At 70.3% G+C, this 43,898-nt stretch carries 34 protein-coding genes and 10 pseudogenes; 19 read left to right on the forward strand and 25 right to left on the reverse strand.

All coding sequences use genetic code 11. The annotated features are described in order from the left end of the window. Positions 1-185: 185 nt before the first annotated feature. A complete protein-coding gene (locus tag IE106_RS31050) occupies positions 186-548 on the reverse strand; it encodes a LysR substrate-binding domain-containing protein (protein WP_373296003.1) in 363 nt (120 codons plus the stop codon). 68 nt (positions 549-616) lie between these two features. On the opposite strand from IE106_RS31050, the gene IE106_RS29195 reads away from it, so the two are divergent. Together IE106_RS29195 and IE106_RS29200 are read left to right on the forward strand one after the other, a co-directional pair. Continuing rightward, positions 617-1,030 (forward strand): helix-turn-helix domain-containing protein, encoded by a 414-nt coding sequence (locus IE106_RS29195; RefSeq protein ID WP_189538256.1) that lies wholly within the window; start codon positions 617-619, stop codon positions 1,028-1,030. A 389-nt stretch (positions 1,031-1,419) separates the two neighbouring features. Further along, a pseudogene (locus tag IE106_RS29200) lies at positions 1,420-1,854 on the forward strand (transposase family protein); the annotation flags it as partial. Between the two features lie 324 nt (positions 1,855-2,178). On the opposite strand, the gene IE106_RS29205 reads toward IE106_RS29200, so the two are convergent. The 3 genes and pseudogenes from IE106_RS29205 to IE106_RS29215 all read right to left on the reverse strand — a co-directional run bounded on the left by IE106_RS29205 (position 2,179) and on the right by IE106_RS29215 (position 8,015). Then, on the reverse strand, positions 2,179-3,705 hold the full coding sequence (locus IE106_RS29205; protein ID WP_189538281.1) for a S8 family peptidase: 1,527 nt from the start codon (positions 3,703-3,705) through the stop codon (positions 2,179-2,181). Between the two features lie 671 nt (positions 3,706-4,376). Further along, positions 4,377-5,117, reverse strand: a pseudogene (locus IE106_RS29210) (transposase family protein). A 123-nt stretch (positions 5,118-5,240) separates the two neighbouring features. Next, positions 5,241-8,015 (reverse strand): helix-turn-helix transcriptional regulator, encoded by a 2,775-nt coding sequence (locus IE106_RS29215; RefSeq protein ID WP_189538257.1) that lies wholly within the window; start codon positions 8,013-8,015, stop codon positions 5,241-5,243. Positions 8,016-8,399: 384 nt separating this feature from the next. On the opposite strand from IE106_RS29215, the gene IE106_RS31055 reads away from it, so the two are divergent. After that, on the forward strand, positions 8,400-8,831 hold the full coding sequence (locus tag IE106_RS31055; RefSeq protein ID WP_373296004.1) for a hypothetical protein: 432 nt from the start codon (positions 8,400-8,402) through the stop codon (positions 8,829-8,831). 26 nt (positions 8,832-8,857) lie between these two features. On the opposite strand, the pseudogene IE106_RS31060 reads toward IE106_RS31055, so the two are convergent. Beyond that, positions 8,858-9,399: pseudogene (locus IE106_RS31060) on the reverse strand (IS701 family transposase); the annotation flags it as partial. A gap of 285 nt (positions 9,400-9,684) precedes the next feature. Beyond that, a complete protein-coding gene (locus tag IE106_RS30885) occupies positions 9,685-10,677 on the reverse strand; it encodes a DUF3027 domain-containing protein (RefSeq protein WP_308427911.1) in 993 nt (330 codons plus the stop codon). On the opposite strand from IE106_RS30885, the pseudogene IE106_RS29230 reads away from it, so the two are divergent. Continuing rightward, positions 10,603-11,143 (forward strand): annotated as a pseudogene (locus tag IE106_RS29230) (transposase); the annotation flags it as partial. The gene IE106_RS30885 and the pseudogene IE106_RS29230 overlap by 75 nt on opposite strands. A gap of 108 nt (positions 11,144-11,251) precedes the next feature. Beyond that, a complete protein-coding gene (locus IE106_RS29235; RefSeq protein ID WP_189538258.1) occupies positions 11,252-11,551 on the forward strand; it encodes a hypothetical protein in 300 nt (99 codons plus the stop codon). A 127-nt stretch (positions 11,552-11,678) separates the two neighbouring features. Here the strand turns inward: IE106_RS29235 and IE106_RS29240 are convergent. Next, positions 11,679-12,445: pseudogene (locus IE106_RS29240) on the reverse strand (transposase family protein). A gap of 211 nt (positions 12,446-12,656) precedes the next feature. Between IE106_RS29240 and IE106_RS31065 the strand changes: the two are divergent. Then, a pseudogene (locus IE106_RS31065) lies at positions 12,657-12,878 on the forward strand (hypothetical protein); the annotation flags it as partial. Positions 12,879-12,898: 20 nt separating this feature from the next. Then, a pseudogene (locus IE106_RS31070) lies at positions 12,899-13,348 on the forward strand (maleylpyruvate isomerase family mycothiol-dependent enzyme); the annotation flags it as partial. Between the two features lie 306 nt (positions 13,349-13,654). Here the strand turns inward: IE106_RS31070 and IE106_RS30570 are convergent. Next, entirely contained in the window at positions 13,655-14,239 is a 585-nt protein-coding gene (locus tag IE106_RS30570; RefSeq protein WP_229840899.1) for a hypothetical protein, read from the reverse strand. 292 nt (positions 14,240-14,531) lie between these two features. Here IE106_RS30570 and IE106_RS29250 point away from each other — a divergent pair, with 292 nt between their 5' ends. After that, the gene (locus IE106_RS29250; protein WP_189538260.1) at positions 14,532-18,302 is read left to right on the forward strand and encodes an nSTAND1 domain-containing NTPase; all 3,771 of its coding nucleotides are present in this window, start codon (positions 14,532-14,534) and stop codon (positions 18,300-18,302) included. A 1,360-nt stretch (positions 18,303-19,662) separates the two neighbouring features. Continuing rightward, on the forward strand, positions 19,663-20,163 hold the full coding sequence (locus IE106_RS29260) for a hypothetical protein (protein ID WP_189538261.1): 501 nt from the start codon (positions 19,663-19,665) through the stop codon (positions 20,161-20,163). A 482-nt stretch (positions 20,164-20,645) separates the two neighbouring features. Here the strand turns inward: IE106_RS29260 and IE106_RS29265 are convergent, their stop codons facing one another. Further along, a complete protein-coding gene (locus IE106_RS29265; protein WP_308427912.1) occupies positions 20,646-24,587 on the reverse strand; it encodes an nSTAND1 domain-containing NTPase in 3,942 nt (1,313 codons plus the stop codon). 287 nt (positions 24,588-24,874) lie between these two features. Between IE106_RS29265 and IE106_RS29270 the strand changes: the two genes are divergently transcribed. Beyond that, on the forward strand, positions 24,875-25,465 hold the full coding sequence (locus IE106_RS29270) for an RICIN domain-containing protein (protein WP_189538263.1): 591 nt from the start codon (positions 24,875-24,877) through the stop codon (positions 25,463-25,465). A gap of 10 nt (positions 25,466-25,475) precedes the next feature. On the opposite strand, the gene IE106_RS30575 is transcribed toward IE106_RS29270, so the two are convergent. After that, on the reverse strand, positions 25,476-25,649 hold the full coding sequence (locus IE106_RS30575; protein ID WP_229840902.1) for a hypothetical protein: 174 nt from the start codon (positions 25,647-25,649) through the stop codon (positions 25,476-25,478). Between the two features lie 3 nt (positions 25,650-25,652). Next, a complete protein-coding gene (locus tag IE106_RS30580; protein WP_229840905.1) occupies positions 25,653-25,877 on the reverse strand; it encodes a hypothetical protein in 225 nt (74 codons plus the stop codon). 92 nt (positions 25,878-25,969) lie between these two features. Between IE106_RS30580 and IE106_RS30890 the strand changes: the two are divergent. Further along, positions 25,970-26,365 (forward strand): annotated as a pseudogene (locus IE106_RS30890) (IS630 family transposase); the annotation flags it as partial. Positions 26,366-26,387: 22 nt separating this feature from the next. Here the strand turns inward: IE106_RS30890 and IE106_RS29280 are convergent. The 3 genes from IE106_RS29280 to IE106_RS29290 all read right to left on the reverse strand — a co-directional run bounded on the left by IE106_RS29280 (position 26,388) and on the right by IE106_RS29290 (position 27,762). Continuing rightward, the gene (locus tag IE106_RS29280) at positions 26,388-26,771 is read right to left on the reverse strand and encodes a hypothetical protein (protein ID WP_229840908.1); all 384 of its coding nucleotides are present in this window, start codon (positions 26,769-26,771) and stop codon (positions 26,388-26,390) included. Between the two features lie 85 nt (positions 26,772-26,856). Then, a complete protein-coding gene (locus IE106_RS29285; RefSeq protein WP_189538264.1) occupies positions 26,857-27,249 on the reverse strand; it encodes a hypothetical protein in 393 nt (130 codons plus the stop codon). Between the two features lie 150 nt (positions 27,250-27,399). After that, positions 27,400-27,762, reverse strand: a complete 363-nt coding sequence (locus IE106_RS29290; protein ID WP_308427913.1) for a transposase — start codon at positions 27,760-27,762, stop codon at positions 27,400-27,402. A 75-nt stretch (positions 27,763-27,837) separates the two neighbouring features. Here IE106_RS29290 and IE106_RS29295 point away from each other — a divergent pair, with 75 nt between their 5' ends. The 5 genes from IE106_RS29295 to IE106_RS30585 all read left to right on the forward strand — a co-directional run bounded on the left by IE106_RS29295 (position 27,838) and on the right by IE106_RS30585 (position 30,973). Next, entirely contained in the window at positions 27,838-28,674 is an 837-nt protein-coding gene (locus IE106_RS29295; RefSeq protein ID WP_189538266.1) for a PilN family protein, read from the forward strand. A gap of 53 nt (positions 28,675-28,727) precedes the next feature. Continuing rightward, a complete protein-coding gene (locus IE106_RS29300; RefSeq protein ID WP_189538267.1) occupies positions 28,728-29,228 on the forward strand; it encodes an IS630 family transposase in 501 nt (166 codons plus the stop codon). After that, on the forward strand, positions 29,225-29,800 hold the full coding sequence (locus IE106_RS29305; protein ID WP_189538268.1) for a transposase: 576 nt from the start codon (positions 29,225-29,227) through the stop codon (positions 29,798-29,800). Before IE106_RS29300 ends, IE106_RS29305 begins: the two co-directional genes overlap by 4 nt. A 71-nt stretch (positions 29,801-29,871) precedes the next feature. Then, positions 29,872-30,387, forward strand: coding sequence for a winged helix-turn-helix domain-containing protein (locus tag IE106_RS29310; RefSeq protein ID WP_189538269.1), 516 nt, complete (start codon positions 29,872-29,874; stop codon positions 30,385-30,387). Positions 30,388-30,775: 388 nt separating this feature from the next. Next, positions 30,776-30,973, forward strand: coding sequence for a transposase (locus IE106_RS30585; RefSeq protein ID WP_229840909.1), 198 nt, complete (start codon positions 30,776-30,778; stop codon positions 30,971-30,973). Between the two features lie 28 nt (positions 30,974-31,001). Here IE106_RS30585 and IE106_RS29320 read toward each other — a convergent pair whose 3' ends face one another. The 9 genes and pseudogenes from IE106_RS29320 to IE106_RS29360 form a co-directional block, all read right to left on the reverse strand. Next, a complete protein-coding gene (locus IE106_RS29320) occupies positions 31,002-31,271 on the reverse strand; it encodes a hypothetical protein (RefSeq protein WP_189538270.1) in 270 nt (89 codons plus the stop codon). 332 nt (positions 31,272-31,603) lie between these two features. Then, a pseudogene (locus IE106_RS29325) lies at positions 31,604-32,822 on the reverse strand (IS701 family transposase). A 71-nt stretch (positions 32,823-32,893) separates the two neighbouring features. Beyond that, a pseudogene (locus IE106_RS29330) lies at positions 32,894-33,229 on the reverse strand (transposase); the annotation flags it as partial. Positions 33,230-33,273: 44 nt separating this feature from the next. Continuing rightward, positions 33,274-34,302 (reverse strand): NAD(P)/FAD-dependent oxidoreductase, encoded by a 1,029-nt coding sequence (locus tag IE106_RS29335; RefSeq protein ID WP_189538271.1) that lies wholly within the window; start codon positions 34,300-34,302, stop codon positions 33,274-33,276. A 9-nt stretch (positions 34,303-34,311) separates the two neighbouring features. Then, positions 34,312-34,830 carry an isoprenylcysteine carboxyl methyltransferase family protein gene (locus IE106_RS29340; RefSeq protein ID WP_189538272.1) on the reverse strand — a complete coding sequence of 173 codons (519 nt, stop codon included), beginning with the start codon at positions 34,828-34,830 and terminating at the stop codon, positions 34,312-34,314. Beyond that, on the reverse strand, positions 34,827-35,915 hold the full coding sequence (locus tag IE106_RS29345) for a type III polyketide synthase (RefSeq protein ID WP_189538273.1): 1,089 nt from the start codon (positions 35,913-35,915) through the stop codon (positions 34,827-34,829). Before IE106_RS29345 ends, IE106_RS29340 begins: the two co-directional genes overlap by 4 nt. Continuing rightward, positions 35,912-37,093 (reverse strand): NAD(P)/FAD-dependent oxidoreductase, encoded by a 1,182-nt coding sequence (locus IE106_RS29350; protein ID WP_189538274.1) that lies wholly within the window; start codon positions 37,091-37,093, stop codon positions 35,912-35,914. Before IE106_RS29350 ends, IE106_RS29345 begins: the two co-directional genes overlap by 4 nt. Continuing rightward, on the reverse strand, positions 37,093-37,929 hold the full coding sequence (locus IE106_RS29355; protein ID WP_229840910.1) for a UbiA family prenyltransferase: 837 nt from the start codon (positions 37,927-37,929) through the stop codon (positions 37,093-37,095). The genes IE106_RS29350 and IE106_RS29355 overlap by 1 nt, the downstream gene beginning before the upstream one ends. Next, a complete protein-coding gene (locus IE106_RS29360; protein WP_189538275.1) occupies positions 37,926-38,990 on the reverse strand; it encodes an NAD-dependent epimerase/dehydratase family protein in 1,065 nt (354 codons plus the stop codon). The genes IE106_RS29355 and IE106_RS29360 overlap by 4 nt, the downstream gene beginning before the upstream one ends. Positions 38,991-39,486: 496 nt before the next feature. Between IE106_RS29360 and uppS the strand changes: the two genes are divergently transcribed. The 3 genes from uppS (at position 39,487) to IE106_RS31095 (ending at position 42,023) form a co-directional block, all read left to right on the forward strand. Beyond that, the gene (gene uppS, locus IE106_RS29365) at positions 39,487-40,197 is read left to right on the forward strand and encodes a polyprenyl diphosphate synthase (RefSeq protein WP_268255346.1); all 711 of its coding nucleotides are present in this window, start codon (positions 39,487-39,489) and stop codon (positions 40,195-40,197) included. Continuing rightward, positions 40,194-41,660 (forward strand): oxygenase MpaB family protein, encoded by a 1,467-nt coding sequence (locus tag IE106_RS29370; RefSeq protein WP_189538277.1) that lies wholly within the window; start codon positions 40,194-40,196, stop codon positions 41,658-41,660. The genes uppS and IE106_RS29370 overlap by 4 nt, the downstream gene beginning before the upstream one ends. Before the next feature lie 231 nt (positions 41,661-41,891). Continuing rightward, complete coding sequence (locus IE106_RS31095; protein ID WP_444545535.1) at positions 41,892-42,023, forward strand: zinc finger domain-containing protein; 132 nt, start codon at positions 41,892-41,894, stop codon at positions 42,021-42,023. A gap of 68 nt (positions 42,024-42,091) precedes the next feature. Here the strand turns inward: IE106_RS31095 and IE106_RS29375 are convergent, their stop codons facing one another. Further along, the gene (locus tag IE106_RS29375) at positions 42,092-43,072 is read right to left on the reverse strand and encodes a hypothetical protein (RefSeq protein ID WP_189538278.1); all 981 of its coding nucleotides are present in this window, start codon (positions 43,070-43,072) and stop codon (positions 42,092-42,094) included. Positions 43,073-43,208: 136 nt separating this feature from the next. After that, the gene (locus tag IE106_RS29380; RefSeq protein ID WP_189538279.1) at positions 43,209-43,487 is read right to left on the reverse strand and encodes a hypothetical protein; all 279 of its coding nucleotides are present in this window, start codon (positions 43,485-43,487) and stop codon (positions 43,209-43,211) included. Between the last annotated feature and the right edge of the window lie 411 nt (positions 43,488-43,898).

The raw sequence follows: 43,898 nt of genomic DNA on the forward strand, positions 1-43,898 counted from the left end.
CCGTGAAGTACAAGGAGACCGCACGCGGCGGGCTGGCGGTCAACATCATCGAGTGCTGAGCATCACCGATTTCGCGGCTGCTCTGTGTCACTGCACGAGGCCGGCACCGTCGCGGACACCGCGCTCGCTGGCGCCGTGGTCATCGGGACGGTTGCCAGGGACGCGATGGGGCGGGCGTCCTGGTCCTATTCGCCCGCTGTTCTCGGTCCTGCTTTCAGGCTGGCGGGGGGTACGTGGTGTGCTCCTGCCGCGCTGCTGTACGGAGTGCCGCGATGGCGGCCGCGGTCGTCGGGTTGGCCGTTTCGGTGTGACGGGTCGCGGTGAACAGGAGGCGCTGGATCCGGGTGGTCCTTGATGGGGGCCGCGCTGATTCCTGGTGTGGCTGGATCGATGGCCGTCTGGGGGACGAGCGCGGTGGCGAAGCCGGACCGGGCGAGGGCGAGCTGGACGGTGATGTCGGCGGTGATGTAGCGCGTTGTGGGGGTAAAGCCGGCCTGTTGGCAGGCGTGCAGAATGACCTGTTCGCAATCGGAGGTCGGCGGTGGCACGGCGATGTGGTGCGTGGCCAGTTCGCGCAGGTCGAAGGGACGCTTGTCGGATCCGTTGCGACGCCGATGTGGAGCGCTTCAACCTCCTGGCACAGCAGTTGATCGACACCGTCGACGCCGTCTTGCTGCCCCTGTTCGCCGGCTGGCGCGCGCAGCCCGTGCCCGTCGACGACCCGGTCGGTGCGGCGACGCAACGCGTCCACGTCCTGCGGGAACACCGCGGTGCCTGTCATCTCGCGGCGGTACGCCTGTCCGGGCTGAGCGCCCGGGAGGCGATGGTCGTGCATCTCGGCGTCGAGCAGGCGGCCCACTACGGCTGGCGCGAGCCGGGTCCCGCCGCCACGGCCCTGATCCCCCGATGGCAGCGCGCCGAGCGGCTCACCAACGAGCTGCAGGCGCCGCTCTACGTTGCGCTGAGCGCCCGGCAGCGTGCCGAGTTCGCCCAGCTGGTCGACGTGTTGACCAGTGCCCGGCACTCGTGACCGTACGTCGCAGACACCAACAGGCGTTCGATACGAAAGGACGGCTGATCGTGGCCATGCTTATGGCTCATGAGGGTCGTTCGCCCTCCGTGCACCCCACGGCCTATGTTGCTCCGAGCGCCGCGCTGTGCGGGGACGTGCGCGTGGGGGCCGGGTGCCGGGTGCTGTTCGGCGCGGTGCTTACCGTCGAAGGCGGGCCGGTGGAGCTGGGCGAAGGCTGCATCGTCATGGAGAACGCGCTCCTGCGCGGCACTCGGCGAGACCCGCTGGTCCTGGGGTGGCAGGTCCTGGTGGGTCCCACCTCCTACCTGACCGGCTGCCGGATCGAGGATGAGGTCTTCTTGGCCACCGAGAGCCGTATCTTCAACGGGGCGTGGCTCGGGACCCGCATCGACCGGATCGCTGCCGACACCCCGTACTGCTCCGGAAAACACAAACGTCATGGCGTGAGCGTCCAAGTCCTCATCGCCCTTGTCGGTGGTCAGCTGCTGTGGGCCTCGTCCGCGCCGTCCGGCTCCACTCACGACCTGATCACCTCCCGCACCCATGGCATCGTCGAAGCGCTCGCCAAGGCTGACCTCAGGTGCTGGGCCGACGCGGCGTATCAAGGCGCCGGCGGCTCCACCCCGGTCCCCTTCCGCGGCCGCCGCCTCGAGCCGTGGCAGCGGCGGCACAACAGCACGCACGCCAAGACCCGCTGCCTCGGCAAACAGACCATGGTCACCCTGAAGGGCCGGCGTCTCCTGCGGAAGCTGCGCTGCAGCACCAACCGCATCACAACGATCGTCCGAGCTTTCCTCGTCCTTCATCACGCTGGCGCGTGATGAAGGACGAGGCTCAAGAACACAAGCGGCCAAATATGCAACCGGGATTCATCTGCGGCAACGATCAATGACGGCTCGCTCTTCTCACTGCGGCATCATGACCTTGCCCAGGTCCTGTCGGCAGCGCTGAAGCACTGAGCGGACTGTCGTCTGGCGGCGTCGCCCAGTTCTAGCGCCGCTACGAACGCACGGTGCCCTCATCACATGGTTGGGTTGGTGACTTGAGGTCGAAGACCGGCTGTACGGGGACATGTGTGAGCCGTGGCGAGTGTTCTCGCCACGGCTCGTGACCCGTTCAGCAGTGGTTGTCGCAGGGCGAAGCGGTCAGAACTGGAGCGACCAGGCGTTGATGTAGCCGGTGTCGTTGGTCCAGTTGTCGGTGACGCGCAGCTTCCAGGTGCCGTTGGCCACCTCGCCGGAGGCGTTGACGGTGTAGGTGGCCTGGACGTGGTCGGCGCTGTCGTTGGTGTTGTAGTCCTTCAGCAGGTATGCGGAGCCGTCGGGGGCGACCAGTTCGACCTTCAGGTCGCCGCGGAAGGTGTGGCGGATGTCGACCGTGACGGACAGGCCGGAGGGGGCGTTGCCGCTGACGCCGGTCACCGCGATCGGGGAGGTGACGGTGGCGTTGTCCGAGACGGTGTAGTCGTTGGTGTTCTCGAAGCGCGGTCCCGCGGGAGGCGGGGTGGTGGTGTCGCCGCCGATGTACAGGAGCTTGTTGGGTGATCCCTGCGTGTCGCCGATGACGTTGGAGGTGGCGTTGTTGACGATGGCTGTCTGGACCTGGGCCGGGGTGGCGGTGGGGTTGGCGGACAGGTAAAGGGCGGCCGCGCCGGCGACGTGGGGGGCGGCCATGGAGGTGCCGCTCATGGTGGTGGTGGCGTTGTCGCTGCCGGGGGCGGCGGAGAGGATGTCGGTGCCGGGGGCGAACAGGTCGGTGCAGGTGCCGTAGTTGGAGTCGGAACGCCGCTGGTCGCTCTTGGTGGCGTTGTTCACCACGATGGCTTCCTTGATGTTGCCCGGCGAGTTCCGGCATGCGTCGCTGTTTTTGTTGCCGGAGGAGACGACCCAGGTGACGCCCTTGGCGATGGAGTTCTTGACGGCCTGGTCCTGAGCGGTGTTGATGCTGCCGGTGGGGCTGTTGATGCTCATGTTGACCACGGCTCGCCGGTTGGGGTCGTTGGCGGCCTGCTCGGTGATCCAGTTGGCTGCGCTGATGATGTCGGAGTCGGCGGCCCGGTCGTCGCAGTTCAGGACTCGTACCGAGACGATCTTGGCCTTCTTGGCGACGCCGTAGTCCTTGCCCGCCACCGTGCCGGCCACGTGGGTGCCGTGGCTCATGCAGGTCTGACTGTAGGAGTCGGAGGCGAAATTGGCGCCGATCGAGGCGCGGCCTTCGAACTGCGCGTGCCCGATGCGGATGCCGGTGTCCACGATGTACGTGGTGACGTTGGAGGCCGTGTTGGGGTAGGTGTAGCTCCGGTCGAGGGTGTTGCTGCGCTGGTCGACGCGGTCGAGGCCCCAGGGCGGGTCGGTCTGGGTGCCGGAGCTGTGGGAGATGCCGTCCTGCTGGACGTAGGCGACACGGGGGTCGGCGGCCGTCTGGTGGGCGTCCTCGGCGCTCATCGCCGCCGCGTAGCCCTTCAGCACGGTCCCGTAGGTGAAGCGCACCTGACCGCCGTGCTTGCTGGTCAGCTCCTTGGAGTGCTCGTTGACGGCGGTCTTCGTCAGTCCGGTGTCCTTGAGGACCACGATGTAGCGGTCCGGTACAGGCTCGGCGGCGGCGATGACACGGCCGGCGGAGGGGGCGGGCTCGGGCGACGTGGCGGCAAGGGCGCTGGGGGTGGCCAGCATCGCGCCGACAGCGGTCGCCGCGACACCGGCGGCTATGTGCAGCAGCTTTTTACGCACGGAGGCTCCATGTGAGGGGGGACGGGCTTCTCCCGGATGGGGATGGCGAGCGTTTTACGTCAAGGCGTCTCACGCTTGGCCGGAACATTAAGCGCGCTGCAGTGCCCGTTCCATAAGGGAGCCTGTTTTACCTATACGCAGAACAATTCCGATGCCTGCGGAAGGAGTGACGCTGATCCTGCTGTGGCCGGGCACAAAGGTTCACCGGGAGATGGGGAAGGTACTGGGCTTCCGCCGTCTGGTCGGGGCCGGGAGGTGTCGGGCAGGACAGACCGATGGCGAAGACGGCTGGAAGGCGGGCTGCCTGCGGCGCCCTGCCATGCGGCTAGTGACGCAAGTAGGTATGCGGCAGGCATCGAGCTGTAAAGCCGTTCGCACCCTGTTCATCCGGGCAGAACGCCGCGGCCCGGGTACCGCCGTCTCGCGGCTTTGTCATACGGGCCGGCACCCGGCCATACCCTTATGGCTCCCTCAGGACCGGAACCTGCGGTCTTTCGATCACTTGGGCATGAGCTACACGCGAACAAAGGGTGCAAAATCGGGCGATATTTATCAGAATGCCCGGTTTTGCTTCTCGGTGTGCTTGCGGACTTCTGCACCGTACTGAGCCGTTTTCATCCTGCATAGCTGCAGGTCAGGGGTGTGTGAACGGCTTGGACAATGATGCCGGTGCGGCGGGTGCAGCACCTGGCCCGGTGAAGGATCCGCGAGGGCTTCAGCTGCGCGAAGGCTCGTTCGCCGGGAGCTCTCAGCCGTGCATGGTCGCGGTTGAACTGCTGGTAATCCTCGGGCTGTTCGCGGTGGTTCTTGTAGGGGTTGCGGACGGTGATGCCGGCGCCCTGGTAGGCACGGTCCACGAGAACGAGGATCTCTCTGATGAGACAGGCTTGGAGGATGCCGTAGGCCCGGGACACGGCCAGATTGTGGGTGCGGCCCAATGTTGCGCGGGAGAACCACGGCGGTGTGCCGTCAGGTGGACGGTGACTTGCACATTCATGCCGTGCTTGTGGCGCTTCATCGAGCAGTACAGCGGCGATCTGGTCGATGGGGATCAGGATGCCGTCAACTTTACCCAGGCCGGTCAGGGCGGCGTCGACGTAGCGCCAGACCGTCGAGGCCGAGACGCTGAAGCCGGCTGCCAAGCTGGGCAGCGTCTCGCTCTTGCGCAACTGCACCAGCACGAGCAGGACCTGCCGGAAGCAGCTCGGCTTCCGCCACCGCGAGCGACATTCACGCCCTCGTGCGTAGATGGGCCAGGAAACATGCTCGACCAGCTCATGCGCGACCTCGACGATGGCATGATACGGGACCAAGCGAGGCTCCTCGGACGATGCGTGGTGCGCAGAGAACACCACCGCAACGACCAAGAGCCTCGTTTCGTCGCGCCCCCTGCTGACCTGCCGTTTCACTCCACAGAGACAGGATGAAAACGGCTCACGATCGATCTGCAGGATGGGCGCAGCGCCTTGCAGGGCTTGTCACGGCCGGAGGCGCTGGAGGTCTTTCCGGGAGAGTGCGCCGATCTTGCGTATGGCACGAGCGATGTGCTGCTCCACTGTCCGGGGGGAGATATGGAGAGTTGAGGCGATCTCTCGATTTGTCAGTCCATTTGCCGCAAGCTGGCTCACCTCCATCTCTCTGGAGGTGAGCCGCTCGGTCTGCGAGGCCCGACCTGGGGGCCGCCCTCTTTTCGCCGGCTGCCAGGTGCGCAGCAGAGCCCGGGCGCGAGCGGCATCCCATGTCGCGCCCAGTTCTGCGAACTGCTCGGTGCAGGTTTCCAGCTCGCTGATTGCACGGGCTGCAGCAGCCTGGTCCGCTTCGACACCCGTGGTCTTCCTTCCGGAGGCTGCAGTCATGCCGGTTGGTCCCCTGGACGTTGTGGGTACGCTTGGCCCGTGCGCTTCGAGCGTGCAGCGTGCCGCGCTTTCCACGAGCAGGGCCTGGACGTAGGGCCGAGGCAGCGTGCCGTAGGCAATTGAGGCTTCCCGATAGAGCTTTGCCGCCTGGATCAGCTCGTCGCCTTGTTGCTTCTTGCCCTGCGCTTTCACTTCGGTCAGTACGGCCTCGCTCCAGATGAGTGCGGCTTTTGCGGCGGGGGCATCCTGTTCTGAGATGCCAAGGGCGAAGTCGCGGATCATGGCCTGAGCGGTGTCCGTGTCGCCTGTACGTGCGGTCGCTTCCACGGCCCAGGGAGCGAGTTCAGCTACCCATGCCCATACTCCCTTGACCGTTGCGTTGGCCCATGCCCTGCGGGCCTGTTCCGCGGCGGTGGGAAGGTCCTGGCGTGCCAGGGCAAGACGGATCAGGGCGCCGGAGACTGTCGCGGCCAGCGGGGTGGGCATGTTCTGCCAGGGGATTTCACTGCTCTCGGACAACCAGGACAGTGTGGCTCCCCAGTCCCCTTGAGTGAAGGAGATAAGGCTTCGTACTACGCGGGCGTCGAAGGCGATGACGGGCATGTCGGCGGTCGCGGTGATGAACTTTTCACATTGGTCGGCCAGGCCGGCCCACTGCCCGGTCCACCACTTCAGCAGCAGTTGTGTCCCCAGTGCGGTGTGCTCGGTGTAGGGCGCGCCGCTTTGCGCGGACAACTTGAGGCCCTGGTCCAGGAAGTCTTCTGCCCGTTCGTAGGAACCCAGCCAGGCAGCGGCGTCTGCTGCATTGCACAGACCGCGTGCAACATGCCGCACGCACGCGGGATCAGTACTGTCGGTGAGCAGTGCGTCCAGCAACTTCCACGCGTGGTGATCGCCGCAGCTTATGGTGAACCAGACATGGTTTGCCAGGACTGCGGCATGGAGGGTTTGATCCCCACTGGCGTTCGCGACTGACAGGGCTTTCTGCAGCCACTGCCGGTGAACCTCGAGCGAGGGGCCCGGCCAGTACGGCATGGCTAGTGCCGCCATCGCTCGTCCCGCAAGATCGGGCCGGACTCCGTCGAGTTCGGCCGCAGCAACTTCGAGTTCATGCCATCCGCTAGCGAACCTGCCCAGTTGGTTGCACAGCATCAGCCCCAGATCGAGACGCAGCTCGCCGCGCAGGGCCACGGGCAGGGTCGTATCCCGCACGATCTGTGCCAGAACCGCGACGGTCTGGTCCGAACGCAGTCCGGTCACAGCGCTGCGTGCCAGTAGCGGTGCCAACCGGGCACGAGCTCGTGGTGGGACCAGAGGTGAGGCCAGGGTCTGCTCCAGCAGAACGATCGCCTGCTGATGGCGGCCTGCTTCCACTGCCGCACGGGCCGCCTTCTCCACGGACCGCAGCCAGCCACGGCCTCCGCCGGCCGCTTTACGGTGAGCCGCTACAGCAGCCCACGAAGGAGGCTGCCTGCGAGTCAGGACCTCCGCGGCTCGTTCGTGCAGAGTTCGCCGGACCGGCCCCGGAATGCAGGTACGAACAGCCAGCGCGGCGAGAGGGACGGAGAACCCGTACCGGTCCGCGTCCAGCTCCACCAGCACTCCGGTTGCCAAGGCTGCAAGCAAGGCGTCATGGCCCTGCGTCGCCTCAAGGCCTGCGGCGGTGACCAGTTCGTTCTGGCTGGCAGGCTCATCGAGGACTGCGGCCGCCCACGCGACCGGCTGATGGGCGAGAGGCATGGCAGCCACCCGGCCCAGGACCAGTTCAGTAAGCCGGACCGGCACTCCCACCGCGTCGACATCCTCGGCCGTGTAGGCAGGCTCACCTTGCCGCTTCATCGCCGACAGCAGATCGACAACCACTTGGGGAACTCCGCCAGACCGCTCGTGAAGTCTGCCCACCGCATCTGCTGCGCAGCGGCCTTCCAGCGTCTTTGCCGCGACCCTGCGGATGCGTTCCTCACCCCAGACCTGCAGGCGATGCCTCAGCACGGTCAGGCCGGGCGGGTACATCACCGCCGGTGCGCCCAGAGGCAGAGCCGGAAAGGCAAGTTCCTCCGGTCGGTAGGTCACCACAGCCGCCAGACCAGGCCACGGTCTTTCCAGTACGCGGCGCAGGCGTTGCCGCTCTTCCTCGGTAGCCCGATGCGCATCGTCGACCAGGAGCAGCAGAGGCCCCTCCTGTGATTGCTCCTGCGGCTGTGTTTCCGCTGTTCCGCACAGCCACCACAGCACACGATTGGCCGCTGCGGCTTCACACGAAGCGTTCAGCTTTTTCAGCAGATGGCTCTTCCCGGTGCCGGCGACACCTTCCACCAGGACAAGCACCGATTCGGCCACACCGGGGACGAGCGCGTGCGTCACGGTGCGGCCGATGAAATCGTGTGTCGTCATCATGCAGTCGTCCTTGCCTTCTGCTTCTGCACGCCAGTCACATCAAGACCACCAGGTAAGCGAAACCGCTCGTCGCCATGCACGCACCGCCTGAACGCCTTGTGGAAGGGGGTCTCAGCAACGGCCACAGCTTAGTACTCCAGCAGCGTTTCGCGTCCTGAGCTGCGCTTTCGATAGTGGCAGTGGCGGGCGACGGCCTGGCGTTGTCTTCGCCAGGCCGACCATTTCAGTGTGTGGGTGACGGGGTCGCGGCCGGCTCGCGGGGGGGCAGAGCGTCCAGGAGCCGCCTGATCCCTGCCGCGGTGAGCGGGACGAGGGCCGATCCGTTTCCGCAGCCCCCTTTGCGGTGTCGCTCTGGGCTTGGGCGGCGAGTGCGGCCAGGACCGCGTGGGCGAGCATGGCCAGAGTGATGTGCCGGTACCAGCCGGTGTAGCGGCGGACCTCGTACTCGTCCAGGCCGCATTCGTTCTTCGCGGCCTGGAAGCACTCCTCGATCGCCCAGCGGGAGCCGGCGATGCGGGCCAGTTCGGCGATCTTGATGCCGACTGGGGCGTAGGTCAGATAGGAGGCGAGTCCGCCGGGATCGGACAGGCTGCGGCGAGCCATCACCCAGCGGTGATGGGTGGGCGGATCGAGGTCGAAGATGAGGTGGGCGGGCAGCTTGGCCGCTGCCCGGTCGTAGATCCGCGAGCCCTTGGCCCCGTCACCGCAGGACAGCCACTGCCAGGCATCACCGGGTGCCTCGTCGATGAGCTGGTCGACGCGCCAGATGCCGGCCAGGGACTTGATCTGCTGGGTCTGGGCACCGCCACCACATAGCCGATGTCTAGCTGTTCGAGCAGGCGGCGGAAGTGCCAGTCCTGCCCGTAGGCCTCGTCCGCGGTGACCCACTTGGCGGGCAGGCCAGTGGCCAGGCAGCGGCGGGCGATGTTCCGGGCCAGCTCTCCCTTGGTCGCGAAGTCGCGTTCATCGGGGATCTTCGCCGCCCGGCAGCGGTCACGATCGGGGTCCAGGCTTTGAGCAGGTAGAGCTCCCGGTCGACCAGGGCCCGGCCCGAGCCGGCGGCGTAGGCGGCGAACACGCCGATCTGGCAGTTGTCGATCTTTCCCGAGGTGCCGGTGTACTGCCGGCCGACCCCGGCCGAGGTGGTGCCCTTCTTGACGAACCCGGTGTCGTCGATGATCAGCACACCACCGGGCCCGAGGCGTTCGGCCACGTAAGCGCGGACATCGTCCCGCACGGCGTCCGCGTCCCAGCGGTTGCTGTTCAACAGCCGCTGGAAGCCGTCCGGAGTGCGGTGACCTGCCCATTCCGCGAGCTGCCAACCGTTCTTCCGTGCCGCTTGGCCCAGCAGACCGCGCACGTAGTCCCGCACCGCATCCGCCACCGCAGATCCGCCCGAGCGAACCGGCCCGCCACCCGAGCGAACACCGACTCCAACTCTGCTTCCCAACCAGCGACTTCAGTCATCCCCTCCATGCCAGGGCAACGACAACCGGCAGCTCAGGACACGAAGCGCTGCTGGAGTACTGACTCGCTGCGCCTGTCTGCGGTCGCCTGTACGCCCCCGCTGTGTCCCCCGGCCGGTGCCCTGTGGCGGTGAACCGCGCGAAGTCCGGGATCCAGGTTGCGAGGGATCTTGCGCGGTCCGGTGGAAGCTTGCGAAGGAGGTTCAGCCGAAGGAGCCGTCAGCCCGAGTGGTGAAGTGCTCGCAACCATCGTGCTCGAATCGCACCCGCCCGTCGAAACCCGAGCCGGCCTGAGTGCAAGCTCCCCAGTCCCGCCCCAGCTTCCCGCTCAACGCCACCCAGAACTCACAGCCGCCGCACTGTGCGTCATACCACGCATCCCGATAGCCGGGCGTTGCGGTAGACCGGTTAACCAGCCGCAGCCAGCGCTCGTGAACCAGATCGTTGTGGCCGGAGTCATTGCCGGTCCACGGCCCTCGGGACATGCCGCTCCCCCATCCTCCCGTCGGATTCGCAAGGACAATCTGCGCGGAGTCCACCTCCGGATGCCAATGAATTCCTGCGAATCCATGGTCACCGCCGCAGGCTGTCGCACCCTCCAACCAGACAGGACAGCCGGTGGCCTGGGCGCCCCCGGTCCGTGGCCGCGAAAACGCGGCGCACCTCTGGCACTCTGTTCGCCTACGGTTTCGTCCGTGACGAATCTTGAGCAGCAGCCCGGCCCCGACACCGAGGACCAAGAGCACGACGGCGACGTCCTCGCGTGCGCGAGAGGGTTTTCGTGAGCGAGCGGTTGAAGACGACGTGCGCCTGGTGCGGTGAGCGGATCGTGTATGCGGATGCCGGTCGGCCGCCGGAGGACTGCCGTGACTCGCACCGCAAGCGGGCCTCGGAGGTACGCACGGCACAGCGGCGCGCGGCCCGGCCGGTCGACCAGGGCGGGCAGACGGCCGAGCCCGTGCGCGCAGTCGTCGAGCGGACCGAGACGGTGACGCGCACGACGGTGCGCCGCGGCCCGGCGAAGCCGCGGCTGCCGGAGGACATCTACGAGTGGCAGCACGCCCTCGTGCAGTTGCAGAACGCGGTGCGGGACCCGGCGACATCGCCGCCAAGGCCGTCGAGAGGCCGCACAGTCCCAGTTCACTTCCCTGCCGGGCGAGAAGCGGGCCGCAAAGTTGGTCTGCGACCTCGTCCATCAGCTGCTGTTCCTGGATGAACGGATCAGGAACAACGATCGGGAAATCCGCGAGACCTTCCGCACCGACGAACGCGCCGAAACCATCGAATCACTGCCCGGCATGGGCCCGATCCTGGGCGCTGAGTTCGTCGCCATCGTCGGCGCCTGACCAGCTACAAGGACGCAGGCCGACTCGCTTCCCACGCTGGCCTGGCCCCGGTTTCCAAAGACTCCTGCCGCCACACCGGTAACTACCACCGACCCAAGCGCTAACACCGGCGCCTACAGCACGTTCTCTAACTGTCCGCACAGTCCGCGATAATGAGCCCCAGCCCCTCCAGGGACTACTACCTCAAGAAGCGAGCCGAGGGTCTGCTCCACACCCAAGCCCTGCTTGCACTCGCGCGCAGAAGGGTCGACGTGCTCTGGCGATGCTGCGTGACAAGCGGTTGTTCACCCCTGTTGTACCAGCCATGTCGACGTAGCTTCGCGCCTCGTTTCAGGGCTGCGGAGGGCATGGTGCTGTTCGCCTGTAACACTGTTCCCGTAAGCACCGTGCGGGCGGTGCCAAGGGGGAAGGAACTGATCCCAGGATGTCCCGATGGATCGTGCTGGCCGTCCCTGTTGACGGCGTTGCCGAGGCGAGTCGTGACGCGCGCACGGTCGTGGAATTGGAGGGCAGTCCGGAAGAGGCAACGGCGGCCCTCATACAAACGGTGAACACCTATGAGCACAGCATCCGGAAGGTACGCCGCCGAGGAATCTTCAAGTGCTCCGACCGGTCGTACTTCCTTCGCCTCCGAGGGCGCATAGCAACGTACGGCTTCCTTATCCAGCTTGCTGAACTGGTGCACGACTCCGACGCATCAACTGTGCCCCAACCCTTCACCTGATGCCAGGAATGAGCACCTTCACGCAGCAGTCAATCCGACAGAAAAGGGCACAACGGTCACCCTGAGGTTTACTTTGAGCTCGCCCACCTTGCCAACGACGGCTTGACACACTGAGCCTTTTTCATCCTCACCCTGAGCGGGTCAGAAGCAGGGTGAGGACGGCCTGTGGACGAGGCTGGTGATCCGGGTGGTCGAGCACCGCAGTTTGCGAAGGAGTTGCCAGGACTCGAGGGTGGCGACAGCCTGCTCGACGAGGGCTCGGATCTTCGCGTGGGACCGGTTGACCGCCTGCCGGCCTGCGGAGAGGGTCTCCCATCGTCCCCGGCACGGGATGCGGACGGTGCTGCCGGCGCCTCGGTACCCCTTGTCGGCCCAGCACGGGATGCCGGCCTCGGCCAGGGCGTCGACGATGCCGTGTTCGCGGGCCGCGCGGACGGCGTGGACGGCGCCGGGCAGGGCCGGTGAGGCCCACAGCAGCCGGCCGAAGGGGTCGGCGATGACCTGCACGTTCATGCCGTGCCTCTTGTGCTTGCCGGAGTAGAACGGCCGGTCCGCGGCGATGCGGTCGATGGGCAGGAGGGTGCCGTCCAGGATCAGGTACGCCTTCGCCGACGCGGTCCGCACCGCGTCGGTCAGGCCGGGGGCGAGAGCGGCCAGGAGCTCGACTGCTTCGGTGACGTAGCGGTAGGCCGTCGTGGTGCCGATGCCGAATCCGGCAGCGAGCTGGGCATAGGTGTGGCCCATCCGCAGATGGGCGAGGGTGAGCAAGGCCTGGCGGCCGGCGGTCAGGCGCCGCCACCGGGAGCCGGTCGTGCGGCGGTGGCGCCGCAGCTGCTGCGTGAGGAAGCGGAGGGCGGAGCTGGACACGTCGACGCCCGATGGGTAGACAAGCACGTGAAGCCTCTGGTGGAGACGGTTCTCTTGGTCGAAAACCCATCTACCAGGGGCTTCGCCACGTTGTCAGCCCAACTGCCCGACTTCACGGGCAGATTGGAAAAGGCTCAGTCACCGGACTCCATGCCGGACAGCCTCTCGGGTGGTGGAGGGGCTCGGGGGGCTCCGACGGCCGAGGTCGGGTCATCGCCCCGAACATCCGTCGGATACCGTGATACGGAGACCAACTTCCACAATCGACCGATTCGGGGGAGGAGGCGGAAGTGCGCGATCCGGAGGCCCTGACGCGGATGGCGGAGGCGACGAACCGCTTCGCCGCCACGGTCCGGTCGCCGACCGGCCGGAGACGCGGCAGCCGTCGCTGGTCCCGCCGTGGACGCGCGGGCATGTCGTCACCCATGTCGCCCGCGCCACCGACAGCCTGTGCCGCCTGCTCCGCTCGGTCCGTACGGGGTGGAGACGCCGCAGTACGCGAGCGCGGAGGTGCGGGCGGCGGAGATCGAGGCAGGCGCGGACCGCCCGGTGGAGGAGCTGGTGGCGGACGTCCTCGACACGGCGGCCCGCTTCGACCGCGAGATACGGGCCCTGCCGCCAACGGCCTGGCAGGCGGAGGTCCGTATGCGCACGGGCGAACTGCGCACCCCGGCCGACCTGATCCTCATCCGCATCCGGGAACTGGAGGTCCACCACGCGGACTTGGCAGCCGGCTACACCTTCGAGGACATCCCGCCGGACACGGTGCGCCGGATCATCGACGACATCGTGGCCGCCCTGCGTCGCCGAACCGACGTACCACCCATGACCATCAAGGCCACGGACACGGACCTCACCCACACCCTGACCCCGGACGCGGGTCCCACGGTCAGCGGCCCCCAAGCCGCCCTGCCGGCCTGGCTGACAGGCCGCGCCAAGGACGCCCCCTCCAGGCCGCCCCCGGTGACCTCCCTCCACCTCCCTCCTGGATCTGACCCCCGCGCGCCCACCGGCCCCGGCCGCGTCCGGACCGGCGACGAACAGGAACCCCGCGGACTGCGCCCGGACCCTCCTCACGCCCTCGGCGCGGACGCCCGGCCGGGCGCACCGCACACGGGAAGTGCCTTCCGCCTGGGACGGACACACCGTTCGGTACGTGTCAGCGTCCCCGCGCGGAAGGCACTCCCGCGTGCCGGCCCGGTACGTGGATTCGACCTCAGCCGGGAAGCGGCCGGGTCAGCAGGGCTTCACGTACCCGACCCCGCGCCACTGGCCGTGCGTGGTGCCCCAGGGGGCCGGCTTCGTGGAGCCCAGCCACTTCTTCGTGGGGCTGTACCAGTCGCCCACGCGGCCGCGCTTCTGGTTGTTGTACCAGGAGCCTCCGCTCTTCCAGCTGCTCGGCTTCTTGTGGAAGACGCACGAGAACCACTCACGCTCCGCGCCGGTGTATCCCCTTCCCGAGTAGCCGCACAGGGCCTTGTAGGTGCAGGTGTGGGCCTTGGCCGCCTTCTTGCCGCTCTTGTCCAGCTCGCGTGCGTACTTCTCACCCGGCAGAGGCAGCAGCAGCCGGCCGTCCGCGTACCGGATCTCGTTGGCGGCGGTCTGCTTGCCGCCGTCCTGGGCCAGGGCCGCGTCGACCGCCTTCTGCAGCGCCGTCGCCTCCGCCGCCGTCAGACCCGCCGCCACCGCCTGGGCCCGGAAGGCGGACCGGCCCGAGTCGACGGACGCGGTGCCGTCCGCGAAGGCCGCGGGAGTGGCGAGGGCAGCAGTGACCAGGAAAGCGGAACCGATGGCCACCGACAGACGGTTTCCTCGTTTCATGACGCAAAGTCCCTTCACATCGTGGATCGATCGAGCAGGCACCCGCGGTGCTCCCCGGAGGAGGTCACGGACACGTCCGACGCGTCACGCCGGTGCCTGCGGGGCGGCCGCTGTGGTCGTCCCAGTTCGAGTCCACCGGGTCCCTGGTTGTTGCACAGCCCTCTCCGAGACATGAAACAAAGCAGGTCAGCTGATGGGGTTGGCGAAATGACCGCTGTCCCGGCGCCATGGGGGCGTGCTGGAATGAGACGCCGCCGCCGGTGACGCGGGCGGCACGGGGGAAGGAAGCGACATGGGGCGTCCGGAGACGGACCTCGATCCGGCACAAGGGCCGGTTCCGCGATTTGCGTACGAGTTGCGCCGGCTGCGGCAGGAGGCGGGCGGAATCCCCTATCGGGAGATGGCCCGGCAGGTGGAGGTCTCGGTCTCCACCCTCTCGAGAGCGGCCAAAGGGGAGCAGCTGCCCTCCCTTTCGGTGACGCTTGCCTATGTGGCGGCTTGCAAGGGCGACACCGCCGAGTGGGAGAAGCGGTGGAAAGCCGTGGCCGCGGAGGTGGCCGCCGCTCCGCGCGCCGCCGACGGCGAGGAGCCGCCCTACCGCGGGATGACCCGCTTCGAACCCGGCGACAGCGAACTGTTCTTCGGGCGCGAGCAGGTGGTGGACGACGTGCTCGAACGCCTTCGCGCGCGCCGTTGCGCGGCCGTGCTCGGGCCGTCCGGCAGCGGCAAGTCGTCCCTGCTGCGAGCCGGTGTCGTCCCCCGTCTGCGCCGCCCGGAGCCGCCGGAACCGGGCCCGGCCGCCCTGCGCATCCTGACTCCGGGGCAGCACCCGGCGCGTACGCACATCGGCAAGCTGGAGCCCGCCGGACCGGGGCCGACCTACGTGCTGGTGGACCAGTTCGAGGAGCTGTTCACCCTCTGCGCCGACCCGGCGGAACGGGAGCGGTTCATCCGCCGGCTGCTGGCCGCCCGGCACCCCGACAGCAGGCTGCGTGTGGTGCTGGGCATACGCGCCGACTTCTACGGCCACTGCCTGCGCTACCCACACCTGGTGGACCTTCTGAAGGACGCGGCCGTGCCGGTGGGGGCGATGGGCCCGGCGGAGCTGAGGCAGGCGATCGTCAAGCCCGCCGCCACCCGGAACGTGATCGTGGAACGCGCCCTCACCACACGCCTCGTCGAGGAGATCGCCGACGAGCCGGGCGGTCTGCCGCTGCTCTCCCACGCCCTGCTGGAGACCTGGCACCGCCGCTCGGGAAGAACGATGACGCTGCGGGCCTACGAAGCCGCAGGCGGTGTGCGCGGCGCCATCGCCCAGACCGCGGAAGACGTCTACGGATGTCTCTCCCCCGAGCGCGCCGAGCTGGCGCGGCTGATCCTGCTGCGCCTGGTCACCCCCGGCGAGGGCGCCCAGGACACCCGCCGGCCGGTGAACCGCGCGGAGCTGGACTTCGCCCCCGAGGAGGAGGTCGGCGCCGTACTGGACCGTCTGATCGACGCCCGGCTGCTGACCGTGGACGACGGCACGGTCGACCTCGCCCATGAGGCTCTCATCACCGCCTGGCCCAGACTGCGCGGATGGGTCGACGAGGGCCGCGACCGCCTGCGTGCCCATCGGCGCCTCACCGAGGCGGCCAGGGCCTGGGACGACCTCGACCGCGATCCCGGCGCCCTGTACCGGGGCACCCGCCTGGAGACCGTCGAAGAACTTTTCGGCACCGCGACGCACGGCGCCGCCCTCACCTCGCTGGAGCGCTCGTTCCTGGACGCCGCCCGCAGTGCCCGCACACGCGACCGCCGCCGTCGCCGCGGCATCGCCACCGCCCTGGCCGCCCTGATGGCACTCGTCTTGGTCGCGGGCGTCGTCGCCTGGCAGGAGGGCCGTACCAGTGATCGGAGAAAGGTGGAGGCTGAGGCACGTCGGATCGCGGCCGTCGCGGACAGCATGCGGTTCTCGGATCCGGTGAGGGCCATACGGCTGAGCGTGGCGGCCTTCAGGCTCGCTGACACGGCGGAGACGCGATCGGCGCTGCTCAGTGCGGCGATGCAGAGGGAACTGGACGTTTTCACCGTGCCCGACCCCGAGGAAGGGCAGGCCGTCCACCACTTGACGGCGGACGGCCGGACCCTGACGACCGTCACGCCTCGGCGCGTCGTGACCTGGGACGTGCGCACCCATCGCCGGACACACACCTACCCGGGAATCGGCCGGCCTCGTGAGGACGACGACATCGAGAGCTCGACCCGCGTGAGCCCGGACGGCCGGATCATCGCGTTGCTGGGAGAGGACCGCGTACGGCTGTGGGACGTACGGTCCGGGCGGGTGACACAAGAGGTCAGAAGCCCAGGGATGCCCCTGGAAGCCGTCTTCGGCCCGGACGGCCGCACTCTCGTCGTCCTGGGCGACGACATCGAGGTGTGGGACCTGCCGCGGAGCAGGCAGATCCTGCGGGTTCCGTTGTCACAGGAGGACAACATCCAGGACATGACCGTCAGTGCGGACGGCCGGTTGCTGGCCGTCTGCGGCGACCGGGAGCCCCTGCGGATCTGGGACCTCACCGAACGGCGCAGGGTCCGCCTGCCCCGGGCGGCGGAGGTGGCATCGTCCTCCTGCCGGCGGCACACCTTCGCCCTGCACCCTGCGGGTGACCTGCTGGCCCTGGCGACCGCCACCGGGATCCGCACGTGGGAACTCGCCTCCGGCCAAGAGCTGCTCGGACTGGACGTCGAATCGGTGGAGGCTCTGCGATTCAGCGCCGACGGCAGGTTCATCGCCGTCGTGACCGGCGTCGACGAAATCCAGCTGTGGCGTACACCGGCGCGTCAGGAAAGCCTTCTCACACAGGACCCGGTTTTCCGCCACCCCTTGCTGAGCGAGTCGGCGTACGCCCTGCGAGTGGACGTCGCGCAGGGCGTCATCCGGTACGCATCCCGAAACGGTACGACTGTACGGTCGCTGCACCTGGGGCAGACGGTGACAGACCGGTGGCGGGCCGACCCTGCCAGTGCAGGGAAGTGGAGCGAAGACGGAAGAACGCTGGCCGTCCTGCATGTCAAAGGAGGACAGCGGAAGCTCGAATTGCTGAACGGGCGCACCGGACGTCTCATCTCCGCACTACCTGGTGCCGTGTGCCCGTCGGCATATCTGGGGCTGTGCACCGAGGTGATGTCGTTCAGCGCCGACGGCAGGTACTTCGCCTACGGTCCGGCTCGGAGCGCCTACTCCCCGGAGGCCCCGCCCCATCAACAGATCACCGTCTGGGACGTGGTCAACCGCCGTCGACACGCAAGCCTCGTTCTTCCCCAGGTGAAGGAGGACGGCTCGCAGCCTGGCATCTCCCGTATCGCCCTGAGCGCCGACGGCCGGAGGATGGTTGTGGCCCGTACTCTGCCGGACTCGCTCGAACTGTGGGACGTACGACAGGCGAGGCTTCTGCGGACGGTGCCGAGGTTCGCGGGTCCGCTGGACGCGGGCCCGCTGGACGGTGCGGAACTGGCTTTCCGCTCCGACGGCGGCAAAGTGGTGTCCACCGGCAACGGTGTTGCCGACCTGCGTTCCGGGCGGGCCAGCCGACTCCCGCTAGGCGATGAGCAGACAACAACGGTGGCCTTCAGCAGGGACGGCAGGTACCTGGCCGTGGGCGACCTACAAGGCAGGGTGACGATCTGGGACGGAGACCTCCGCCGGCGCCTCGGAGTCCTGGCAGGCGCCAACACCGGAGGGCGGCACGGCTACGGAGCGTCCGTGACCGCGCTGGCCTTCTCACCTGACAGCGGTCTCCTGGCCGTCGGAGGTAACTACGGCGCCCTTCAGATATGGGACACCGCGTCGAACCAGGCCGTCGGCTCAGCCCTCCCCACCCCCGGCGACCATGTCCTCTCGCTGGCCTTCGGCACGAGCGGCAAGACCCTTCACGCCGCCGGCACCCACGTCCTCCTGCAAAAGTACGACCTCAACCAGGCCCACCTTCTGAAGCAGGCGTGCGCGCGCGCCAGGGGCGGTCTCTCCCCGACGGACTGGAGGACAGACCTTCCCGGTGTGCCCTACCGCAAGACATGCTGAACGACGCATCCGCACAGACATGCACATGGCGACGCCGGGGCCAAGGGCCGGACGGCTCGCGCAGGGGCGCCGGGCACTCCACAAGCTGGTCTTCGAACGGGCTCTGGTACACAGGGTCTGACCAGGTTCGGGACATATCGCGATGGCACACTGCCCGACCATCGCCGACCGGGTGGACGGCCAAGGGGAGCGTGGCAGACGGCGGCTGGATGGCAGCGGGCGGGCTACCGGGTCGGCCCGTCCGTCCGAGACGGGACAGGTCGGTCCGGGCAAAGCGGTGTCTTGGATAGCCGGGTTCGGTGGCCCTCAGGACCGGCCAACCCGGGCCGAAGGCCGTCCGAACGGAATGATCACGGCTGATACCACCGCACCACCGCGCCGCGCGTACCGGTTGCTGTCCGCCTACAAGGACTTCCGTGCGCTCCTCTTCTCCGACAGCAACCTGTCGGAGAAGAGGAGGTGGCAGGGTGCTGTCGAAGACCTTCGCAGAAGGGCGCCGGCCCCGGGACGGTGACCCGCCGGAGCGACTGACCGAGTCCCCTTCCGGCTGTTCTGGCGCTGCCGTCCTCGGCCTGTCGACGATCAATTTTTTCCCCAGGTTGGGCGGTTTGAGCATCATGTAATTCCCCATTCCGAATTCTCTCAATTGGCCATGGGTAGCGCGGAGGTCGGGATCGAGGGACCTGGTCGTCGTGGAGCTGCTCAAGTTCCTCGTCTCGTGGTTCGGGTGGCCGATGGACAGCCCGGATGGCGAGGAGAACGTTCGTCGTGGCCGACATCACCGAGATCTACGTCCACTGGTACGCGGGCCGCTCGAAGAGAGAGCTGGCCGCGTCGCTGGGGGGCCGCAAGACGGTCAGGAAGTACCTGGCCCCGGCGGAGGCGGCCGGGATCAGCCCGGGCGGTCAACCTCAAGACCGGTGTCGACAAGCCCGACCTCTACGACCCGAAGATCACCAAGGCGTACGCCGAACCGGCCACTCGTTACGGCGCGTTGGTCGATCCGGCCCGGGCAGCGAAGCCGAAGGACAAGCCGCGGGTCGAGCGGCCGATGCCCTAGGCCTGCCGGGGCTTTGCCCCTTCTGGTGCCCGGCGCCTGCTCGCCGTCCGCAACCACCCTGCTCCCCGTGTCCGAGCCTGCGCGGACACGGGGGGATCACCTCGGTCTGTGTGTCGACCCCGGTGGCGGGGTACATCGCCGCCGAATGCATGCACGGGTCGACCCGACCGGAAAATCGGGCAGCAGGAACCTCTGCGAAACCTCACCCCTCCGCGCCACAGCCCCTACCCTGGTGACCGATCGCCGGAAATGCGGTGGACGAGGAGGGGCGAACCGCGTATGCCCAATCGCGTATGGCCAGTGCGACCGAACGAATCCAAGTTTAATTACTACAACGGGATTTTCGGGTTCGACCTCAGAGGATGCACGAGAACCGACGACAGCGAGCGGTTCTTCGCCACCCGGTGGTTCATCTTCAACCTACTGCCACTGATACCGCTGCAGAGGTACTACTTATCCGAAACGCGCGTCTCCAGTCAGCAATACACAGGGCAGATCGAACACGTCTTCGCGAACTCCGTGTACAAGGTGCACGGACGGTCGCGTCTGCACGTCGGTGAGATCGTCCGGACGTACGCATACGCCTGGCTGGTTGCCCCCGCACTGGTGATCGTACCGGTTGTCCACCTGATGGAAACCACTGACCGAGCGGATGACAGCACCGATATCTGGCTCATCATCGGTGCGTTGTTGTGGCCTTTCATCGGAATTTTCCTGGTGGTCCTGCTGCCCGAGGTCTTCCGCAAGTTCCAGCGGTCCCCGCGTCCCGTTTCATGGCGTGCGGAACCCCCTGATCACTGATCTTTTCATTAGTTGGGTGGGATTGGTGGGTGGATGGTGAGTCCCGTGTGGGTGAGGAAGGATCAGGGCAGTTGCGGCTTGTCGTTGATCCGGCGGATGCCCTGTTCGGTGGCGTCGGCGGCATCGGCAAGGTGACCACCGGCGAGGTTGGCGACGCCACCGGGCAAGGCATCGACCGCATCAACACCAAGCTCCCGGCCGCATCCCGGCCCCGGACGGCCGCCCCGGCGTGGCCCGCTGACGGCCCGGTGGTGCGCGCCTCCGCAACGGCGGGTGAACCGGTCGGGCCCCGAGGTCTCGCACCACCCGGATCGGCCCGTCCGGACCCGGCCCGGCGCGGTGCCGAGCCGCCCGCCGACTCGGTGAGCCCACGGGGACGCGGCCACCTCGGGCGGGCGAAGCTTGACGGGCCCTGGGTCGGCGCCGAGTTCGGCCCGGACTGCGGCGGCCCTCGGCCCACGGAAGCGGCAGCGCGCCGCCGGTCAGCAGGACCGCCTGTATGAAACCGTCGGCAGGTGCGTCCGCCACTCCGCGGGCGAGGGGCCCGCGCCGACCCGGGCGCACAGCAGAGCCACGATACGACCGGGGTCGACGTCGTAGGTCTGGACCGCCACGTGCGCTCCGGCGACGCGCAGCGTCCTGCCGTCCGGGCTGAACGCCATCGACAGCACCCGGTCACCCGGCGTGGGCAGCGCCGAGCCCAGCAACTGCCGGGAGGCCGTGTCCCACAGGTGCACCGCGCCGGAGTCGCCGGCGACAGCGAGCGTCGTGCCATCCGGGGAGAACGCCAGCGCGACCACCTCGTCGTCCTCCGCGCGACGGGCCTGGGCGGGCGTCCCCGGCAGCACGCCCAGGTGCCGGCGCACGTCACCGTCCCAAAGGCTCACCCGGCCCCGCAGGTCACCCGCCGCAAGCCGTGTGCCGTCCGGACTGAAGGCCAGGGCGACCGGCTCGTCCCAGGCCAGCGCACGCCGCCCGACCCGCCCGGAGCGCAGGTCGACCGAACCGTCCTCGGACACGGCCAGGCTTCCGTCCCCGCGCAGGGCCAGCTCCAGCCCGGAGAGGTCCGGTACCGTGCGCAGGCGCTTTCCGCTGCGTACGTCCCACAGTTCGAGCGCGTCCCGCTCGGCGAACCGGGACACGAGCAGCGTGCGGCCGTCGGCGCCGAGGGCCACCGCCGCGACGCCCGAGGGCAGCCGGCCGTCCTCCGCGGGGGTGCCGTCCCGGTCGAGATCGACGGTGCGCAGGAGCCGGCCGGCCCGGACGTCCCACACCCTGACCGACTGGCGCGGCGGCGTCCCCGCGTCCGGGTCGACGTCCTGCCAGACCGCTCCGTACGCCAGGCGCCGCCCGTCCGCGCTGAACGTCATGGTGTCCACGCAACCGGTGGCCACTGCAGCCGCGCTTCCCGGGTCCTCCGGCACGTGATCGCCACCGGCTTGGGCGGACGCGACGAAGCCGGGGCCGGGTGGGTCCTCCTCAAGCGGTTGTTCCTCCCCGGCCGGTTCGGCGGGGCACGGCGTGCCCGGCAGCCGGACCGACAGCCGGCCCGCGGCGTTTCGCAGCTCGTACCCCGCCCCGCCGGCACGTCCCACCGTGGCCAGGAGCCGCCCGTCGGCGCTCCACGCGGCGCCGTCCACCGCAGCGGTGCGCCACCGCCGGCTCACCGCGCCGCCCAGAGCCACCGACCGGACGGTCGCGCCGCCCCTGGCGCCGTACCGTACGACGCCTTCGGCGAGGTCGAGCCGCAGCCCGAGCGGGCTCTCGCTCACCAGCGCGTGCCGGAAGACCGGGCCGCCGGGCGCCGTGAGCCGCCACAGCAGGATCTCGTCGGTGAGGGCGGCGGCCGCGAGGAACCGGCCGTCGGCGCTGAACCGCATCTCCCGGACGTCCGCGCCCGTGAGCGCGGGCAGCTCACGGCCCGGGAGCAGCTCCCACCGGCGGATGCCGGACTTGGCGACGAGCGCGACGCTCCGGCTGTCCGGGGAGAAGCCGAAGCCGCCCTCGAAGCAGTGGTCCCCTCCCGCCGAGGCGAGCCACGGCAGCGGCAGCTTCCGGCCTCCGCGCCGCAGATCGCGCACCTCCAGCGGCCGCTTGTCGGTGCACACGGCCAACCACCGGCCGTCCGCGCTGACGGCGCTGCCCTGCACCGCCTCCGAGGCGCCGAGCGGGAGGCTCAGCAGCCGGCGCCGCTGCGGCACGTTCCACACCTGGAACGATGAGGAGAGTCCCTCGTCGTTCCCGCCCATACCGTCCAGGAGCAGGGTGCGCCCGTCCCCGCCGAACCTCCCGTTCAGCGGGAGCGCGCCGGGGAGCCGGCCGGTCACCCGCCCGGTCCGCACGTCCCACAGTTCGACGTCCTCGCCGTCGAGCAGCGCCAGCGTGCGGCCGTCCGGGGCGGCCACCGCCCAGCTCGCGCGGTCCTCCCCGTCGGGCCCCGTGCCCGGGCCGGGGTAGGTGGCGGTACGGCGGTGGGAGCGCACGTCCCAGGTCTCGACCCGGTCCGCCGCGATCACCACCAGCGTCCGACCGTCGTCCGTCAGGTGGCGCACGGTCTCCGTCCCGCCGGCGTCCGGGAGGGTGAAGACGTCCCGTTCCTGCTGTGCCAGGGAACCCAGCAGCGCGGAGCGGGTCTCCAGGGACGGCGCGAGCCGCCACGCGGCGAGGCTCAGGCGCACCGCCGCCGCCGGGTCGGCCTGCCGCAGTCCCTCGGCGACGGCGACGAGACGACCCGCTTCCGCCTCCACGTGCCTGCGTTCGCTGACCCGGCTCTGCTGCCAGGCGGCGAGGCTGGCGACGAGGGACAGCGCCAGCAGGCCCGACAGGAGGCCGACCAGGAGACGGCGGCGGCGACGCTCCCGCGCCCGGCCGGCCAGTGAGGCGGTCAGGAAGGCGTCCTCCAGCGGCGTCAGGGCGGCGGGCCGGCCCGGGTCCGCGCCGAACAGCTCCCCGGCGGTGGCCAGCCTGGCACCCCGGTACAGCGTCCCCGGCTCACGCCCCAGTTCGTCCCAGGACCTGGCCGCCTCCGACAACCGGCGGTGGGCGCGCAGCCGCTCCCGGTCCTCCTCGATCCACGCGACCAGCCGGGGCCACGCGGTGAGCAGGGCCTCGTGGGCGAGGCACACTGTGTCGTCATCGAGGGTGAGCAGCCGGGCGCGGACGAACCGGTCCACGACGACCGCCACGTCGTCCGGCGCCGCGAACTCCAGCTCCGCCCGCTCCGCACGCCGCCCCGTGTCCTGCGCGCCCTCCCCGGGGGCGACCAGCCGCAGCAGCACCAGCCGGGCCAGCTCGGCCTGGTCGGGGGACAGCCCGGCGAACACGTCCTCGGCGGTCTGCGCGATGGCGCCTTCCAGTCCGCCGGCGGCGCGGTACGCCTCCTCCGTCAGGGCACGACCTCGGCGCCTGCGCCAGGTCTCGCGCAGGACGTGCGACAGCAGGGGCAGCCCGCCGGGCCTGCCGTCCACCTCACGGACGAGCCGGGCGGTGAGAGACCGTTCGACGACGAGTCCCGCCGTCTGCGCGGGCCTGACGACGACCTCCCGCAGTTCCTCGCGCGTCATCGGGCCGACAGGCACGCTGGAGTCCCGCATCGCCTCGGCCAGCCCGTGGTGTTCCGCGCACCGGCCGTAGAAGTCGGCGCGCACGGCCACGACGACCCGCAGTCCGCTGTCCGGCCGGCGCGCCGTGAGCAGCAGGTCGATGAAGGCGGCCCGCTCGGCCTGGTCCGGGCAGAGCGTGAACACCTCCTCGAACTGGTCGACCACGATCAGCGTGTCCCCGGGCCCCGCTCCGCCCCCGCCCCCCTGTCCGGGCCGGTCCCGGCGCGCCGGCCCGGCTCCGGCGCCGGAGCCGTCCTCCGGACCGTCCCGCCGGTCCGTACGCGGCCGCAGCACCTCGGCGTGGGCAGCCATCGGATGCTCGCCCGGAGTGAGGACGCGGATCGCCGCCAGCCGCACCCCCGGCCTGCCCCCGCCGTCCTCTCCCCGCCGCAGCGCGGGGATCAGCCCGGCCCGCAGCAGGGAGGACTTGCCGCTGCCGGATGCTCCGAACAGGGCCGTGAAGCGGTGCTCGGCCACCGAACGGCACAGCGCCGAAGTGAGCCCACCGCGGCCGAAGAACCGTTCGTGGTCGCCCGGTTCGAACCGGGCGAGGCCCTGGTAGGGAGGGCTCGCCTCGTCGTCCTCGCGGACCCGGACGGCCACCTCCTCGCACGTCCGGTGCCACCGCCGCTCCCACTCCTCCCGATCACCACCGCAGGCCTCCACGTACGCCGAGACCACCGCCAGCGACGGCAGGACCTCCCCGGCGGCGGCCCGGGACAGCGACGTCACCGAGTAGTGCGCCCGGCGCGCCATCTCGCGGTACGTCGGCCCGCCCGCCTCCCGCCGCAGCTCGCGCAGTTCGTGTGCGAAGCGCTGCACCGGTCCCGCGGCAGGATCGATCGGTGTCTCGCGGCGTCCCATGCGTGCCCCCGTCCCCGTGCCGGGGCCCCACCCCCGGCCTGTCGTTCACCCGGTCCGCCACGTTAGGAAGCCCGTCCCGGGATGTGCAAGGCACCGCCCCGAGCCGGTGAGCGGGTCGTTCGTCTTTGTTCGGTCCGACGGAAGGGGCCTGCCGAACAATCCCCGCGGCTGGTGGACTCGGTCCCGCCGGCCCGGTCCGAGGCCGGACACCGCCCCGGTGGGGGCGTACACAACGGAGGGAAGACATGAAACGGAGCAGTAGGCGCCTGGCGTTCACGGTCGTGTCGGCCGCGGTCGGCACGGGCCTGACCGTGACGGCCCCGGCGGGCGCGTCACCGAAGGAGGCGCCCGCCGCCGTCGCCGCGACGAAGGCACAGAGCCGCACCGTCGAGGGGACGGCAGGGCGTGACGGCGGCGTGTGGTACCTCAGGGCCAAGCACAGCGGGAAGTGCCTCACCGTCCACGGAGCCAGTACCGCGAAGGACGCGGCGGTCGACCAGTACACGTGCGTGAACCGGGCGAACCAGCGTTGGCGGCTGCTCTACACCAGCGAGTGGGGGCTCGCCTACATCGTGTCGGAGAGCGGCGGGAAGTGCCTGGACGTCCAAGGCGGCAGCAAGAAGAACGGCGCCAGGTTCATCACCTGGGACTGCAACAGTCGGCAGAACCAGAAGTTCCACGTGCGCAACCTCACCGGCCACGTGGCCATCAAGCCCCTGCACGCGTCGTCGAAGTGCCTCGACATCCCCGGCGCCTCCCGGAAGAACAACGTGCGCGCGGTCCTGTGGACGTGCAAGGGAGTCACAGACCAGCAGTTCAAGAACGACGTGGCCTGACCAGCTGCGATCAGGACGCCGGATCCTCGCCCGGCGGGGTGAAGGTGTCGGCACCATCAGCGTCCTCGACATGCCCCTGGGCATCGACCGCGATGGCCGTCGCTCGCCCCTGCGACGTGATGAGCCAGGCCAGCACCTGCTCCGTCAGCGGCGTTCCCCCTGGTCCCTCGTCCTTCCAGTGCACCCGTCACCCTCCACCAGGCACCGCGGCAACGACCTGGTCGGCTCGCTCCAGGTGGGAGAAGTCCTCATAGTCCGTCACCGCACGAAGGGCGCCGCGCTTGGGATCGACGACCAGGGCCGTCCCGGTCGCCTGGTCCCAGCCCTCCACACGCACCATGCGGCCGATCTCGCTGTCGGTGCCGTTGAAGATCGCGGTCCAGCCGGTCTGATTGAAATAGCGAAGAGACACCACGCCATCATCTCCAACCACGACGCTCGCGCCTCACAGGACTCCTTGCTCTGCACGTTCATCCCTACGCAGCTCTGCACATAGACGAGTACGCCGACAACCAGCTCCACGGGCACATCAAGAAGACAAAGAACAGGTCGAAGTTCCTGGAGTTCTGCCGCTACCTACGCTCGCTACATCCGACCGGCACGCCCACCGCGATCATCTGCGACAACTACTCACCCCACCTGACGACCAAACGTTGCCAGCGGGCCGGGACCTGGGCCCCGGCGAACGACGTCGAGATCGCCTACACCCCGACCAACAGCTCCTGGCTCACCCGGATCGAGGCCCAGTTCACCGCCCTACGCTGCTTCGCCCTCGACGGCACCGACCACCCCAGCCACAAGGCCCAGGGCAGCATGATCCGCCGCTACGTCATCTGGCGGAACAAGCACGCCGCCGACAAGCGCCTCAGAGCCCTGGTGAGCAGGGTCAACGCAGCCTGACCGGCCACGGCAATAACGGCCGTCACCACAGGTGCAGGAAGCTCCGGACGTCGTCGTAGCCGTCGACGGCCCGACCGTCCACGTCCGTCGGGTCGGCCTCGGCCCGCGTCGCCAGCGACTGCGCCAGCGCGAGGGCTTCATCACTGAGGCGCCCGAAGCGTCGAGCGGTGTGTCCAAGGCACAGGCCGGCCAGCCCGAGCAACGGACTGCCCGACACGGCCCGCGTCCCGACCTGCACGCACCAGTGCTCGACGAACTCCGCATCGTCGTCGTTCAACGCGGCCCCGACCAGGGCGCTCGCCGCCTCGCCCTCCGCCGAGCGGTCGCGCAGCGCCCGCTCCATCGTCTCGACCAGCGCCTCGTGAGGCAGCGCAGAAGGGTTCTCGAAACTCAGATGGGAATGCACCCCGCGAGAGTACGCGGCGCCCGTCCAACAGCTACTCGCCGCCGCCTCGTCCGACAGGACGGGGCGAACGTTGCCTGAGGCGGTACTAGAGCCGCGGGCCCACGGAGATGTCGATTGCGGCCGCGTTCCAGCCGGGCTCGTCAACAGCGACACGGATCAGCCACCTGCCTCCTTCACCAATGAGGCTCACGAAGCGCGTCACACCCATGACATCACCGATGACCAGCCGTCCGTCAGCCAACGAGATCGGCCCCTCGAAGACAGTCGTGAAGGAAGGATCCGGCCCCAGCCCCTCGTCGAGCAGCTCGGTGAAGAGCCGGACCTTGACGAGCCGAACCTGAGCCTGAACCCGGACCACCACATGGGTGTCACACCCAACCGCGGCCTCGCCCTCCAGAGGCAACCCCGGCAGCCAGTCGGTCGACTCCAGCGCCAGAACCGGGTGATTCACCCGCAAGTCAACGCCAGCGACCTGCATGTTCGGCCCCCTCCGAGTCCCACCTCATGACGCGCGGCGATGTTATCGGGTGGCTCCGACATGCCAGGCCCATTACCCCCGACCGCTGGGTCTGGACGTGACGCCGCCACCCATCGAGTTGACCTCCAGCGACATGAGATGTCTTGGTGGTCAGTCCGCCGCGGGACCGCCCGAGGGCATGGTGGTCCGGCTCGCCGGCCGAGGCCCCTTTTGACGGGCCCCGGCGGCGTGCTGATGGACCCGGACCATCGTGGAGTTCACCAAGACGACCCAGTCGAGGTCGCCTTCGGCGTCGGCCCGGGCGAGCAGCGCGGTGAAGACCTTCTCCCAGGTGCCGTCAGCCGCCCACTTCCGCAGCCGGTTGTGGACGCCCTTCCACGAGCCGAAGTGCTCGGACAGGTCCATCCACGGCGTCCCGATGTGGTACTTGAAGGCGATCGCGTCGATCACCTGCCGGTGATCACGCCACCACCCTCCCCACTTCGGAGTCCGGTCCGGCAACAACGGCTCGATCCTCGCCTACTGGGCATCAGTCAACGACACACATCAACCAACGATCAGATGATCCGAAGGAAATGACCTAACGGCGTGCAGGGTGACTTGCGAGGCTCCCTGACCGTCCGGCCGGGGTTGCGCAACGACGTGACCGGGTACGCCGACCAGAATCCGGGCATGGTGCAAAATCTCGTTGCCGTGTTCAGCCTGCTCATCGGCCTGGCAGGCCTGACGCTGAGTTATGCAGCTCACCGGCAGAAGGTTCGGCAGGACAGACAGGAGGCGGCACTCCGCGAGGGGGAACTGCAGAGGTTCCAACGTGAGCGGGAGCAGGAGCAGCGGCTACGCGAGCGCGAACAGAGCGCCGAGCGACAGCGGGAACGGCATCAGGCATCCATGATCAACGTGAATGTCACGCGGCTCCTGTCCCCTCTGGGTCACATCATCCCAAAGGCCGTGATCCAGAACCGGTCCAACCAGCCGGTCCGGGACGTGCGCGTATCCTTCCGCGACGAGGTGGTCGGCGAGTTGCCCCTCCTCGGTACCGGTGAGGACGCCTTCGAATTGGATCCCACGGAGTCAGACGCGTACGGCTACCTACAGCACATCACTGTCGACTTCACAGACGTTGCCGGGATCCGCTGGCGCCTAGAAGGCCGCGGTTACCTGCGACGCGCCCGACAGGGCACAGGCAGCCCGGAAACCCTGGGTTCGTGGGGAGAACCGGAGCCCCCCGTCATCCAACAGGTATTCGCCCCGCCCCCGCCCCCGGGCCCGGTCTACTCCGCGCCGCCGGCCCCCGCGCCGAGAATGGGAACGGGGACCAAGGCGCCGGTATGGCGACGTGGCGAGTTCCTCAGGCCAGCCGTCGTGCTGGTTTCCTTTGTGCTGATCGCAGGAGGCGTTTGGCGGCTCCTGCACCACTACTGATCTTTTCGTTAGTTCTGTGGGTGCGATGACGCCGTTGGTGGAATCCTGATGGTGTGTCCTTCAAGCCTTCGCCTGTTGTTCCTCCTTTGACACGGCCGCAGTTGTCCGAGGCCCGGCGTGCGCGGGCGGCCGAGTTGTTCGATCAGGGATGCTCGGGTGCTGAGATCGCGCGGATGCTGGGGGTCAGTGACGAGAGCGTGCGGCGGTGGAAACGTGTCTGGGAGGAAGGCGGCGCCGATGCTTTGCGCCGGCGCCCGGCCACCGGGCGCCCGCCTAAGCTGGACGACGCCCAGGTCGAGCGGGTGCGGACCGCGCTGGAGCAAGGTGCCCAGAGGTACGGGTTCGAGGCCGACCTGTGGACCCTGGAACGAGTCGGTCTGGTGGTCGAGCGGGTGACAGGGGTGACGTTGTCGAGGGCCTCGGTGTGGCGGCTGCTGACAGGCCGGCTCGGATGGAGTCTGCAGCGGCCCGAGCGGCGGGCGGTCGAACGCGACGAGTCCGAGATCGCCCGCTGGATCGCTCATGAGTGGCCGCGGATCAAAAAGGGGCGGTGAACACACGTGCCTGGATCGTCTTCCTCGACGAGTCGGGGGTCTCGCTGCTGCCGCAGGTCCGCCGCACTTACGCGCCCCGCGGCCGCACGCCTCTCCTGCGGCACCGGCTGAACTGGAAACGCGCCTCGATGGCCGCGGTCCTGGGGTATCACGCCGCCGATCCCGAGCGAGGTCCTCGCCTGTGCTTCCACCTCAAGCCCGGCAGCTACGACACCCCAGCCCTCATCGAGGTCCTGGAGCAGATGAAGGTGTTCTACCGCGGTGAGCGGGTGGTGCTGGTCTGGGACGGGCTGTCGGCTCACTGGAGCCGGGCGATGCGGGCCTGGGTCGCCGAGCAGGACTGGCTCACCCTGGAGCGATTACCGGCTTACGCACCTGAGCTCAACCCGGTGGAACTGCTGTGGTCCTCGCTCAAGAAACGCGAACTCGCCAACCTCGCCGGCGACCACCTCGCCGATGTCGCCGACGCCGCTGAACAGGGCATCCACCGGATCAACACCAACCCCCGACTGCCATGGTCCTTCCTCGCCCGCACCGGCCTCACCATCCACCCACCAACCCCACAGAACTAACGAAAAGATCAGTAATGATCTTTTCGTAAGTTCGGTGGGTGTGGTGGGTGTGTGGGTGGGAGGCTGTCGGCGTGGCTTATCAACCTTCCCTTTCGGTTGCCGGCTTCTCCCTTCCTCCTTTGTCGCGGCCGCAGTTGGCGGAGGCGCGTCGTGTTCGGGCAGTCGAGTCGTTCGAGGACGGCGTCTCGAATGCGGAGATCGCGAGGGTGGTGGGGGTGTGTGCCGAGAGCGTGCGGCGTTGGCGGCGGGTGTGGGAGCAAGGCGGCGCTTCGGCCCTGCGGCGACGGGCAGCCGCCGGACGCCCGCCCAAGCCGGACGACACCCTGGTCGACATGGTCCGGGCCGCGCTGGAGCAAGGTGCCCAGACCCATGGCTTCGAGGCCGATCTGCGGCCCCTGAAACGAGTCGGCGCGGTCGTCACCCGGACAATGGGGGTGGTGTTGTCGAGGGCGTCGGTGTGGCGGCTGCTGACCGGCCGGCTCGGATGGAGCCTGCAACGTCCCGAGTGGCAGGCGGTCGAACGGGACGAGTCGAAGATCGCCCGCTGGATCGCGCACGAGTGGCCGCGCATCAAAAAGGGGCCGTGAACACACGTGCCTGGATCGTCTTCCTCGACGAATCAGACGTCTTTCTGCTCCCTCGGATCCGCCGTACCTACTCGTCCTGAGGGCAAACTCCGCTCCTGCGGCACCGCCCGGACTGGAAGCATGCGTCGACGGCCGGGGCCCTCGGCTACCACTCCACCGACCTCGATCGCGGAGCCCGCCCGTGCTTCCACCTCAAGCCCCGCAGCCACGACACCGCCGGACTCATCGAGGTCCCGGAGCGGATGAAGGTGTTCCACCGCAGCGAGCGAGTGGTCCTGGCTGGGACGGTCTGTCCGCCCACTGGAGCCGCGGGATGCGGGCCTGAGCCGCCGAACAGGACTGGCCCGTCCCCAAGCGATTACCCGCCTACGCACCCGAGCCGAACCCGGTGGAACTGCCGTGGTCCTCACTCAAGAAACGCGAGTTCGCCAACCTCGCCGGCACCCACCTCGCCGTTGTCGCCGACATCACCAAGCAAGGCATCGACCGCATCAACACCAACCCCCGACTGCCATGGTCATTCCTCGCCCATACCGGCCTGACCATCCACCCACCACACCCACCGAGCTTACGAAAAAATCAGTAGCGGTGCCGATTCCAGAGGGGTCGCCGACTCAAGAACCGTAAGAAGGATCAAGGGCGAGGTTGATGACCATCGCAGCGCACAAGACGAAACCAGCAATTCCCCAATATTGGGTCGGGATGAAGAAAAAGGTGTTCTTCCACCAATCCTCGTGCTCCCTGTCGCGTTCACCGATGCGCCACAGCGCCACCCCGGCCAGGCAGCCGCCGAAGAAGGCGGCAATGGGCTCTCCGGTCGCGGCACCAAGAAGAGCCCCCACCACGAAGAGGAGAGGAACCAGCCCTCCTGAACCCGTCCACATGAAACTTCACTATGCCGCACCCACGCTGCGGCCCACCAGGTCCAGCTCGACGTCGTAGCCGGTCGCGCGAGAGTGCCGGGCATCGTCGGAGTGGTGCGGCCTGGCCACCCGCTACGACAAGACCGCCACCATTTACCTCGCCGGACTCCACATCGCCGCCCTCTTCCTCTGGTCGGCAAGATGATCCGAAAGAAACGTCCTAGTAGTGCTTCGTTATGTTCTGGGCTGTCTGCGGCGCGTCCGCTGGATGGGCAGGGGGCGTCCGCAGGTGGTGCAGGTGCCGGTCCAGCACCTCAGCAGGTCCTGGAGGAGGTCGAGGACCTGGTAGAGGGTCAGGCCGGTGTGCGGACTTTTGGGTCGAGCCGCCGGAGGGTGAGGAAGGCTGGGCGGCGGTGACGAGGGTGACGTGGTGGTGCCAGGTGCGGCCCTCGAAGTGGTCCAGGCCAAGTCCGTGCTTGAGTTCGCGGTAGTCGTGCTCGATCCGCCGGCGCATCTTCGCCCACCGCACCAGGTCGGCGACCGGGGTGGTGGCGGGTAGGTTCGATATCCAGTAGCCGGTCGGGGTGTTCTGGCCGTCCGGCCATTCGGCCAGGAGCGTCTGGGTGGGTAGGACGCCGTCCCACCGGTTGCGGCCGCCGCCCGCCTCCTGAGCCGCGGCCAGGGACTGCTTGTCCGCAGGCCGGACGGTCAGGACCGCGAACCGTGAGGTCATCGCGCCTTTACTGCCCTGGCGCCAGGTCACCTCGGTGAACCGGCCGGCACCGGCCTCGGCTGCGAAGACCGAGACGGCTCGCGGTGGAGTGCGATACCGGGGCAGCGTCGGTGGGCCGAGCCCGCCGCAAGCGGGCTGGTGCGGTTCGGCGTTCTCCGGGTGGGCGACTTCCTTCCCGGTCAGCGCCAGCACATAGGACAGACCGCGCTGTTGAAGACCGAGCCGGAAGGGGGTGCTGACGCCGTAGCCGGCATCGGCGACCACCACCGGCGCCTTCAACCGCCACTCGCCGAGCGTGTCGAGCAGGCCGAGCGCCAGGCGCCACTTCTCCTGGTGCACCACGTGATCCGGCACTCCTGCCCTGCGGCACCGCTCCGGTGCATCCGTCCACTCGCCCGGCAGATACGACTGCCAGTCCAACGGGCACGAGGCGGTGTCGGTGGCGGCATGGACGCTGACCGCGACCTGGCAGTTCGCCCGCTTGCCGATCGCGCCGCAGTACTGGCGCCCCCCACCGACGTGGTGCCGCACTTGGGAAACGACACGTCGTCCACCACCCACACCTCAGGTGTGATCACCTCGGTCAGCCGCTCGGCGATCCGCCGCCCCGGCAGCGGATCCCACGGCGACTGGTTCACGAACTGCTGCAGGGCCTGCATGTTCCCGTCCGGCAGCCGCTCGGCCATCGGCTGGATCGACTTCCGCCGCCCGTCCAGCATCAGACCCCGCAGACAACACGCACCCCACCGCCGCTGATCCCGCCGCGGCACCGAGGCGAACACATCGGCAACGAACTCCGCCAAATCACCCCGGAGTCGTTCCACCTCCCCCAACCTCATACCAGGACGATGCCCACCACCAGGGTGGATCACCCAACGTAACGAAGCACTACTAGGTTCTGTCTCTTTGGTCAGCGTCGGATCCAGATGAGGATGCCAGCGAAGTGGAGTGCGGCCTGGTAGGTGATGGCGAGTTTGTCGGTTCGTGTGGCCAGGCCACGCCATTGCTTGAGGCGGTTGATACACCGCTCGACGGCGTTGCGCCGTTTGCAGGCTTCACGGTCGAAGCTTGGTGGGCGGCCGCCTCGGCGGCCCCGCCGCAGGCGGTGGCCGATCTGGTCGGACGGTTGCAGGATGACCGCCTGGATTCCTCGGTGCCGCAGATGAGCCCGGATGGCGCGGGATGAGTAGGCGCGGTCGGCCAGCACGGCGACGGGTCGGGTTCGCGGCCGGCCGGGGCCGGCGGGTTCCTCGCCGACGGTCGTGGCGGTGGTGTCCCGGGACCGCCGGATCACGTACCCGCCGGGCGCGCCAGCGCGTCGACGGTCGCGGAGAACAGCCACGGCAGCCGCTGCGCCGCGGGCACCAGCGCCGCGCGGACCGGGGGCACCCTCGTCGCGCCGAGCAGCGCGTGGGTCAGCCAGCGGTAGCGTCGGGTGATGCGCCGCCACTCCCGTTCGTAGGCCGCCGGGTCGCCGCCGACCACCGCCCGCACCGCCGCCGGCGCCTGCGCGAGCGCCAGCGCGATGCCCTCACCGGTCAGCGCGTCGACGTAGCCGGCCGCGTCGCCGACGAGCAGCACCCGGCCGGCGGTGCGCGCGCTCGAACGCTGGCGGAGCGGGCCCGCCCCGCGCGCCGGCCCGGTGGCCGCGGCTCCGCCCAGCCGCTCCCGCAGCGCGGGGAAGGCGGCGAGGTGGTCGTCGTACGCCCCGCGGCCCGCGGTGAGCACCGCCACGCCCACGAGGTCGTCGGCCACCGGGGTCACGTAGGCCTCCGCGTCGCGGGCCCAGTGCACCTCGACGTGGTCGCTCCAGGGGGCGAGCGCGTAGTGGCGCCGCAGCCCGTGCCGCCGGTGGGCGCGGCCCGGCCGGTGCAGGCCCAGGGCCCGGCGGACCGGCGAGTGCAGGCCGTCGGCCGCGACGAGGTGGCCGGCACGGGTGCCGTCGGCCACCACGCCGTCCTCGTCCTGCTCGACCCGGCGCACGGTGCGCCGCTCGACCGGCACGCCCGCGGCCAGCACCGCCTCGCGCAGCGCCGCGTGGAGCGCGGTACGGCGCACCCCACGGCCCGGGCCCGCCCGGAAGTCGGCGTCGACCCGGCGCGGCCCGGCGACGTACCGGACGCCCCGCAGGTCGTGCCCCGGCGGGTGCACGCCGAGCGAGGCCAGGGCGGCGACGGCACCCGGCATCAGCCCTTCCCCGCACGCCTTGTCGACGGTCCCGGCGTGCCGCTCCCAGACGGCCACGTCGAGTCCCGCCCGGGCCGCGTGCAGGGCCGTGGCGAGACCCGCGGGCCCTCCGCCCACGACGAGCAGGTCCATGTGGCTCCCTCAGGCGAGCCGCGCCAGGGCGGCGTCCTCGGTGCGGATGCGGGTGGCGAGCAGGAACCCGTTCAGCACGGTGAAGGCGACCGCCGTGATCCAGGCCGAGTGCACCAGCGGGAGCGCGACCCCCTCGACGGCGACGGCGACGTAGTTCGGGTGCGGGAGCCGGCGGTAGGGGCCGCCGGTCACGCGCGGGGCGCCGGGCACGACGATCACCCGGGTGTTCCACTGCCGTCCCAGGGTGGCGATGCACCACCAGCGCAACGCCTGCGCGGCCACGACGAGGGCGGACATGCTCCAGGCGAGGGCCGGCACGGCGTCCGGCCGGCGCATCCACACCTCCGCGAGCGCACCGGCCAGCAGGCCCGTGTGCAGCACCACCATGAACAGGTAGTGGCCCCGCCCCGCCTCCACGCCGCCCCGCGCGAGGCTCCAGGCGGTGTTGCGGCGCGACACGACCAGTTCGGCGACCCGTTCCAGACCGACCGCCAGGACCAGGGCGGTGAACAGGACCTGCCCGCTCATCCCTCCTCCCCCGGGGCGCGCAGGAGCACGAGCTCGGAGCAGAAGCCCGGGCCCATCGCAATCATCAGCCCGTGGGAGCCCGGCCGGGGCGGGCGGGTGGCGAGCGTGTCCGCCAGGACGTGCAACACCGAGGAGGAGGACAGGTTGCCGATGCGGCGCAGCGAGTCCCAGGTCACCCCCAGGGCGTCCCGCTCGATCCCGAGCGCCTCCTGCAGGGCCTCCAGGACCTTCGGGCCGCCGGGGTGCGCGACGTACCAGCCGATGTCGTCGCCGGTCAGCCCGTGGTCGGCGAGGAAGCCGCGGACGTCGTCGCCGACGTACCGGCGCACCACGTCGGGGACCGAGGAGTCGAGCACGATCTTGAACCCGCCGGAGCCGACGTCCCAGCCCATCGTGCGCTCCGAGTCGGGGTAGAGGCGGCTGCGCGAGGCGAGCACCTCGGGGTGGGCGGGGTCGTCGGACCGCGCGAACGGGTGCCGGGAACCGACGGCGACCACTGCCGCCGCGCCGTCCCCGAACAGGCCGCTCGCCACGAGGTTGGCGACCGAGGTGTCCTCGCGCTGGAGCGTCAGCGAGCACAGCTCGACCGACATCAGCACCGCGACCCCGTCCGGGCGGCCGCGCAGCAGGTCGCGCAGACGTGCGACGCCGGCCGCGCCGGCGACGCAGCCGAGGCCGACGAGGGGCAGGCGCACCACGTCGGGGCGCAGTCCGATCTCCGCCGCGACGCGGGCCTCCAGCGAGGGGACAGCCAGGCCGGTCACCGTGCACGACACGATGTAGTCGACGTCGGCGGGGGTGAGGCCGGCGTCCTTGAGCGCGTCGACGACCGCGCGGGCGCCCAGCTCGACCCCGGCCCGGATGAAGACGTCGTTCGACCGGCCGAAGTCCCCGAGTCGGGCGTACTCCTCCAGCGGGAGCACGGTGTGCCGGCTCTCGACGCACGCGTTGCGGTGGAACCGCTCGACGACACCGCGGTGGACCGCGCCCTCGACCAGCGTGGTGGTGAAGGACGCGGTGATCTCCTCCTGCCGGTGGCGGTGCTCGGGCAGGACGCCGCGGGCGCTGAGGACGCGTATGGTCATGTCGACTCCTGGGGTCGGCCGTGCGGACGGACAGGTGTGAGGAGCGCCCGGCCGAGGCCCAGCGCGACGGCGGGGGTGAGCCGGCCCCGGGCGAGGCCGAGTTCGACGAAGTCGTCGAAGACGCGCTGGTCGGCGGCGGAGGCCCGCAGCCCCGCCCCGACGAGGCGCGCGCTGCCGGCGAGTCGGGCGGCCAGGGCGGTGTGGCGCAGGTGGGGCAGCAGGATCCTGCGGGTGGCGCGGGCGTACCGCTGCCCCGCCCGCTCGGGCCGTCCCTCGCGCAGGGCCGCCGCGGCGGCCCGCCCGGCCGCGATGCCGGTGGCCACGGCGTGGTGGATGCCCTCCCCGGTCAGCGGGTTCACCAGGCCGGCCGCGTCGCCCACCAGCAGGACGCGGCCGGCCGGGGGGTGCCAGTGCGCCGTCGAGAGGGGCAGGTGGTGCCCGATCCAGTGCCGCCCGCCCTCGGCGGCGCCGGGCAGGAGCGCTTCGAGGCGCTCGAACAGCTGGGCGCGGGTCGGCGCCGGGCGGTCCGCGTGGAGCAGTTCGCCGTACCCGACGTTCGCCAGGCCGTCGCCGCGGTCGAAGGACCAGGCGTACGACGGCTGGTGGCGGGTGCCGAACTCGATGACCTGCGCGCCGCGCCGCCCGGGCGCGACCGGGGCGTAGCCGCGCAGCGCCAGGGCCATCGGGCCGCGGGGCCGGCCGAGCGCGCGCCGGACGGCCGAGTGGGCGCCGTCGGCGCCGACCACGACCGCGGCGGAGACCTTCCCGTCCAGGACCACCGCTCCGGGGTGGTGCCGCAGGTCGCGGACGCGGTGGCGCAGGAGCCGGGCGCCGGCGGCGACGGCCGCGTCGACCAGTCGGGCGTCGAGGATCCGGCGCGGCACCACCCACGCCGGACGGGCCGTCCGGCGCTCGGCGGCCAGGTCGCCGCGGCCGAGGCGGAGGCGGTCGACCGGGACCCGGTCGTCGACGGTACCGGTGACGCCGACCCCGGCGAGGAGGTCGAGGACGTGCGGGGCCACCCCGTCGCCGCAGGGCTTGTCCCGCGGGAAGTCCGCCCGGTCCAGGAGGACGACGCGCAGGCCCGGGTCGGCGTGCAGCGCGCCCAGGGCGGTGGCGGCACCGGCCGGTCCGGCGCCGACCACGGCGAGGTCCCAGTGGGCGGGTGCCGGTGCCATCAGCCGGCCGCCACGAGCAGCACGACGTCGAGGAGGGCGATGGCCACCGCGGCCCGGAAGGGGGCCCGGCCGCCGGCGGTCGCCGTGGACACCGCGAGGACCGCCACCAGCGCGAGGGCCGCCCACGCCCAGGCCGGAGGGGGCCCGGGGGGGCCGAGCACGGTCAGCAGCGAGGCCGCGGACAGCAGCACGACGGCCAGGACACGCGAGGGGTGCTCGCCGATCCGGTGCGGCAGGCCGCGCACGCCGGTGCGTTCGTCGTCGGCGAGGTCGGGCAGCGTGTTGAGCAGGTGCGCCCCGACGCCGAGCGCGACCCCGGCGCCGGTCGTCCACAGCGGCGCCCAGGCCGGGGCGGGGCCGGCGAGGGTGATGACCGAGGGCAGCGTCCCGAAGGCGCTGGCGTACGGCACCCACGACCACCAGGTCGCCTTGAGGCCCAGGTTGTAGAGGTGGCCCGCGCCGGCGCCGAGGACGACGTTGACCAGGGCGCCGCGCCAGCCGACGAGCGCGGACAGCGCGAGGCAGGCGAGTCCGGCCGCGACCAGGGCGCCCACCACCCAGCCGGCCGGGACGGCCCCGGTGACCAGCGGCTTGTCGGCACGGCCGACGGCGCGGTCGCGCGGGAGGTCGCGCAGGTCGTTGCCCCAGCCGATCGTGAGCTGGCCGGTGAGCACCGCGGCGGTGACGACGACGGCGTCGAGCCGGCCCAGGTCGCCGCGGAGCGCGAGCAGGCCCGCGATGGCGCCGACCGCCAGGGCCGGCCCGCCGTGGGCGGCGGCGAGCAGCGCGAGCACGCGCGGCGGCCCGGGGCGGGGCGGGGCCGTGCCGGCGGTCACGGGCGCCGCCGCACGGCGACCGGCCCGCGCCGGACCGCGTCGCCGAGCGCGCCGAGGACGGTGCGCGGCCGCAGCACGGGGGTCCGGCCGGACGCGGCCTCCCTCATGCCCTCGATCACCTCGGCGAGCACCTGCGGGCCGTCCTTGGCCGGGGCCCAGTCGAGTTCCGTGCGGGCGCGGGTCGTGTCCAGCGTCGGGAGCGCGAAGCCCATGTCGAGCCATCCGGTGTCGACCTGCTGCAGGCGCGCGTGCCAGGCGGCCGACATGGCGACGCGGACCACCGCGGAGGGCACGTGCACCAGCCTGGCGCCGAGCGCGTCCGCGAGGACCGCGGCGGTGACGGGCGGGTCGGCGGCGAGGTTGAACGCGCCGCCCGCGCGCCGGTGCAGCACCGCGGCGACGGCGTCGGCGACGTCGTCGGTGTGGACCATCGGGACGGTCAGTCTCCGGTCCATCGGCAGGACCGGCAGCAGGTCGAGCGCCTTGGACGGCACGAGGGCGGGCACGCCGTACCGGAGGAGGGCGCTGCCGGCGGCGCGCTGCCCGACGATCCCCGGCCGCAGGCGGGTGACGAGCGTGCCGGCGCCGGAGGCCTCGTGCCGGTCGAGGAGGCGCTCGGCGGCCGACTTGTGCCGGCTGTAGCGCGAGCTGGGCACGCCGCCGGTGGGCCAGGACTCGTCGACCGGGCGGTCGTCCCTCTTCGGTGAGTAGGCGCCGACCGAGGACATGTGGACCAGGTGCGGGACACCGGTCTCGGTGACGGCCCGGAGCACGCGGCGGGTGCCGCCGACGCCGAGCTCGGCGAGGTAGGCGAGGTCGTGGGACGGCTGGAAGCCCCACGCCAGATGGACGACCGCGTCCGCGCCGGTGAACGCCTCGACGAGCGCGCGGTGGCAGGTGTCGGCGGTGAGGTCCACGGGGCGCCAGTCGACGCCGCGGCCGTCGGGGCCCCCGGGCAGCCGCCGGGCCATGCCCACGAGGTCGTGCCCGCCTTCGGCACGCAGGCGCTGCACGACGACGGATCCGATGTTCCCGGTCGCCCCGGTGACCACGATGCGCATGCAGGATGGGGTGCCCCGTCCCTCCCCCGCTCACACGGGGCATTCCGGCATCCGGTGGACACCGGCGTCACCCGGCCGGCGCACCGCGCGTCGTGCGCGGCGCCCGCCCCGTCGGCCGCGTCCCCGGCGAGTGGACCCGCCGGCTTCCCGGCCCCCGCGCGTCCCGTGCGGGCGGAAGGCACGGGAATCCGGAGGCAGCTGCCGAGGCCGAAGGGAATCGGACATCTGAGCCAAGGGTGACGCCCCCCCGTTCGGCCGGTCAGGTCCCTTCCATGCCGTCAGACTCCTAGGAAGGAACGTCCCGGTGGGGTGTGCGTATGGGCGATACGGGGTGGGCGTGACCGAGCGGGGCAGGGCCGACCGTGCCGCTCCGGACGAGACGGGGCTGGGTGTGACGGACCACGGCGTCCATCGCGCACGCACGGCAACGGGGGACGGGACGGGTGGGCGACAGTACGGCAACGATCAGCGGCGGGACGATGGGCCGGCGCGTACGGTGCCGCGGCACGTAGCCTGCGTGATGGACGGCAACGGCCGCTGGGCTCAGCGGCGTGCGCTCCCCCGAACGGCGGGCCATCGGGCTGCCGAAACCACCGTCATCGACATCATCGAGGCGGCCCGGGCGGCCGGAGTCGAGTGGCTCAGCCTGTACGCCTTCTCCACCGAGAACTGGAACCGTCCCGGCACCGAGGTCGACTACCTGATGCGCCTGGTCCGCCGGGTCGTGCGTAAGCACGCACCGCTGCTCCTCGCCCGCGGCATCCGCTGCCGCTTCCTCGGGGCCGCCGATCCGCGCATCCCCCGGGAGCTGGCCCAGGACTTCGACGATCTGGCGACGCTGACCGCCGACAACCAGGGGATGACGCTCACCGTCGCCTTCGACCACGGCGGACGCCGAGACATCGTCGAGGCCGCCAAGTCGCTGATTCGCAACGGGACACCCGCCGATGATGTGACCGAGCGGGTCTTCGCGGACCACCTGCCGTTTCCCGACACCCCCGACGTCGACCTCGTCATCCGAACCTCCGGCGAGCAGCGCATCTCCAACTTCATGCTGTGGCAGGTCGCCTACGCCGAGTGGGTTTTCCCCGAGGTGCTCTGGCCGGACTTCCGGGCCTCTGACTTCCTCACCTGCCTGCACACCTACCAGCGCCGTGACCGCCGCTTCGGCGGCGTGCCGCCCCAGACGAACGGAGACCCGTCATGACGACCGGAACCACGGGAACGGCCGACAAGGTGCCCTTGTTCGGCCCGGAATCACAGTTCCGCGCCTTCTTCGACGACCCGCGCTGGGCGCTGGCCATGATCCGTGCCACCGTGCTGGAGGCCGCCCACCCGCAGATCGGCGCCGCCCTCGCCGACAACTCCACCTTCGTCGCCCACCCCTGGCGTCGGCTGCGCAACACCTTCCTCAGCATGCGGCGCATGTTCAATGCCGATCCAGCCGTACGTGAACGGGAGGCCGCCCGGCTCAACAGGCTGCACGCCCGCATGAGCGGCTCCGACACCCGCGGCCGCGCCTACGACGCCATGGACCGCGCGGCCCGTGCCTGGGTGGTCGCCACCCTCTACGAGAGCGCCGTCACCATGTGCCGCCTGAGCGGTCAGCCGCTCGACCAGGACACCATGGAGCGCATGTACGCCGAGTACCGCACGTTCCTCGCCGCGCTCGAGGGCGACGCCGGGGAACTCCCCGAGGACCTGAACGACTTCTGGCGGTACTTCGACCGGGTCGTCGAGGACGAGCTGGAGAACACCGAGGCGGCCCGCATCATTCTCTACCGGCTCTTCGACCACTTGCCTGCCCCGGCACTGCTCGACGGCGCGCCGACGCTGTGGGCGGCCGGCCGGGCCGTCGTCAGTCCGCTCCTCGGCGCGATCACCGTCGCCTCTCTTCCCGAGCCCTACCGACGCAGGGCCGGCCTGGCCGAGATGCCCGGCGCCCCGACCCTCATGCAGGGTGCCTACCTCGCCGCCGGGCTCACCCGTTTCCTGCCCGAGGGCTGGATCAATGCCGAAAGCATCATCGAGGCCCTCTCCCTCTCGCCCGACAGCGATGACCCCCGCGCCCGGACCGTGACCGCGCTGCGCGCCCGCATGAAGCGGGCATCGGCCCTGCTCCGCCTCCTCACACCGCTGAGCGGTGACACGGGCCCCGACCCGGTCCCGGCCAGCTCGGCGGCGGCAGAGGGCCGGCGCTCGGCGGAGGAGTTCTTCCGTCAGGTGCTGGACCAGACCGGCGACGGCCACCTCGACTGGCCTGACCTCGCCGCCATGGCACGCGAACTGGCCACCCGCCTTGACCTGGACGAACCCGAGGAGACCCGGCTCTACGACGCCTTCGCCGCCTGGTGGCGCGAGCTCCAGGCCGCCCTCGACACGGACGGTGATGGCCGTGTCAGCGCCGCCGAGTACGCCGCCGCCGTACCCTCCCTCGCCGGTCCCGCGCTCATCCGCGTTGCCGAGGTGCTTTTCGACGTCACCGACAAGGACGGCAGCGGGACCATCAACGCGGACGAACACCGGGCGCTCTTTCGCACCGCCTTCCACCGCGACCTCACCACCACGGACGGCACCTACGGCCGCAGCGCCTTCGTGGGCGACTTCCTTTCCTTCATGTCCGGCCGCCGCAGGAACACCGCGTATGACCCCCTTCTCGCCGACGCCTGACGAACTCGTGCATGTGGGCGGCCACGGCTGCACGCTTCCTACCCACGTGCAGCCCGTCAAGGGCCAGCCCGCACGCAGCGCTGAAGGGCGGACCTGGGGCAAGCCGGTCCACCGCCCCGGCGCGTGCCCGGAGGAGAAGCCGAAGGTGCCGACGAAGCCCGATCCCGCGTCCACCCTCCCCAAGGCCCGCGGGGGACGGCGCGCCCGTACAAGAGCCTCAACGCGCGGGCGGTGAAGCCGGCGGACTGGCTGAAGGTCACCTGTCCGCGCTGCGGCGCCGCACCCGGCGCCCCGTGTACGGGCGTGCGTACCTTGAAGGGCGCGTCGGTCTCCCCGAAGGTCCCGCACCAGGAGCGCCCGTAGGTCGTACGCCGGGCCCTGGCCGCCGAACGGCGCGCGAAGCAGCAACGTTCCGCGGCCCCGGCCGCCCCCTAACCCTCGCCAGCAGCGCCTGCATCGTCCTCGAGCGGCAGGTAGGCGACCACGACCGTCCGGTCCACTCCCGCGTCCTTCATCGCCCGGACCCGGTGCTGCCCGTTCGTGTACCAGCCCGCCGGCCCGAGCGCCGCGGTGATCCCGTCGCCGTGGTCCAGCAAGGAGTACAGCGCCGGCCGCTGTCTCGTCTCCACGCCGTATGCGACCGCGAGCGCCGCCCTGTTCGCGGCGATGTCGTGGTCGGGCATTCCGTCGGCGCGTGCCCGCTCGATCAGGCGGATCGCGTGCTCGCTGAGCGCCGCCCAGTCCTGCCGGTGGTACCAGCAGCACCGCCCGCCCAAAGGGTTCCGCCCCGCCGGCCCGGCGCGGTCACGGGCGCTCTCCGGCGACCGCATGCATGCCTCCCGGAACGGGCGCGGTTCGGGAAGATCGTCGACGGCGACGAACCGGTACTCGATCCGTTCCACGGGTGCCGGAAGCGCCGTCGGCACGTAGCCGGCGCCGCGGCCGCGGTCGACGGGCCGGCCGACGAGACGCGCCAGGTCGGCGTCGCTGATCGGCAGCCATCTCGAGGCGCGGACCGTGAACGCGGTGTCCTCATGGAAGGTGACCAGTTGGAAACCGGTGTCCTCGAGGCCCCAGGCTTCACCGCCGGCAGCCCGGTCGTCGTCTGCGTCATTGACGAAGCGCTGCACCCAGACCGGCGGGCGCTCCTCGCCAGGGCAGTGCGTCCGCCACACGTCCTCGACGTACTGCTCCACCAGGTTGGTCAGGCTGCCGCCCTCGCCGTACGTCTGCGTGGCCACCGCCACCGGCCGCCGGCCGGACGCCGTGAACAGTTGCAGCCGGAAGGGGTGCAGCCCCACGGCGTACCGCGCCTGGTACATGCGGTCGTCCACCGTGCGCTCCCGCAAGGCCCCCTGCGTACGCAGCACCTCGACGACACTCAGTCCGCCACCTGCCGGTGCTTCCACCATCCTCTTCCCGCCTTCCTCACCCACTCCTGCTCACCGTGACCATCGCCCGAACGCCCGGACGCCTGTGCTGAGCCCTGCCCGTAAGCCGAGTCCTCCTCAGCCCCGGAACCAGGGGCACACCGACCAGGCGCTGGCGCTACGCCCCGCGAGGGCCCGCGGGCTTGCGGACCCGGTCCTCGGCGGCCGGGTAGTACACCGACGTCTGCGCCACTTCGGGGTGCTCCCGAAACAGCGCGTTCTCCAGCTCGGATCGAGCCTCGTCTATGGCGCGGTACGCAGCCTCCAGCTTCTTCGCTGGCAGCGCCTCACGCCCGGACAGGGGGTAGGCGTTGGCGAGGTCCACGTGGCGGCTCAGAAGCTCGTCTCGCATCGCTGCGAGTGCCTGGCCCATCTCGACGTGCTGTTCGAAGGTCATCCTCGGCTTCATCGGGCAAGCATCCACCACCAAGCGGCCGCACGCGGGGAATCGGCGGACCAGGCCGCCGGGAGACGGCGAGCGGCTACCATAGTCCTCCGGCAGGACGCACACCCCGCTCGCCGCCGCCCCCGACGCGCCCACGCCGCCCGAGGGGGCACAGTCGGCCAAGGTCTCACGGGGCCCGCGAAAAAGCAGCACTTCGCGTAACACTTGAATTTCACCTTGGCCCCTGACGTGCGGCCGGAGGAGCGTGGGACCACCCGGTCGGGAGACGTCATACCGAAGAAGCAGTCCACCGCAGCGAAGAAGGCCCGCACCGCCGCTCGGGCCGGCGCCGAGTACGCCGCCGCCCTAGGTGTATTGACCCGGAGCGTTGTTGACGCGGCTGATGGGCGGGTGTCCGCCGAG

The organism is Streptomyces roseolilacinus, assembly GCF_014649335.1.
In the GTDB taxonomy this organism is placed as follows: domain Bacteria; phylum Actinomycetota; class Actinomycetes; order Streptomycetales; family Streptomycetaceae; genus Streptomyces; species Streptomyces roseolilacinus.

Excerpts from the sequence above, each read along its gene's own strand:
- IE106_RS30570 (WP_229840899.1), bottom strand. The coding sequence starts at position 14,239 with ATGAAACGAGGAAACCGTCTGTCGGTGGCCATCGGTTCCGCTTTCCTG.
- IE106_RS29285 (WP_189538264.1), bottom strand. The coding sequence starts at position 27,249 with ATGCAGGTCGCTGGCGTTGACTTGCGGGTGAATCACCCGGTTCTGGCG.
- IE106_RS29335 (WP_189538271.1), bottom strand. The coding sequence starts at position 34,302 with ATGGACCTGCTCGTCGTGGGCGGAGGGCCCGCGGGTCTCGCCACGGCC.
- IE106_RS29340 (WP_189538272.1), bottom strand. The coding sequence starts at position 34,830 with ATGAGCGGGCAGGTCCTGTTCACCGCCCTGGTCCTGGCGGTCGGTCTG.
- IE106_RS29235 (WP_189538258.1), top strand. The coding sequence starts at position 11,252 with ATGTCCCGATGGATCGTGCTGGCCGTCCCTGTTGACGGCGTTGCCGAG.
- IE106_RS29360 (WP_189538275.1), bottom strand. The coding sequence starts at position 38,990 with ATGCGCATCGTGGTCACCGGGGCGACCGGGAACATCGGATCCGTCGTC.
- IE106_RS29350 (WP_189538274.1), bottom strand. The coding sequence starts at position 37,093 with ATGGCACCGGCACCCGCCCACTGGGACCTCGCCGTGGTCGGCGCCGGA.
- IE106_RS29270 (WP_189538263.1), top strand. The coding sequence starts at position 24,875 with ATGAAACGGAGCAGTAGGCGCCTGGCGTTCACGGTCGTGTCGGCCGCG.
- IE106_RS29345 (WP_189538273.1), bottom strand. The coding sequence starts at position 35,915 with ATGACCATACGCGTCCTCAGCGCCCGCGGCGTCCTGCCCGAGCACCGC.
- IE106_RS29205 (WP_189538281.1), bottom strand. The coding sequence starts at position 3,705 with ATGCTGGCCACCCCCAGCGCCCTTGCCGCCACGTCGCCCGAGCCCGCC.
- IE106_RS29370 (WP_189538277.1), top strand. The coding sequence starts at position 40,194 with ATGACGACCGGAACCACGGGAACGGCCGACAAGGTGCCCTTGTTCGGC.
- IE106_RS29250 (WP_189538260.1), top strand. The coding sequence starts at position 14,532 with ATGGGGCGTCCGGAGACGGACCTCGATCCGGCACAAGGGCCGGTTCCG.
- IE106_RS29380 (WP_189538279.1), bottom strand. The coding sequence starts at position 43,487 with ATGACCTTCGAACAGCACGTCGAGATGGGCCAGGCACTCGCAGCGATG.
- IE106_RS29215 (WP_189538257.1), bottom strand. The coding sequence starts at position 8,015 with ATGATGACGACACACGATTTCATCGGCCGCACCGTGACGCACGCGCTC.
- IE106_RS30885 (WP_308427911.1), bottom strand. The coding sequence starts at position 10,677 with ATGGACGAGGTCGCAGACCAACTTTGCGGCCCGCTTCTCGCCCGGCAG.
- IE106_RS29320 (WP_189538270.1), bottom strand. The coding sequence starts at position 31,271 with ATGTGGACGGGTTCAGGAGGGCTGGTTCCTCTCCTCTTCGTGGTGGGG.
- IE106_RS29375 (WP_189538278.1), bottom strand. The coding sequence starts at position 43,072 with ATGGTGGAAGCACCGGCAGGTGGCGGACTGAGTGTCGTCGAGGTGCTG.